The sequence below is a fragment of the Sphingomonas ginsenosidivorax genome (assembly GCF_007995065.1).
GTDB lineage: Bacteria > Pseudomonadota > Alphaproteobacteria > Sphingomonadales > Sphingomonadaceae > Sphingomonas > Sphingomonas ginsenosidivorax.
The window spans coordinates 2,963,717-3,021,065 of the sequence record NZ_VOQR01000001.1 but is presented as its reverse complement, the minus strand read 5'-3'; the positions used below and the strand labels follow the sequence as shown (position 1 = coordinate 3,021,065).

The window sequence follows — 57,349 nt, the reverse complement described above, 5'->3', positions numbered from 1 at the left end:
CAGGATTTCGACCGCGATTCGAACACCATCGAGGTGTTCGTGACGCGCATCCGCAAGAAGCTCGGCCAGGACGTGATCACCACGATCCGCGGGCTCGGCTACAGCCTCGAAGATCCCGACGCGTAAGCCCCGTCACCCTGAACTCGGTTCAGGGTCCACCTCTCCTCGGGCGATGGCGCTGGTGGGGCGGTGGATGCTGAACCAAGTTCAGCATGACGAAGGAGAGAGGACTACCCGTGGACGCGATATCTCCGGCAGACGGGCCGATCCGCACCCCGGCGGCGACCAAGGGTTCGCTCTCGCGGCGCATGATCCTGATCGCGGCGGTGTGGATCATCGTCCTGCTGTCGGGCGGCGGCTTCGCGCTCGATCGCGTGCTGTCGTCCGCGGTGACGCGCAACTTCGACGACCAGCTCGAATATGTACTGCGCTCGCTGCTCAACTCGTCCGAGATCGGCCCCGAGGGCGAGGTGATCTTCACCCGCGAAGCCGCCGACCAGCGCTTCGTCGAACCGGGGTCCGGGCTCTATTGGCAGGTATCGGGCAAGGGGCGCGAGGATTTCCCGTCGCGCTCGCTCTGGGACCGTCGGCTTGCCCATGGTGGCGGGCACGACGACCGCAACGTCCATGTCTACAACAGCACGCAGTTCCCGGACGAGAAGCTGCGCGTCGTCGAGCGCGACGTGATGCTGCCGGGCTCGCCGGTCCATTGGCGGTTCCAGGTCGCGCAGAGCCGCGACGGGCTCGACGCGCAGATCACCGTGCTGCGCCGGACGCTGGTCCGCAGCTTCGCACTGCTCGCGGTCGGGTTGATCGTGCTCGCCGCGCTGCAGACCTTCTACGGCCTGTGGCCGCTGCGCCGCGTCCGCGAGGAGATCGCGCGGATGCGCGCCGGCCAGTCGACGCGGGTGTCGAGCGCGATGCCCGTCGAGGTCGCGCCGATGGTCGAGGAGCTGAACGCGCTGATCGAACATAACGAGCGCCAGGCGGAGGAAGCGCGGCGCCACGCCGGCAACCTCGCGCACGCGCTCAAGACCCCGCTTACCGTCATCATGAACGCCGCCACCGCGCAGAGCGAGGATCTGGCCGACACCGTGATCCGCGAGGCCCGGACGATGCGGCGCCAGGTCGACCATCATCTCGCGCGCGCCCGCGCGGTCGGCCGGCGCGGCTCCGCGCACAGCCGCGCCGATGTCTGGCCCAGCCTCGAATCGGTCGAGCGCGCGGTGGGGCGTCTCTACCGCCACATCCGCCTCGACGTGACCGGGCCACGGGGCCTGCAGGTCCATGTCGAGCGCCAGGATCTCGACGAGATGCTCGGCAACCTGATCGAGAACGCGGCCAAGTACGGCGGCGGCAGCGTGTTCGTCACGGTCGGCGCGCAGGCGGGCTTCGTCGAGTTCCTGATCGAGGACGACGGCGTCGGCATCCCCGAGGAACAGCGCGTCCGCATCTTCGATCGCGGTGTGAGGCTCGATACCGGCAAGCCGGGGACCGGCCTCGGCCTCGCGATCGTGCGCGACGTCGCCGAGATCTACGAGGGCACGGTGAGTCTCGAGGAGAGCGAAGATTTGGGCGGGTTGCTGGTTCGCCTCAGACTCCCCGCAGCGAATTAGCTGCTCCCCTCCCTGGAAGGGAGGGGTCGGGGGTGGGTTGGTTTGGGGCGCTGCGTGTCCCCGACAACCACCCACCCCCAGCCCCTCCCTTCCAGGGAGGGGAGCAGCATCGGTCAGGCCGCCACCCTCAACTCGCCCATCACCTCGGCGGTGATCGCCAGGCTCCGCTTGCGTGCCTCATGATCATAGATCGCACTCGCGACCATGACCTCGTCCACCCCGGTCCGCGCGACGAACGCCGCGATCTCGCGCGCGACCTTGGCCGGGCCGCCGACCGCCGAACATTGCAGCACATGGTCGAGGATCGCGGCGCCCTGCGCGCCCAGCGATGCGCGGTACCCCGGAACCGGTGGCGGCATCTGCCGCGGGTTGCCGGTGCGCAGCGCGACGAACGACTGCTGCTGCGAACTCGCGAGCAGCTCCGCCTCGTCGTCGGTGTCCGCGGCGAACACGTTCAGCCCCGCCATCACGTGCGGCTTCGCCAGCCGCGCCGACGGCTTGAAATCGCGACGGTAGATCGCGAGCGCGGCATCGAGCGAATCGGGGGCGAAGTGCGAGGCGAACGCATAGGGAAGCCCGAAGGCCGCCGCGAGTTGTGCGCCGAACGTGCTCGATCCCAGGATCCACATGTCGACATTGGCGCCCGCACCCGGCGTCGCGGTGATCCCGGTCTGGCCGTCGTCGGCAAAATAGCTCTGCAGCTCCAGCACGTCCTGTGGGAAGGCGTTGGCATCGGTCTCGAGCGTGCGGCGCATCGCGCGCGCGACACGCTGGTCCGATCCCGGCGCACGGCCGAGGCCCAGGTCGATCCGCCCGGGGAACAGCGCGTCGAGCGTCCCGAACTGCTCGGCGATCACCAGCGGCGCATGGTTGGGCAGCATGATCCCGCCGGACCCGACGCGAATCGTCTTCGTGGCGGCGGCGATGTGGCCGATCACCACCGCGGTTGCCGCTGACGCGATCCCCGTCATGCCGTGATGCTCGGCGACCCAGTAGCGGGTGAAGCCGAGGCTCTCGGCATGCGCGGCAAGGTCGGCGGCGTTCGCCAGCGACTGGGACACGGTGCCGCCTTCGACGACGGGAACGAGATCGAGGAGTGAATAGTGGGTCATGGTCAGGAGATGGGGAGGAGTGCACGGGTTGCAAACCTCGATCAGCTTGGCGTGGGCAAAGCTGGTGTTGTCCGGGACGGGGTCCGGGGCGGGCGCCAACCACGCCGACCCGCCCTTGCCCGCGCTCGCGCCGTTGCCTAGAGCCTCACCTCATGCTCGAGCGCCTTGCCCCGATCCGCAACTGGATCTTCGACCTCGACAACACGCTGTACCCCGCGTCCGCCAATCTGTTCGATCAGGTCGACCAGCGGATGACCGGTTTCATCCAGGACCTGCTGGGTGTCGACTGGGATGAGGCGCACCGCGTGCAAAAGGCGTATTTCCATGGCCACGGCACCACGCTGTCGGGGCTGATGACCGAGCATCAGGTCGACCCGCACGCGTTCCTCGCGCATGTCCATGACATCGAGATGGACGTGCTCGAACACGACGCACCGCTCGTCGCCGCGATCGCCAAGCTGCCGGGCCGCAAGCTGGTCTTCACCAACGGCGACACCCCCTATGCGACGCGGATCCTCGAGCGGCTCGGGCTCGCCGCCAGTTTCGAGGCGATCCACGACATCCATGCGATGGGACTGGTGCCCAAGCCGCATGCCTCGGCCTATGCGGGGTTTTGCGAGACGTTCGGGATCGACCCGATCGAATCGCTGTTCGTCGACGACATGTCGCGCAACCTTGCGCCTGCCAAGGCGATCGGCATGACCACCGTCTGGGTCGACAACGGCTCCGAACAGGCGCCGGCCGATGTCGACCACGACCATATCGATTTCACCGTGCCCGCGCTGACGCCGTGGCTCGAAGCCATCCTGGAGAGATGATGACCCAGTTGCAGACGATTATCGACCAGGCGTGGGAAGAGCGCGCGACGCTCGGCCTGGATACCAAGGGCGAGGTCCGCGATGCGGTCGAGACCGCGCTCGGGATGCTCGACGCCGGCACCGCGCGCGTCGCCGAACCGACCGCGACCGGCTGGCAGGTCAACCAGTGGCTGAAGAAGGCCGTGCTGCTCTCGTTCCGCCTCAACGACAACGTGCTGGTCGACGGCGGCTCGGCCGGCGCGCCGGCGTTCGACAAGGTACCCTCGAAGTTCGCGGGCTGGGGCGAGGCCGAGTTCCGCTCGGCCGGCATCCGCGTCGTGCCCGGCGCGGTCGCGCGCCGTGGCAGCTTCATCGCCAAGGGCGCGATCCTGATGCCGAGCTTCGTCAATATCGGCGCCTATGTCGGTGAAGGCTCGATGATCGATGCCTGGGCGACGGTCGGCTCCTGCGCGCAGATCGGTGCGGGCGTGCACATCTCGGGCGGCGCCGGCATCGGCGGCGTGCTCGAACCGCTCCAGGCGGACCCGGTCATCATCGGCGACGGCGCGTTCATCGGCGCGCGCTCCGAGGTGGCGGAGGGCGTTCGCGTCGGCGAGGGCGCGGTGCTGTCGATGGGCGTCTATCTCGGCGCCTCGACCAAGATCATCGACCGCGCGACCGGCGAAGTCTTCAAGGGCGAGGTGCCTCCCTATGCGGTGGTCGTGCCCGGCAGCACCGGGGGCGATCTCGGCCTCTACTGCGCGGTCATCGTCAAGCGCGTCGACGCGCAGACGCGGTCCAAGACCAGCATCAACGACCTTCTCCGCGATTGATTTCGCACCCCTACCGACCATCAGCCAAAGGATCATCATGACTGCAGCTCCAAGCCAGGTCCTCGACCGAGTCCTCGTCCTCGAAATGGTCCGCGTGACCGAAGCGGCCGCGATCGCCGCCTCCGTGCTCACCGGCCGCGGCGACGAGAAGGCGGCCGATGCCGCTGCGGTCGACGCGATGCGCACCGCGCTCAACGAACTCTACATGGACGGCACGGTGGTGATCGGCGAGGGCGAGCGCGACGAGGCGCCGATGCTCTATATCGGAGAGAAGGTGGGTTCCGCGATCGGCACCGGTCCGAAGATCGACATCGCGCTCGACCCGCTCGAGGGTACGACGATCTGCGCGACCGCGGGGCCGAACAGCCTGGCCGTGCTGGCGATCGCCGACGAGGGCGGCCTGCTCAACGCGCCCGACGTCTACATGGACAAGATCGCCGTCGGCCCGGGCTATCCCGAGGGCATCATCGACCTCGACAAGACCCCGACCGAGAACATCACCGCGGTCGCCGCGGCCAAGGGCGTCGCGCCGCGCGACATCATCGTCTGCGTGCTCGATCGCCCGCGCCACGAGGCGCTGATCGCCGAGCTGCGCTCGATCGGCTGCGGCGTGATGCTGATCGGCGACGGCGACGTCGCGGGCGTGATCGCGACGACCAACCCCGACACCACGATCGACGTTTACATGGGCTCGGGCGGCGCACCCGAGGGCGTGCTCGCCTGCGCGGCGCTGCGCTGCGTCGGTGGCCAGTTCAAGGGCCGCCTGTTGTTCCGCAACGACGACGAGCGCGCGCGCGCCGCCAAGTGGGGCGTGACCGATCTCGACAAGCAGTACGACCTGTCCGAGCTCGCCAAGGGCGACTGCATCTTCGCGGCAACCGGCGTCACCGACGGCTCGCTGCTCGCCGGCGTCAAGCGCAAGGGCGGCAAGATCATGACCACCGAGAGCGTCGTGATGCGCGCCTCGTCGGGCACGGTCCGCTGGGTCAAGGGCGAGCACCGCATCGGGTGAGCCGCTTTCCCGGGCCTCCGTTCCCCCGCGAAAGCGGGGGTCCGGGAGTCCCGGGCGCCGCGCTGTCTGGCGCTGGATCCCGCCTACGCAGGCAAACGGACAGGATAAAACCCATCCCGTCACCCCGGACTTGGTCCGGGGTCCACCGTGCCGCAAACCAGATCGCCTTAGGGTGTGCGGCATGGTGGATGCCGGAACAGGTCCGGCATGACGGAGGAACTATGCCCCTCATCCTCCTCCTCTCCGCGCTCGCCGCCATCGCCTGGTTCCTCAAGGGCGATCTCGGCGAATATCGCCGCTTCAAGACGCTCTCCGACACCGCATCGCGCCAACGCCGCTACCGCCTCTGGATAGCCAAGGCCGCACTCGCCTTCGCGCTACCGGCACTGATCGGTCTGGCGATGCTCGGTCGCCTAAATGCGCTGGCCACCCTGCCACCCGAGTTCGCCGCGGCCCGCGCGCTGCTCCCAGATTTCACCGGCGGCCCGGGCGCTCTCCTGACCGGCATGCTCGGCGGCGCAGCGGTCGGCGGGCTCGTCGTCGGTATCTTAGCCGCCACGCGCCGCAAGCGCGCTCCGGTCACCCCGCTCGGCGACGTCGATAGTTTAATCCCGCGCAACCGCGCGGAAATGGTGCACGCCGCGATGCTGTCGGTCGCCGCGGGCATCACCGAGGAACTTGCCTTCCGGCTCTACCTGCCGCTGCTGATCGCGCTCGTCACCGGCAGCGCGCTGCTCGCCTTCGCCTTGGCCACGCTGATCTTCGCCGCGATGCACCTCTACCAGGGGTGGAAGGGCGTCGCGGCGACGATGGTCGTCGGGCTGGTGATGGCGGCCATCTACCTGATGACGGGCGCGCTGTGGCTGGCGATGCTGCAGCACGCGCTCATCGACCTGAACGGCCTCGTCGTGCGCCCGTGGCTCAGCTCTTCATCCGCCAGCCGGTCCGGAAGATCACCGCGATCACGACCAGGCACGCCGCCAGGAACGCCGCCGTCACCGCAAGGCTGATGCCCACCGCCACGTCGCCGACGCCGAAGAAGCTCCAGCGAAACCCGCTGATCAGATACACGACCGGGTTGAACAGGCTGACCGTCCGCCACGGCTGCGGCAGCATGTCGATCGAGTAGAAAGCGCCGCCGAGGAAGGTCAGCGGCGTGATCAACAGCGCCGGCACGAAGTTCAGCTGCTCGAACCCCTGCGCCCAGACGCCGATGATGAACCCGAACAGGCTGAACGCGACCGAGGTGAGGATCAGGAACGCCACCATCGCGAACGGATGCTCGATCCGGAGCGGCACGAAGAACGCCGCGGTGGCGAGGATGATCAGCCCCAGGATCACCGACTTGGTGGTCGCCGCGCCGACATAGCCGATCACCATCTCCATCGCCGATATGGGGGCGCTCAGCAGCTCGTAGATCGTGCCGGTGAACTTGGGGAAGTAGATCCCGATCGAGGCGTTGCTGATGCTCTGCGTCAGCAGCGACAGCATGATCAGCCCCGGCACGATGAAGCTGCCATAGCCGACCCCGCCGACCTCCTGCATCCGGCTGCCGATCGCGCCGCCGAAGACGATGAAATACAGGCTGGTGGTCAGCACCGGCGTGACGAGGCTCTGCCACAGGGTGCGCAGCGCGCGCGCCATCTCGAAGCGGTAGATCGCCCAGATACCATGGGTGTTCATGCGCGCTCTCCAACCAGGTCGACGAAGATGTCCTCGAGGCTCGACTTGCTGGTCTCGAGATCCTTGAAGCCGATCCCGAGCTCGTTCAGTTTCCGGAGCAGCGAGGGGATACCCGTATGGTCCGCCTGCGCGTCGAACACGTAGCGCAGCGTCTTGCCGTCATTCTGCAGCGACAGGTCCCAGTCCGCCAACTCGGGCGGAACCGTCGCGAGCGGCTCCTGCAACGCGATGTCCATCTCGCGCTTGCCGAGCTTCTTCATCAGCGACGCCTTGTCGTCGACGAGCAGCAGGCGGCCCTTGTCGATCACGCCGACACGGTCGGCCATCTCCTCGGCCTCCTCGATGTAATGCGTGGTCAGGATGATCGTCGTGCCGCCTTCGCGCAGCCGGTGGACCAGCTTCCACATGTCGCGGCGCAGCGCGACGTCGACGCCGGCCGTGGGTTCGTCGAGGAACAGGATCTCGGGTTCGTGCGCCAGCGCCTTGGCGATCAGCACGCGGCGCTTCATGCCCCCCGACAGCGCCATGATCTTGGCGTCGCGCTTGTCCCAGAGCGACAGGTCGCGCAGCACCTGTTCGATGTACGCGCTGTGTCCCGACCGTCCGAACAGCCGGCGGCTGAACGTGACGGTCGCCAGCACGGTCTCGAACATGTCGACGTTGAGTTCCTGCGGCACCAGTCCGATCCGCCGCCGCGCCTGCTTGAAGTCATGGATCGCGTCGTGTCCCGCGACGGTGATCGTGCCGGCGGACGGCGTGACGATGCCGCAGATGATGCTGATCAGCGTGGTCTTGCCCGCACCGTTGGGCCCGAGCAGCGCGAAGATCTCGCCGCGTCTGATATCCAGATCGACGGGATGCAGCGCGGTCGTGCCGCTCTTGTACGTCTTGGTCACGCCCGCGACGGACAGGATGGTTTCGGTCATTGAGGCCCCCTTGCGGGTGGGAGATGGGGGCGGGGTGGTGCCAATGATAGCCCGCGACAAGTCTTTTACGCTCAGCCGTCATGCCAGCGAAGGCTGGCATCTCGTGGTGGGGTTCGCGACCTGGCACCACGAGACCCCAGCCTTCGCTGGGGTGACGGGAAGGGGCGCGCTACCCGGCCCGCGCCGCCGCGATCGCCTTTTGCAGTTCCTCGATCGGCAGCGCGCCCGAGAGGACGCGGTCGCCGACGACCCAGGCCGGCGTGCCGGTGACGCCGAGTTTCGCCGCGGTCTCCATGTTCTTGCCGATCTCGGCGTCGGCGGTCGCCGCGAACCCCGCCGCGCCGCCCGTATCGACCCCCGCGGTCGCGCTGGCACGCGCGATCGTGGCCTCGCTCACCGGCCCCGCCGCATAGAGCGCGTCGTGGAACGCCCCGAACTTGCCCTGCTGCGCCGCAGCCAGGCTCGCCCGCGCCGCGGTGCGGCTCTGCGGGCTCAGGATGGGCAGGTCGCGGAACACGACGCGCAGATTGGGATCGGCGGCGACCAGCTTGGCGATCGTCGGCAGGCTGGCGCGGCAATAGCCGCAATTATAGTCGAAATATTCGACCAGGGTGACGTCCCCCTTGGGGTTGCCGGTCCAGGCGCTGCCGAACGGCGTGACGATCGCCGGTCGGTTGGCAGCGACGGCCGTACCCGATTCGCGCTCCTGCAGCTTCTGCATCGCCTGGGGCAGCAGCTCGCCATGCGCCAGCACATAGTCATGGACGATGCCCTCGACCTGCGCGCGCGCCAGCCCGCCGGGCGCAGCCTGACGATCATAGCCCCAGACGGCGAGGCCGCCGATCGCGGCGCCGGCGACCGCGATGGCCGGCAATGTCCATTTGCTCATTTGCGTCGCTTATATTGCTTGGGGTTGTCGTCCATCACGTTCTGCGCGGCCATGACGATGTCCTGCGCGCGGATCCAGTCGGGCGTGTTGGGCGGGATGTTGGCGAGCGCATATTGCCCGCTGGCGGATGCGGTGCGCATGTCGCCGGCCATGCTCGCGCGCTCGGCGGTGGCCAGACTCGCGCGTGCGGTATCGCCCGTCAGTTCGTAGACCGTGCCGAGCTGCATCCAGGTGAACGGATTCTCGTCGTCGCGCCCGACCGCGGTGCGCAGCACGCGCGTCGCTTCCGGGTAGTTCGCCTTGTCCTCGGTCGCGATCAGCGCGTGGCCGAAGGTCGTCGCGATCAGCGGGTTGTTGCGCGAGCCCTCGGTCGCGGCGCGCAAGGGTTCGAGCGCCGCCGCGGGCTTGCCGGCCTCGAGCAGGATCTGGCCCTTGATCTCGAGGAAATAGGGATCGGTCGGCGCGGCGCGGATCAGCGCGGCGGATTCGGCGTCGGCTTTCTCCGGATAGCCTGCCTTGTGATACGCATAGGCGCGCGCGTAATGCGCATAGACCGACTGGTCCGACGGCGGATATTGCTGCAGCGTACGCGGCGCAGGCTGGACATAGCCGGCGAGCTTCGCCTTCACCCGCCGGAAGCGTTCCTCCAGCGCTGCGTCCGGCTTGTTGGCCCAGGCAGGGGATGCCTGAAGGTCGGCGCTGAGCGTCGCGACGCGTTCGCCCGACAGCGGATGGCTCTGCATGAACGGGTCGATATTGGTGGTGCCGTAGCGATATTCCTGCTGCTGCAGCTTCTTGAAGAAACTGAGCATGCCGCGTCCGGACACGTTCGATTCGCGCAGGAATTTCGCGGCGGTCGCGTCCGCGGTCGACTCCTGGACGCGGCTGAAGGCGAGGTAGTTGCCCATCGCCGCCTGTTGCCCCGCCGCCATGATCCCGCTGCCCGCCTCGGGGCTGCCCGCGGCCATCGCCGCCAGGCCCAGCACCATCGACAGCAGGTACATGCCCATTGCCGGCTTGCTGCCGCGGTCGGCGAGCACGACGTGCCCGTCGGCAATATGACCGAGTTCGTGCGCGATCACGCCCTGAACCTCGTTGGCGTTGTCGGCGGCCTGGATCAGGCCCGAATGGACATAGACGGTCTGCCCGCCGACGACGAAGGCGTTGATCGACTCGTCGTTGATCAGCACAACCTTGACGTCGCGGGGCGACAGCCCGGCCGCCTTGATCAGCGGGGTCGACATGTCGGCGAACATCGCCTCGGTCTCGGCATCGCGCAGGATCGACTGCGCCTGTGCGGGCTGGACCCAGAGGAGAAGGGCGGCGGTTGCGGCGGCGACGATACGCTTCATGCGCGCGTTATCGGCGTTTCGGGCCGGAGGGGCAACCGGGGGCGGGCAACCTCTCTTCCGTTCGCCCTGAGCGCAGTCGAAGGGCTGTTTTCATCCTCCCCCGCCAGGGGGAGGTGGCACGCGCAGCGTGACGGAGGGGGCGGATAGGGGGCGCTCGGAGTGCGGGAAGGCGGCGCTCGGAGTGTCGAAGCGCATCGCTTGCCGCCCCCTCCGTCGCCTTCGGCGCCACCTCCCCCTGGCGGGGGAGGATTTTTGACCTGGAGACTGGAGGCGCGGGGATCACCCCGCGCCTCCTTGCATCACGCGCCGAAGGTGCGCTGCCACCAGCCGCGGCGGGGGGCGCCGTCGGGATCGTCGTTCGACGTGTCCGGTGCGGGCGCCTCGGGCTGGACCTCGGCCTTGACCGGAGTCGTTGCCACGGTCGCGCTCAGCGCCTCGTCGACCGGGGCGGCGTCGCCGGCATCGACCACGACGTCCGCTGCCTTCTTGCGCGGACGGCGCTTGGGCTTGGCGGGTGCCTCGTCCTCGACCACCGGTGCTTCCTCGACCACGGGCGCCGCTGCCTTGCGGCGGGGCTTGCGGGCCTTGGGGGCGGGCGCGTCGGCCACCGGCTCGGGCGCAATTGGCTCGGGCGCGATCGGCTCGGGCAGAGCCTCGACGATCGGAACCGGCGTTTCGACCGGCGCCAGCTCTTCCATCGTCGCGTCGGCGACCGCCTCGGCAACCTCTGCCGGGGCAGCGGCACGAGCGCGGGGACGACGGCGCGTCTTGGGCGCGGGCTCGGCGGGTGCCGGTGCAGGCGCGGCCTCCACGACGGGCTCGGCTTCGGGCTCGGGCGCGTCGGCGATCAGCGCGGCATCGTCCGCGGGGACGGTGTCGATCGACTGCTCCTGCGTGCCTTCGTTGCGGCGACCGCCGCGACGACCGCGACGACCGCGCCGACGACGGCCTTCGCCGCCGCCTTCGCCGTTGCCTTCGCCTTCGGTCTCGGACCGGTCGGACTGGACCGTCTCGACGGTGTCGTCGCCGGCGACCTCTTCGACCTCGGCATAGTCGCCGGTGTCTTCGGTCTCTTCGCCGGCAAGCGCTTCGCTGGCTTCCGTGCCGTCTGCGCCGTCCTCACCGGGACGCGCACGACCGCGACGACCGCGACGGCGGCGGCGCTTGCGGCCACCTTCGCCCTCGGCGGCCGCCTCGCGCTCACGCGGCTGTTCGCGACGGCGGGGCTGCTCCTCGACCTCGGTCTCGTCGACCTCTTCCTCGTCGATCTCGTCCTCGATCTCCTCGGGCAGGTCGTCCTCGTCGTCCTCGATGATCTGGACGAACTTGGGCGGGTGCGCGGGCGGCGGGCCACTGGCCTCGACCGTCATGTGCGCGCCTTCCTCGTCCTGGCCGGGGATGATCTCGACGATCACGCCGTAGCGGTCCTCGATCTCGGCGATGTCGGCACGCTTGCGGTTGAGCACGTAGACCGCGGCTTCCTGGCTCGCGCGCAGCGTGAGGACCGAACCGCGACCGCGGGCGGCCTCGTCCTCGATCATGCGCAGCGCGGAAATGCCCGACGACGATGCGGTGCGGACGAGGCCCGTGCCCTCGCAATGCGGGCAGGCGCGGGTGGACGCCTCGAGCACGCCGGTGCGCAGGCGCTGGCGGCTCATCTCCATCAGGCCGAAGCTCGAGATGCGGCCGACCTGGATGCGCGCGCGATCGTTCTTCAGCGCCTCCTTCATCGCCTTCTCGACCTTCCGGACATTGGAATTGTTGTCCATGTCGATGAAGTCGATGACGACGAGCCCGGCCATGTCGCGCAGGCGCAGCTGGCGGCCGATTTCCTGGGCTGCCTCCAGGTTGGTCGCGGTCGCGGTCTGCTCGATGCTGTGCTCGCGCGTCGAGCGGCCGGAGTTGATGTCGATCGAGACGAGCGCCTCGGTCGGGTTGATGACCAGATAGCCGCCCGACTTCAGCTGGACGACCGGATGGTACATCGCCGACAGCTGTTCCTCGACGCCCGCGCGCTGGAACAGCGGCACCGCGTCGGCATAATGTTTGATGCGGCGCGCATGCGTCGGCATCAGCAGGCGCATGAACTCCTTGGCCTGGCGATAGCCGTCCTCGCCCTCGACGATGACCTCGTCGATCTCCTTGTTGTAGATGTCGCGGATCGCGCGCTTGATCAGGTCGCTGTCGCCATAGACGAGCGCCGGCGCCGACGCCTTCAGCGTCGTCTCGCGGATGCCGTCCCACAGGCGGGCCAGATAGTCGAAGTCGCGCTTGATCTCGACCTTGGTACGCTGCAGCCCGGCGGTGCGGACGATGCAGCCCATCGACGGCGGCAGCTGCATGTCGGCCATGATCGACTTGAGGCGCTTGCGATCGCCCGCGTTCGAGATTTTACGCGAGATGCCGCCGCCGTGGCTCGTGTTGGGCATCAGCACGCAATAGCGGCCGGCCAGCGACAGATAGGTCGTCAGCGCCGCGCCCTTGTTGCCGCGCTCTTCCTTGACGACCTGGACGAGCAGCACCTGGCGGCGATGGATCACGTCCTGGATCTTGTAGCGGCGGCGCAGGTTCATGCGGCGCTCGCGCAAGTCCTCGACCGCGGCGTCGTCGCCGTTCGACTTGCGCTTGCGCCGCGGGGTCTCGCCGTCCTCGGCGGTATCGGGCTCGGCGCCGCCATCGTCCTCGAAGCGCTCGATATCGTCTTCGCTCGGCTCTTCGCCCGACTCCAGATCGTCGAACTCGTCGTCGTCCAGGTCGTGCTCGGCGCGCAGCGCGGCTTCCTCGGCGGCGTGCTCGGCCTCTTCGCGCAGCAGCGCGTCGCGGTCTTCCTTGGGGATCTGGTAGTAGTCGGGATGGATCTCGCTGAACGCGAGGAAGCCGTGGCGGTTGCCGCCGTAATCGATGAACGCCGCCTGGAGCGACGGCTCGACCCGCGTCACCTTGGCGAGGTAGATATTGCCCTTGAGCTGCTTGCGTTCGGCAGACTCGAAGTCGAATTCCTCGATCCGGTTACCCTTGACGACTGCCACGCGGGTTTCTTCCCGGTGGCGTGCGTCGATCAGCATGCGCGTTGTCATTATGAAGTCTCCGCGCGCGCGCCGGGCCTGTTTGCTGCCGTCGCGCGCTTGATGGTGGAGCGCCCGGGCCAATCGCCCTGAGCGCGTGGGTATGCGAATGTGCCTCTGCTCGCCACGCACGCCGCGGGTACAAGCCCGGCGGCTCCCAGGCGACCGCGCCCCCACCGGCGAAGGCCGGTCGGTCAGCGGGGCAGGGGAAATGCGTCATGAGAGCGTCAACCTGAAGTGCCGCGCCCGGGACCGGGCCGGCTATTGCCCGGCGATGGTCGGTATTCGGACCACGCACGGATGCACCGCAGGGCTAGCACCTCGGATACCATATCGCAACTGGCAGTCGTCGGCCGGGGGCGGCAACGGCTTGCCGGCAAAATCGTGCCGAACGGAAAATTAACCGCGTGCGGCAAGCCTGCGTTCTGGAAGCAGCGTCTACCCACTTGGCTTCGAAGCGATTTTTCGATCGATTCTAAGGGGTTTGTAATGGCTTTTCGCTGGACCGGCGAGGCGACGGCGCGGCAAGGTCGCAGCGTGTTCGCGCTTCTCGCCATGATGGCCGGTTGGGTCCCGGCGCCCGTCTGGGCGGCGACCGTACAGAGCGTCGCGGTGCGCGACGGGCGGATCGTCATCCGCTTCGACGACGCGGTCCGCGACGCGAGCAGCCGCGTGCAAAGCAACGACGGCCGCATCATCGTCGACGTAACCGGCGCCACCCCCGGCGCACCGTTCGCGGCCACGGGTCTGGTGACCCGGATGACGCAGCAGCGCCACGGCAGCGGCGTCACCAGGCTGGTGTTCGACCTCGCTGGACCCGCGATCGTCGAGGATGGCGGGTTCGATTCCGACGGGCGCGCGTTGACACTGTCGCTGCGCTCGGTCGACGATGCACAGTTCGCCGAGGCCGGGATCGCCGGTCCACTCAACTTTTTCCCCTTCAATCTCGGGCAGCGGTCGCGGCCGAAGTACAAGGTGTCGATCCCCGTCCCACCGGCCACGCGCAGTGGGAAGCTTCCCCGCGTGCAGGGTGACGATTCGCGCCCGCTGGTGGTGATCGATGCAGGGCATGGCGGCGTCGATCCCGGTGCGATCGGGCCGGAGGGGCTGCGGGAGAAGGATGTGACGTTGAGAGTCGCGAAGGCGATCCGTGACGAGTTGCTCGCGAGTGGGCGGGTGCGGGTCGCGCTGACGCGGGACGACGATCGTTTCCTTGTGTTGCGAGAGCGTTACGGGATCGCGCGGCGGCTGCGGGGCGACCTGTTCATCTCGATCCACTGCGACAGCACCGGGAGCCCGGAAGCGACGGGTGCGACCGCCTATACGCTGTCGGAGGTCGCATCGGACAAGGAAGCGGCACGATTGGCCGCGCGCGAGAACAAGGCGGATGTGATCTCGGGCGTCAATCTGGGCGAGGCGGGCGCCGACGTGTCGTCGATCCTGATCGACCTGACGCAGCGCGAGACGATGAACGCATCGGCGACCTTCGCGCGACTATTGGGGCGCGAGGCGAAGCCGCTGATGCCGCTGAAACCCAATTTCCACCGCATGGCGTCGCTGATGGTGCTGAAGGCGCCCGACATGCCGTCGATCCTGTTCGAGACGGGCTATATCTCGAACCCGCAGGACGCCGCCTTCCTCGACAGCGGCGACGGCCGGCACCGGATCGCGGAAAGCGTAACGCGCGCGGTCGAGGTGCATTTCGCGCGGCGGATGGCTGCGCGGTAATCTGCCGGTCCCCCGCTTTCGCGGGGGACCCAGAGGCCTAGAAACGATAACCGATCGTCGCCTGCACCGTCCGGCGGTTGCCGTACCAGCACCAGCCGTAATCGAGGTAGCAGGTGCTGATGTACTTCTTGTCGAACACATTGGTCGCATTGACCGCCAGCGTCAGGCCGTTGAGCTTCGGCGCGAACTTGGCGAGGTCGTAGCGGATCAGCGCGTCGGCCAGCGTCACCGACGGCGTGTTGCGCGTGACGCCGTCGAAATAGGTGCCGGCATAGACTTCGCTGACATGGCGCACCGCGCCGCCGATCGCGAGCCCCTGCAGCGCGCCGGTCTTCGGCGCCCATTCGAGATTGCCCGATACGCCGCCGCGTCCGACGCCGAGGATGCCCTTGCCGATATTGGCGGGGTTCTCGTCCTCGATCGTCCGCACCTTCTGTCGGCTGAACGCGAGCTTGGCGTTGAAGCCATAGGGCAGCGGCGCTGTCGCCTCGACCTCGATGCCCTTCGATCGCACCTTGCCCGTCTGCACCGAAAAGTTCGAATTGGGGATCGCGGTGACCAGGTTGCTCTGGTCGATCCGGAACCATGCCGCGGTCAGCAGGATGGGCGTGCCCGGGACCGAATATTTGACGCCTGCCTCGATCTGCTCGCCGGTCGAGGGTTTCGCCGTGCTGACCACGCCGGTCGGCGACAGCAGCTGCGCGGTCTGCGGCTCGAACGAGGTCGAGTAGCTCGCATAGGGCGCGACACCGAACGACGTGGTGTAGAGCGCGCCCGCGCGCCAAGTGAACTTGTTCGACGAGTCGACGATGCGCGTGCCCGCGTTCGTGCCGTCGACGCGCGCCCAGTCCTGACGACCGCTGAGCAGGACCCGCAGGCCGCCGAGCGAAATCTGGTCCTGCGCATAAACGCCCTGCTGGCGCAGGTTCACCTGTTGGACGACGGCGGGCGAGATCGTGCCAGGGGTGTAGCCGGGCACGGTCTCGGGCGTCAGCGGCACGCGCATCGTGCCGTAGACCGGATTGAACGCGTTGATCTTCGTCGCGCCACCGAACGCATAGACCTCGTTCGCATGCGACACCTGGCGGTCGGCACCGAACAGCAGGTCATGCGTCAGCGGACCGGTCACGACGGTGCCGTGCAGCTGGTTGTCGAACGTCCAAGCGTTCAGCTGCTCGCGCGTCGAATAGGAATAGCGGTCATATGTCTGCTGCGTCGGATCGCTCGCGGTCAGCGTGCCGCCCGGATAGACGATGCCGAGCTTCGAGCCGACATATTGGTAGCGTCCCGACGAGCGCAGGCTCCAGCCGCCGCCGAAGTCGTGCCGGAAGATGTAGGTGAGTGCCGCCTGTTCGCGCGAGAAGAAATTGTCCGGCTCGCCGCCGTCCCATTTGGTCGACAATTGGCCGTTGGGGTTCGCGATGAACGTCCCCGACGCCGGGAACACGCTATAGGTGCCGTTGGCGGGGTCGTGCGAATAGGCGCCGAGCAGCGTCAGGCTGGTCGAGCTGCCCGCGCCGAGCGTCACCGCGCCCGATACCGTCTGGCGCTCGCGCTTGCCGAAGCGCTGCTGCGTCGATGCGCCATTCGCGCTGCCGTTCAACCGCCACAGCACGTCGGATCCCGCACGACCGCCGATGTCGGCGTCGACGCGGTAGAGGTCGTAGGTGCCGTAGGTGCCGCTGACCGCGCCGTAGAGATCCTTGTCGAGCGGCATCTTGCTCGACAGCGCGACGAGGCCGCCGGGGCCGGACTGGCCGTAGAGCACCGACGCAGGGCCCTTCAGGACCTCGATGCGGTCGAGCCGCGACACGTCGACCTGCGGCGACAGATAGCCAGCACCGCCCTGAAGCTTGAGGCCATCGAGGAACTGTGGCGCATCGAAGCCGCGCAGCTTGAACTGGTCATATACCTCGGCGCTGGAGCCACGTTGTTCGGGGGTGACGCCCGCGACGAAACGCAGCGCCTGGTTCAGGTTCTGCAGTCCCAAGCCGGCGATGTCGGCGGCGCTGATCACGCTGATCGACTGCGGGGTCTCGGCGATCGGCGCGCTGCTCTTGGTGCCCGACATCGCCTGATTGTGCTGCAGCTGGCCCTCGACGACGATCGTGCCGTCCTCGGGCGTGGTGCTGGTCTGGGCGAACGCCGGTACCGCGGCGAGCGCGGATCCGAGGGAGAGCGCGATAAGCAAATTACGATGTGGCATGAGGGCCCCTTTCAGAGCGGCGCGCTAATACTAACGCGAGTGATTTGCAATAGCGGGTGCGACGGTTTGGGGCTCGTTGCGCAGACCCCGAGCAAAGATGCCATCGTGCGCGTCATCGATGCCCCCGTACGTCCGTCATCCCAGCGAAGGCTGGGATCTCCTGCGGTTGGCGCGGTACTTCACCGCGGGAGACCCCAGCCTTCGCTGGGGTGACGATGTGGTGACGGGGGTTGGGGGGGCGAGGGGAGAGGTGCCACGGCGGTAAGCGCTAAGCCGTAGCGATACGGAAAGCCGAGCGGGGTAGGCGAACGGCAGCGCAGGATCGGTGAGGAGAGACTTCGCCTCTGCCCCCTGCTAGCGTTGTGGCAAACCAGGGGACGAGAATGACCGACACTGCCCGTATCGCTGCCCCGCGCATGCGCGAATTGACGTTCCGGGGGATCGTGCTCGGCGGAATCATCACGCTGCTGTTCACCGCGGCGAACGTCTATCTGGGGCTCAAGATCGGGCTGACCTTCGCGACCTCGATCCCCGCCGCGGTGATCTCGATGGCGATCCTGCGCGGGTTCAAGGATTCGACGATCCTCGAGAACAACATCGTCCAGACGATCGCTTCGGCCGCGGGGACGCTGGCGGCGATCATCTTCGTGCTGCCGGGGCTGGTGATGATCGGCTGGTGGCAGGGCTTCCCGTTCTTCACGACCGCCGCAATCACGATGTTCGGCGGTATCCTCGGCGTGCTGTTCTCGGTGCCGCTGCGCCGTGCGCTCGTCGTCGACACGGTGCTGCCCTATCCCGAGGGGCGCGCGGCGGCCGAGGTGCTGAAGGTCGGCGCGGGCAGCCGGGAGGGTGGCGAAGAGAGCGCCGCCGGCCTGAAGATTATCGTCGTCAACGCGGTCGTCTCGGCCGGGTTCGCAATCCTGACGCAGACCAAGCTCGCCGCCGCCGAGGCCGCGACCTATTTCCGCGTCGGTGCGGGCGCCACCGGGATTTCGGGCGGACTGTCGTTCGCGCTGCTCGGCGCAGGCCATCTGGTCGGCATTTCCGTGGGCATGGCGATGTTCGCGGGCGTGGTGATCGGCTGGTGGATCCTGCTGCCGATCCTGACCGCGCAGATCGGCGTGGGAACGGGGACGGTCGAGGCGCTCGCCGGCACGGTGTTCCGGTCGGACGTCCGCTTCTTCGGCGCAGGCGTGATCGGCATCGCGGCGATCTGGACGCTGCTCAAGATCGCCGGACCCGTGATCGGCGGCGTGCGCTCGGCGCTGGCGGCTTCGGCGGCCAAGCGCGGCGGCGCGGTGCTGGCGCTCGAGGAGCGCGACATTCCGATCGGGATCGTCGGCGCGGCGTCGCTCGCGATGCTGGTGCCGATCGGCATCCTGCTCTGGACCGCGCTGGCGGGCGGGCCGCTGGAGGCGTCCGCGATTGGGCTGATCGTCGGCAGCCTGATCTTCATCCTCGTCATCGGCCTCGTGATCGCGGCGGTGTGCGGGTACATGGCGGGGCTGATCGGCGCGTCCAACTCGCCGGTGTCGGGGATCGGGATCCTCTCGATCCTCGCCGCATCGATCCTGCTGGTCGCCTGGTTCGGCCGCGCGGTCGAGCCCAGGACGACGCAGGCGCTGGTCGCCTATGCGCTGATCGTCACGGGGATCGTGTTCGGCGTGGCCACGATCTCGAACGACAATCTGCAGGACCTGAAGACCGGGCAACTGGTCGGCGCGACGCCGTGGAAGCAGCAGGTCGCGTTGCTGATCGGCGTGGTGTTCGGCTCGCTGGTGGTGCCGCCAGTGCTCAACCTGCTCGGCAGCACGCTCGGCTTCGCCGGCGCGCCGGGGGCGGGGCCGAACGCGCTGGCGGCCCCGCAGGCCGCGCTGATCTCGGCACTGGCGAAGGGCGTGCTGGGCGGCAATCTCAACTGGGCGATGATCGGCTATGGTGCGATCGCCGGGGTGGCCGTGATCATCGTCGACGAAGCGCTCGGCCGCGCGGGAAAGATGCGGCTGCCGCCGCTCGGCGTGGGTCTCGGCGTCTATCTGCCGATGGCGGTGACGCTGCCGGTATCGATCGGCGCGGTGATCGGCTGGGCCTATGACCGCTGGGCGCGGGGCTCGCGCGATCCGGAGCGCGCCGAACGGATGGGTGTGCTGACCGCGACCGGAATGATCGTCGGCGAGAGCCTGTGGGGTGTCGGCTTCGCGGGGATCGTCTACCTCACCAACAAGGAAACGCCGCTGGCGCTGGTCGGTGACGGGTTCGCGACCGTGGCGCTGGTCGGCGGGACGCTGCTTTTCGCGGTGCTGACGTGGCTGCTGTATCGGCGGACGATGGCGGCGGCACGATAAATTCCGTCCGGGACAGCACGATCCGGGGACGGACCCCTCCGTCATCCCGGGCTTGACCCGGGACCCAGGGGTACAAAGCGCAACGCTTGTAACCCTGGGTCCTGACGTTCGTCAGGATGACGGAGGGGGTTGTTACTTCCCCATCGCCTCGAGCATTTCGCGGATCTTCACGAACGCGAAGCCGACCGAGCTGTCGGCGATGCCATAGGGCATGAAGATCGTGTCGCCGTGGCGCAGCGCGCCGCAGCTGTAGACGACGTTGGGGACATAGCCCTCGCGGTCCTGGTCCTTGGCGGCGAGGATCGGCTGCGTCGTGCGGCCGAGCACCTTCGAGGGATCGTCCTTGTCGAGCAGCACCGCGCCGATCGAGTATTTGCGCATCGCGCCGACGCCGTGCGTCAGCAGCAGCCAGCCTTCGTCGAGCTCGATCGGCGGACCGCAATTGCCGATCTGGACGAGTTCCCACGGATAGGTCGGCTCGAGGATCTTCTCGCCATCGTCCCAGTCGGTCAGCGTGTCCGACTTGAGCAGGAACAGGTTCTCGCCGTCCTGCCGGCCGATCATCATATACTGGCCGTTCACCTTCCGCGGGAACAGCGCCATGCCCTTGTTGCGCGCGGCGCGACCGGTCATGGGGACGAGATCGAACGCGCGGAAATCGCGCGTGCGCATCAGCTCGGACTGGATCACCGACCCGTTATACGCGGTGTAGGTGCCGATCCATTCGAGCGACCCGTCGTCGTGGACGAACTGGACGATGCGCAGGTCCTCGAGCCCCTTGGACTGCGCCTGGGTGATCGGGAAAATGACGGTGCCGCTGAGCGTGCTGTCGCGGTGGCGATAGACGGTGACGGGGCCGATCGGCATCTCGTCCTCGCCGCTGCCGACCGCGTCGGTCGCGGTCGCGAACGGCGGCTCGGGCGCCAGCTTCATCTGGTTGCCGTCGGTGATGATGCCCTCGCGGAACGCGACCGACGAGATATGGCCCTCGCCGACTGCCCGCATCGACATCAGCACGCGCAGCGACCCCGGCGGCATGCCCGACTGGTCGAAGTGCGGCACCGCACTCGGGTTCATCAGCGCGGCGGCAGCGTAGGAATATTCGTGGCAGAAATAGGCGCCGATCAGCTGACGCTTCTCGTCACCGATCTCGCTGCCGTCGAGGCCGAGCATGTCCTCGATCTGGTCGTAGCGCGTCATGAACACACGCCGCGTCTGCCAGTGCCGCGCCTCGAAGTCCTTGAGCACGACCTCCAGCTGCGTCCGCGCCTCGGCGGGGGACATTTCGAGGACTTCGCCGACCAGCCGCTCGGTGCGGCTCGGGGCGCCTCCATGACCGCCCCACGCGATGTGAAACGGGCGGACGACCACACGCGACGGATCCGCGTGCAGCCTCAGCTGGTGGTTGAAAAGGTCCATCGCTTCGTCCCCGGGTCGGCCCAACAGGATGCCGCACGAAAATTATGCGACGACGCGCGAAGCTCCTGCCACGCTTTGCGATGCCTTTGAAACCCCAGAAATGGCGCAATTGGCGAGCTGCAAGGCGAGAATCGACTCGGCGCCCTGGTTGCGGTTGAGCCCGGTCGGCATCAATCCGTCGAAACAGCCGCCGTCGTTGATGCTGGCCAGCGGCAGGTCGAGGTCGTTCGCGCCGAGGAACCAGCCATAGGCGCGCTGCGCCTCGTCGTGCCAGCGGCGGTCGCCGGTGGCGTCGAACGCGGCCGCGCAGGCGTCGACGGTCGCCTGCGCCTCGAGCGGCTGCTGGTCGAACTGCAGCGGCTCGGCATAGGGGCGGCCGAAGCTCTCGCTGCCGACCGCGCGGAAGCGGCCCTCCGGCGAGGTCTGCTTGCCGACGATCCAGTCGAGCGTCGACAGCCCGCAGTCGATCAGGTCCTGTCGCCCGAGCGCTTGGCCCGCGCGGATCAGCGCCTGGGGCAGGCGGGCATTGTCATAGGCGAGCACGATCTCGAACCACTGCCATTCGGGACGGCGCGCCTCCGCCAGCAGCGCGAGGTGGATGTCGGGGAATTTCCGCAGGATCTCGAGCGACAGCCGGTGGCCGGGCTTGGCCTCTAGCATCGCCGCCGCGCCGAGCATCGCGAAACCCTGCGCGCGCAGGCTCCCCAATTCGAGGGCCAGGCTGGCGGTCGCGTCGAACAGCGCCGTGGCCCAGTCGCGGTGCTTCGCCATCTGGGCGTCCCGCGCGGTGACGCCCAGCGCCCAGAGCGTACGGCCGTTCGAATCCTCCGACCCGACATCCTCGCACCAGCTGCGATCGAACCGCATGAAGTTGCGGAAGCGGCGTTCGTCGGGGTTCCAGGCGTATTGGACGAATGATGCGTAGATCGTTGCCCATTTGTCGCGCGTGACCTCGTCCAGGTCGGGCATCGCGCTCATCAGGATCAGCGCGCGTGCGTTGTCGTCGATGCAATAGCCGTGGCGGCGATCCGGCACCGAATAGATCGAATGCTGCAGCATGCCCGTCGAATCGCTCATCCGCTCGACCGCCGCGAAATCGGGTGCGAGCGGTTTAAGCGGCGGCTGCGGTTTCGCCAGGCGGAAAGGGCGGGCGGCGACGACCGCGCGGATCTCGGCGAGGGCAGCCTCGGCCAGCTTCGGCCAGATCATCGTGCGGCCGCGTGCATAGGCGCGCTCCGACAGGCGGGTGCGGTCGCGGTCGCTCGACAGCAGCGCGTCGATCTCACGCGCGAACGCGGCGACGTCGCGGAACGGGACGAGCACGCCGTGGCCGTCGGCCAGGATCTCGGTCGCGTGGACGTACGGCGTCGAGATGACCGGCCGGCCGACGCCGATCGCGTAGGACAGCGTCCCCGAGGTGATCTGGGCGGGGTTCGTATAGGGCGTCAGATAGATGTCCGCGGCCTGCAGATAATCGATGAGCTCGCCATGTTCGAGGAATGCGTCGATGAAGGTGATGTTGTCGCTGACGCCGCGGTCGGCCGCGAGGGCCTTCAGCGTGTCGCGATACTTCTCGCCCTCATGCGCGACGAGGTTCGGGTGCGTCGCGCCGAGCACGACGTAGAGCAGGTCGGGATGGCGCGCGATCACCGTGGGCAGCGCCTCGATCACCGTCTCGATGCCCTTGTTGGGCGCGAGCAGGCCGAAGGTCAGGACGACCTTGCGGCCTTCCCAGCCGAACTTCGCCTTGTTCACCGACGTGTCGAGCAGGTCACGGTCGGGCACGCCGTGTGGGATCATGACGATCTGGCGCGGGTTGGCGCCATAGACGCGCTGCAGGATGTCGCGGCCGCGCTCGGCCATCACGATGACGCGCGATGCCCGGCGCAGCAAGCCCTCGAGCACACGGCGTTCGTCGACACTCGGCTTTTCGAGGACGGTGTGCAGCGTGACGATGACCGGCAGGGTCGTGCGGTCGAGCAGCGTCAGGATATGTTCGCCCGACGGCCCGCCGAAGATGCCGTATTCGTGCTGGACCCAAATCGCCTGCGCGCCGCTAGTCTCGATCGCGCGTGCGGTCTCGATATAGGCGGAGAGGTCGGCCTCTGGGATCGTCGCGGTGACCTCGGGTGGATAGTCGTAGCGGCCGGGATGATCGTCCATCGCGTAGACGTCGACGGCGATGTCGGGAAAGCTCGCGCGGAGCGCGGTGAACACGTCGGTCGTGAAGGTCGCGATACCGCACAGCCTGGGCAAGAAATTACCGATCAGCGCCAGTCGCGCGATATTGCCTCCGTCCGCCGGTTTCACCATCCGATTGTCCCTCGTTTGAGCACGCGGCTAGGGTTTAACCTGAACCGCGTATGTCTCGAACGAGCGCCGTAGCATAAAGTTTCATTATTGTTGCATCGCAACAGGATATGGCGGAACCCGCAGCGGGTGGAGGGTCAGCCCCGCCCGCGATAGGCGCTGACGCCCTGGTCGGGCAGCCACAGGCCGGCGGGCGGCGCCGAGGATTGCCAGAACACATCGATCGGGATGCCGCCGCGCGGATACCAATAGCCGCCGATGCGCAGCCAGGCGGGCTCCATTTCGTCGAACAGGCGCATCCCGATGCCGACCGTGCAGTCCTCGTGGAACGCCGCGTGGTTGCGGAACGACCCCAGGAACAGTTTCAGCGACTTCGATTCGACGATCGTCTCGCCGGGGACATAGTCGATGACGAGATGCGCGAAATCGGGCTGGCCGGTGACCGGGCAGAGCGAGGTGAACTCGGGCACCGCGAAGCGCACCAGATAGGTCTGGCCCCGCCTGGGGTTCGGAACATAATCGAGGATCGCCTCTTCTGGAGTGGCGGGGAGGGTGCTGGTTTGGCCGAGATGCGTAGGTGTCATGAAGCGGGATGTAGGGGCATGGGGGCGCGGGTGGAAGATGTGGGGGATCGCCATGCCGGGCTCGTCCCGGCATCCAGGGTTCCGGGAAGCAACACGTCCGGCGTGCGGAATCCTGGACCCCGGGACGAGCCCGGGGTGACGAAGGAGTGGGGGTGGTGACCCAAACTCTCGCCGTGGTCCTTGGCGACCAGCTCACGATCGACATCGCCGCGCTTCGCGACGCCGACCCGGCCACCACCGTCGTGCTGATGATGGAGGTCGCCGACGAGACGACCTATGTCCGCCACCACAAGCGCAAGATCGCCTATATCCTCTCGGCGATGCGTCACCACGCCGAAGCGCTGCGCGACGCAGGGTGGACCGTCGACTACGTCAAACTCGACGATGCCGATGCGACCGACAGCTTCACCGGCGAGGTCGCCCGCGCGATCGGGCGGCACGATCCCGAGCGGATCGTCGTGACCGAGGCGGGCGAGTGGCGCGTGATGGCGATGCTGGAGAGCTGGGAGACGCTGTTCGGCATTCCCGTCGATATCCGCACCGACGACCGCTTCCTCGCCAGCCATGCCGAGTTCGCCGCCTGGGCGGAGGCGCGGAAGTCGCTGACGATGGAATGGTTCTACCGCGAAATGCGCGTGAAGACCGACCTGCTGATGGCCGACGGCAAGCCCGAGGGCGGCCGCTGGAACTTCGACAAGGAGAACCGCAAGCCGGCCAAGGCCGACCTCCTGATGCCGCGGCCGCTGGCGTTCAAGCCCGACGCGATCACGCAGGAGGTTCTCTCGCTGGTCGCCGACCGGTTCGCCGACCATCCCGGCAGCCTCGACGAGTTCGACTACGCCGTCACCGCCGCCGATGCCGAGCGGCAGGCGACGTATTTCTTCAAGCATGCGCTGCCGCAGTTCGGCGATTACGAGGACGCGATGCTCAGCGGCGAGCGCTATCTGTGGCATTCGATCCTCAGCCCGTACATCAATTCGGGGCTGCTCGATCCGCTCGACCTGTGCCGTCGCGCGGAGGCGCAGTATCGCGCGGGCCGTGCGCCGCTGAATGCGGTCGAGGGCTATGTCCGTCAGATCATCGGCTGGCGCGAATATATGCGCGGGATCTACTGGCGCGAGGGGCCGGACTATGTCGAGCGCAACTTCCTCGGCCATACCCGCGAGCTGCCGAACTGGTACTGGACCGGCGAGACCGACATGCATTGCCTCTCGCAGGCGATCGGCCAGACGCTGGAGACCGCGCACGCGCATCATATCCAGCGGCTGATGGTGACGGGCAACTTCGCGCTGCTGATCGGCGCCGATCCTGCCAAGGTCCATCTCTGGTACCTCGAAGTCTATGTCGATGCGTATGAATGGGTCGAGCTGCCGAATACGCTCGGGATGAGCCAGTTCGGAGACGGCGGGCTGCTGGGGTCGAAGCCGTACGTCTCGTCGGGCGCCTACATCAACCGGATGTCGGATTATTGCGGGCGCTGCCGGTACGACGTGAAGCAGCGCATCGGGCCCGATGCGTGCCCGTTCAATGCGCTCTACTGGGATTTCCTGGCGCGGCACGAGGACAAGCTGGGGCGCAATCCGCGGCTCGCGATGCCGTATCGCAACTGGGCGAAGCAGACGCAGGCGGACCGCGACGCGACGCGGGCGCAGGCCGAGGCGTTTCTCGATTCGCTCGACGCAAGCGGGCCTGCCGGGTACTGATCGCGCCTGAGGAGACCGGACATGGACGCGTTGGTGACCACCGAATGGCTGGCGGGCGAACTGGGTGCGCGCGATCTCCGCGTCGTCGATGCGACCTATATCGATGCGGCGACCGGCCGCGATGCGGCGGCGGAGTATGACGCCGCGCATATTCCGGGTGCGGTGTTCCTGAACCTCGCCGAATTGCGCGACACCGACGACGAACTGCCCAATACCGTGCCTGGCCCCGCGAAGTTCGCCAGCCGGATGCAGGCACTGGGGCTGGGCGACGGGTGCCGGATCGTCCTTTACGACAGCTCGCCCTGGCATACGTCGGCGCGCGCCTGGTTTCTGTTGCGGCTGTTCGGCATGCGCGACGTCGCGATCCTCGACGGCGGGATCGCCAAGTGGCGCGCGGAGGGCCGCGAGACGGCTTCGGGGACAGAGGCCCCGCGGCATCGTCACTTCACCGTCCAGCCGGGCGACGTCGCGGTGCGCGACCTCACCGCGATGACGGCCAATCTCGAGAGCGGGGCGGAACAGGTCGTCGATGCACGCTCGGCCGCGCGGTTCACCGGCGAAGAGGCGGATCCGCGCGCGGGCGTGGCATCTGGGCATATCCCGGGGTCGAAGAGCCTGCCGTACACCAGGTTGTTCACGGCCGAGGGCATCTGGAAGCGCGGCGATGCTTTGAAGGCGGCGTTCGTCGAGGCTGGCGTCGATCTCGACCGGCCGATGGTCACGACCTGCGGCTCGGGGATCACTGCCGCCGTCGTGGCGTTCGGCGCGCATCTGCTGGGGGCGGACGTGGCGCTCTATGACGGCAGCTGGTCCGAATGGGGCGCCGATCCCGCGACTCCCAAGGCGCTGGGCGCGTGAGCGCGAGCGACCGGCCGATCGGCGACGCGACGCGGCTGGTGTCGGCGGGGCGCCGTGCCGAATGGACGCATAGCGCCGAAGGCGGCGGGATCGTCAATCCGCCGGTCTGGCGCGCGTCGACGATCCTCTACGATTCGGTCCAGCATCTGCGCGATGCGGCGGGCAGGGACACGCACCACCGGCTGTTTTACGGCCGCAAGGGCACGCCGACGCAGTGGAGCCTCGCCGATGCGCTGACCAGCCTGGAGCCGGGGGCGGAGGGCACGTTCCTCTACGGATCGGGCGTCGCGGCGATCGCCGCCGCGTTGCTGTCGGTGCTTTCGCCCGGCGACGAGCTGCTGCTGCCCGACAGCGCCTATGACCCGACGCGCGGGATGGCGATGGGGCTGCTCAAGCGGTTCGGGATCGCCACGCGCTTCTACGATCCGCTGGTGGGTGCCGGGATCGCCGACCTGATCGGCGATACCACGCGCGCGATCCTGATGGAGAGCCCCGGGTCGCTGAGCTTCGAGGTCCAGGACGTGCCCGCGATCGTCGCGGCGGCCAAGGCGCGCGGCGTGACGACCCTGCTCGACAACACCTGGGCGACGCCGTTGTTCTTCCCGGCGATCGCGCGCGGCGTCGACCTGACGATCCTCGCCTGCACCAAATATGTCGTCGGCCATTCGGACGCGATGCTGGGATCGGTGACGGCCGGACCCGGCCATTTCAAGGCGTTGCGCGACACCAGCTTCCAGCTCGGGCAGGTCGCGAGCCCCGACGATTGCTGGCTCGGCAGCCGCGGGCTGCGCACGATGGGCGTGCGGCTGAAGCAGCACCAGGCGAGCGCGCTGCAGATCGCGCAGTGGCTGAAGACGCGGCCCGAGGTCGCGCAGGTGCTGCACCCGGCGCTGCCCGATTGCCCGGGGCATGACATCTTCGTGCGCGACTTCAAGGGATCGAGCGGGCTGTTCTCGTTCGTCCTGAACGGCGGCGACAATGGCGCGCGCGCGGCGCTCATCGATACGCTGGAGCTGTTCGGCATCGGCTATAGCTGGGGCGGGTTCGAAAGCCTGGCGCTGCCGGTCGACCCGCAGCGGCACCGCAGCGTCACCGATCGTGCGTTCGCGGGGCCGATGGTCCGGTTGCAGATCGGCCTCGAAGACCCGGACGACCTGATCGCCGATCTGGAGCGGGGGCTGGCGGCCTATCGCGGCTGACACTGTTGCGCTTGCGCAACATAGTGCGCGTCAATCCCCGGCGCGACGCAAGAAACGCCTTGTGCACCGCAATACCCACTGTCATCTATTTACCACCGTTGAAAAGACCCCTCTCGGACTCCGGGCGAGAAGAGGCGGCGTTCGCGGGATGCAGGGCGGACATCGACTTCCGGTTTCGAAAGGGAAACGATGCGCTTCTCCACTCTACTGCTCGGCGGCATCGCGCTCGCCGCCGCCACCCCTGTGTTCGCGCAGGATTCCGCTCCGCCCAAGCCGATCACGGTGACGGGGTCGGTCGGGCTCGTCAGCGACTATCGCTTCCGCGGCGTGTCGCAGTCGGACGAGAACCTGGCGATCCAGGGCGGCCTGACCGCGACGCATGAAAGCGGCCTCTATGTCGGCACCTGGGGGTCGAACCTCGCCGGATGGGGCACGTTCGGCGGCGCCAACATGGAGCTCGACCTCATCGCCGGGTTCAAGCTGCCGGTCGGCGGCGGGTCGCTCGACGTCGGCGCGACCTGGTACATGTACCCGAACGGCTTCGACAACACCGACTTCATCGAACCCTATGCCAAGCTGTCGGGCACTGCAGGGCCGGTCAACCTGACCGCAGGCGTCGCCTTCGCGCCCAAGCAGGAGGCGCTGGGCCCGTGGTATTCGAACGGCACGTCGGCGGCGAACGGCGTCTATGACCGGCCGGGCGCCAAGGACAGCAACCTGTATCTGTGGGGCGACGTCAGCAGCGGCGTGCCGGGTACCGGGCTGACCGTGAAGGGCCATATCGGCTATTCGAACGGCAACAAGGGCCTCGGCCCGTTCGCGACCAGCGTCGCGCCGACCGGCGAATATTTCGACTGGCTGCTCGGCGCGGACTACACGATCCCGAGCACGCCGCTGACGCTCGGCGTGGCGTATGTCGACACCGACATCGGCCGCGGCGAATCGGCCTATCTGCAGCCGAGCTTCAGCGAGGGGCAGGACGGCACCGGGTCGATCGCGAACGGCAAGGTCGTGGTGTCGCTGACCGCGGCGTTCTGATCCGCGCCTATCCGTCATCCCGGGTTTGGCCCGGGATCCAGGGTTCGGGCGGTGCCGCCTGGGGCCCTGGATCCTGACTTTCGTCAGGATGACGAACACGAAAAAGGGCGGCCCCGCGAGGGATCGCCCTTTTTGTTTGGGTAAGACCCGATCAGTTCGCGGTGGTGCGGGCGTCCTGGCCGTCGCCTTCGGGCGCGGCGACGATGTCGCGCGTCGTCGATCCCTTGTCGACGACGGTCGTGCCGGGATCGCCGACGCTCGAGCGGATGCCGGGGTCGTCCGAATCGTCGCCCGCCGCGTTGATCGTCGAACGTTCGCTGGCGCTGCGCGGCGCGGCGCCGCCGAACAGCGCGTCGAGCGTCTGCGCGTTGGCGGCGGTGTCCTGCGGGCGCGCGGCGCCGGGCTGCGGCGGGACCAGGCTGAAGTCGGGCGGGATCACCAGCGGTGCCTGGCGTGCGACGGCGAACTCGTCGGGGCGTGCGCGGTCGAGGCTGCGACCCGCGCCGCAACCGGACAGCAGGGCGACGCTCGCGAGGCCGGCGGCCAGGGGCACAAACTTACGCATGGGACTTCTCCACAGGGGGCTTCTCGCGCACGAGAAGGGCTCGAACAAGCAGGACGAGCACGCCGACCGTAATCGCTGCGTCGGCGACATTGAAGACCAAAAACGGACGCCAGTCGCCGATATGCAGGTCGCAGAAGTCGACGACATAGCCGAGCCGCGCGCGGTCGAGGATATTGCCGAGCGCCCCGCCCAGCACGAAGCCCAGCGCAATCTGGTCCGCGCGGTTCTTCTCGCGCGTCATCCAGATCGCGACGCCGACCGAGATCGCGCCCGTCAGCGCGATCAGCGCCCAGCGCGTGAGGTGACCGTCGGCGGGCAGGAGCCCCAGCGAGATCCCGATATTGGGCACGAAGCGCAGGTCGAAGAACGACGTGATCGTCGTCGCGTCGCCGAGCGAGTCGATCCCGAGGCTCTGCGTGACGACGAACTTGCTGAGCTGGTCGGCGATGAACAGAGCGATCGCAGTGGCGATCCCGGCGCGGGGCAGGTTACGCATCGCCGACCACGCTTTCACAGCGGTTGCAGAGCTCGCCGTCGGTCTGCACTTCGGGCAGGTGCCGCCAGCAGCGGCCGCATTTGTGGAACGCGGTGCGAGTCACCGACAGGTCGCCCTCGGTCACCTTGGCGACGATGAACGCCTCGGTCAGACCGGCGGCGTCGAGCGGCATGCTCGGCACGCCGACCTCGGCCTCGAGGCTCGATCGCACCGTCTTCTCGCGGCGCAGCGGCTCGATCGCCTCGGTCACGCGCTCGCGCAGCGCGCGGATCTCGTGCCATTTCGCGCCGTCGACCTCGACCGTCGGGAGCAGTGGCCATTCGAGATAATGGACCGATCCCTCGTCGCTCGGGAAGCGGGCCTGCCACACCTCCTCGGCGGTGAAGCAGAGGACGGGCGCCGCGTAGCGGACCAGCGCGTGGAACAGCACGTCGAGCACCGTGCGGTACGACCGGCGCTTGATGTCGCCGGGCGCGTCGCAATAGAGGGAATCCTTGCGGATATCGAAGAAGAAGGCCGACAGGTCTTCGTTCGCGAAGTCGGTGAGCAGCCGGGTGTAGCGGTTGAACTCATAGCCTTCCGCCGCCTGGCGCAGCTCGGTGTCGATCATGTCGAGGCGGTGGAGCACGTAGCGCTCGAGCTCCGGCATGTCGGCGACCGCGACCCGTTCTGACTCCTCGAAGCCGTCCAGGGCGCCGAGCATGTAGCGGAAGGTGTTGCGCAGTTTGCGGTACGCGTCGCTGGCGGTGGCGAGGACTTCCTTGCCGATCTTCACGTCGTCGAAATAGTCGGTCGAGGCGACCCACATGCGCAGGATGTCCGCGCCGCTCTCGCCGATGATCTTGAGCGGGTCTACGACGTTGCCGAGCGACTTCGACATCTTCCGGCCCTGGCCGTCGAGCGCGAAGCCGTGCGTGAGGACCGCGTCGTACGGCGCACGACCGCGGGTCCCGCAGGATTCGAGGAGGCTCGACTGGAACCAGCCGCGATGCTGGTCGGAGCCTTCGAGATAGAGGTTGGCGCGCGTGCCTTCGCCGTAGCGCGCCTCGACGGTGAAGACGTGCGTGCAGCCGGAGTCGAACCAGACGTCGAGGATGTCCTTCACGACCTCGTAATCGGCAAGATCGTAGTCGGGGCCGAGCAACGCCTGGTGGCCGTCGGCGTACCAGGCGTCGGCGCCGTGTTCGCGGAAGGCCGCGACGATGCGCGCGTTGACCGCGGGATCGTTGAGGTACTGGCCGGTCGCGCGGTCGACGAACAGCGCGATCGGGACGCCCCAGGCGCGCTGGCGGCTGATGACCCAGTCGGGGCGGCCCTGCACCATCGAGGTGATGCGGTTTTCCGCGCGGGCGGGGATCCAGGTGGTGGCGGCGATCGCGTCGAGGGCGATTTCGCGGAGGGTGGCGCCGTTATCTGCTCCCCTCCCGCTCGCGGGAGGGGTTGGGGGAGGGCTTGTTCCGGAAAGGGACGCGTCGTTGGACAGGCCCTCCCCTAACCCCTCCCGCAGGCGGGAGGGGGACTCTGTTTCGCTCCGGTCCATCGGGATGAACCATTGCGGCGTCGCGCGGAAGATCACCTTGGCCTTGGAGCGCCATGAATGGGGGTAGCTGTGCTTGAAGTCGTCGCTCGCCGCGAGGAGGGCGCCGGCTTCGCGCAGATCCGTGCAGATCGGACCTTCCGCGCTGACGAACTTCTTGTTGATGACCGAGCCCTGGCCGCCGAGCCACGCCCAGTCGGCGCGGTACATGCCAGCGCCGTCGACCGCGAAGACGGGGTCGATGCCGTACTGCTTGCAAAGTTCGAAATCGTCCTCGCCATGGTCCGGAGACATGTGGACGAGACCGGTGCCCGCGTCGGTCGTGACGAAGCTGCCCGGGAGGAACGGGCGGGGTTTCGCGAAGAACCCGCCGAGCGCGTGCATCGGGTGGCGTGCGGTGGCGTCGGCGAGGTCCGAACCCTTCCCGCGCCAAAGGATGGCGGTGCCACCCTCTTCTCCGTCACCCCGGCGGACGCCGGGGCCCACCTTGCCAAGGTCTCCGTCGTGGATAAGTGGGTCCCGGCTTCCGCCGGGATGACGGGAGGGTAGGGTACGGGCAAAGAAGCTGTCGATCAGCGCGTCTGCGATCAGGAGCCGGTGATCGCCGTCCGCGACGAGGACATACTCGATGTCCGGCCCATAGCTCAAAGCCTGGTTCACCGGGATCGTCCACGGCGTCGTCGTCCAGATCACCGCATGCGCGCCGACCAGTTCGGGGGCGTTCGGCGCCTCGACGATCTCGAACGCGACGTCGATCTGGGTCGAGACGATGTCCTCATATTCGACCTCGGCCTCGGCGAGCGCGGTCTTCTCGACCGGGCTCCACATCACCGGCTTGGCGCCGCGATAGAGCTGACCGCTCTCGGCGAACTTCAGCAGCTCGCCGACGATCGCGGCCTCGGCCTCGTACTTCATCGTGAGGTACGGGTCGGCCCAGTCGCCCATCACGCCGAGGCGCTCGAACTCCGCCTTCTGCACGTCGACCCATTTCTCGGCATAGGCACGGCATTCGGCGCGGAACTGGTCGACGGGGACGTCGTCCTTGTTGAGCTTCTTCGCGCGATAGGCTTCCTCGACCTTCCACTCGATCGGCAGGCCGTGGCAGTCCCAGCCGGGGACGTAGGGCGCGTCCTTGCCCATCAGCGACTGCGAGCGGACGATGATGTCCTTCAGGACCTTGTTCATCGCGTGGCCCATGTGGATGTCGCCGTTCGCGTAGGGCGGGCCGTCGTGCAGGATGAACCGCTCGCGCCCGAGCCGCTGTTCGCGCAGCCGGTCGTAGAGGCCGAGCTTGGCCCAGCGCTCGAGGATCGCCGGCTCCTTGGCGGCGAGGCCGGCCTTCATCGGGAAGTCGGTCTTCGGCAGGAAGACGGTGTCGCGGTAATCGCGGGCGGGGGCGGGCGTGGGAGCGTCGGTCATGAGGGCCGGGCTTTACCCGCGCTGTCGGTCTTACACAAATGGGGAAGATGGGTTCACGCGGAGGTGCGGAGACGCGGAGGTTTGCGCGTCGCCATCCCCGCCCATTTCGTCATCCCAGCGCAGGCTGGGATCTCGTGCGGCGAGCGCGCGGCTGATGGAGGGAGACCCCAGCCTTCGCTGGGGTGGCGGTTTGGGGGCTGGGGTGACGGTTTGGGGGCTGGCGTGACGGTTTGGGCGCTGGCGTGATGGCTTGAGGCAGGCATGGCGGTTTCGGCCGCCTCACCGCCTATTTGAGGATTTCGCGCGCGCGTGCGCAGTCGGCGTCCATCTGCGTCGTCAGTGCGTCGAGGCTGTCGAACTTGGCTTCGGGGCGGAGATAGTCGATCAGCGCGACCTCGATCGTCTGTCCATACAGGTCGCCCGCGAAGTCGAAGAAGAAGGGTTCGAGCAGTTCCTTGGGTGGGTCGAAGCTCGGGCGGATGCCGAGGTTCGCAGCGCCATTCAGGATGCGTCCGTCGTCGAGGCGGCCGGTGACCGCGTAGATGCCGTAGGCGGGGCGCAGATACTTGCCCATGTCGATGTTCGCGGTCGGATAGCCGATCGTGCGGCCGACCTTGTCGCCGTGCTGGACCACGCCCTGAATTGCGAACGGCCGCGTTAGCAGGCGGGTAGCGGTCGCCATGTCGCCGGCGCGGAGCGCGTCGCGGATGCGGGTAGAGGAGACCGTCTCGCCGTCGAGCGCGACCGGACCGACGGTTTCGGCGCGAAAGCCGTGGACGGGGCCGCGCGCGGCGAGCGTCGCGACGGTGCCGCCCTTCGCCTTGCCGAAGGTGAAGTCCTCGCCGGTCACGACGCCGGCGATCTGCAGCGCGCGTTCGAGGCGTTCGGCGATGAAGTCCTCGGCGGTCAGGCCGGCGAGGTCGCCGTCGAAGTGGAACACGATCATCGCATCCGCGCCGGCCTCGGCGAACAGCCGCTCGCGCTGGTCGAGCGTGGTCAGGCGGAACGGGGGCGTGTCGGGGCGGAAATGGCGGACGGGATGCGGATCGAACGTCGCGACCAGCGCGGGGCGCCCCTCGGCCTTTGCCCAGGCGATCGCGCGCGCGACCGCCGCCTGGTGGCCGAGATGAAATCCGTCGAAATTGCCGAGCGCAACGATTCCCTTGGCGAGATGCGGGGGGATCGAAGCGCCCCCGTCGAGCCGCTGCATGGTCGCGGGCTATAGGGGGGTGGGAAGGGGGACGCTAGCGGCAGTGTGAGGCATCGCATCGCTGCTGTACCCCGGCGAAGGCCGGGGCCCAGTTGGGAAAGCTTTGGGAACGAAGCGTACCCCGCTGTTATTTCGGTTCCCCAACTGGGCCCCGGCCTTCGCCGGGGTACTGGAAAGGGGGCGGTTCAGCGCGTCAGCGTCACGAAGCTGTAGGCCGGGCGCTCGCCCTCGGCGGGGTGATCCTCGCGCGCGACTTCGGTCCAGCCGGTGAAGGCGGGGACGACCACGTCGCCTTCGGGTTCGCCGTGGACTTCGGTCAGCTCGATCCGGTCGGCGTAGGGGAGCATCAGCGCGAAGATTTCCGCGCCGCCGATCACCGCGACGTCGTCGCCGGCCATCGCGAGCGCCGCGTCTACCGAGTGCGCGACCTCTGCGCCGTCTGCGGTCCAGTCGCCGCGCGTCAGCACGATATGGCGGCGGCCGGGGAGGGGGCTCGGGAAGCTCTCGAAGGTCTTCCGGCCCATGATCATCGGCTTGCCCATCGTCAGCGCTTTGAAGCGCTTGAGGTCGGCGGGGAGGCGCCAGGGGAGCTGGCCGTCGCGACCGATCACGCCGTTGGTGGCGCGGGCGAGGTAGAAGGTGATCATCAGGGCGGTATGGCGGATGGGGCGAGGGGCGCCAAGTGTCGTGCTCGTCGCACCCCCCGATCCGTCACCCCAGCGCAGGCTGGGGTCTCGCGCGGCGAGGGCGCGCTTGAGCCTCGGGAGATCCCAGCCTTCGCTGGGATGACGGAAGGGGCGCGCATCCGGCCAACGGGGACGCGGGATCAGCCCGGCGCGTGTTCCTTCACATACGCCTCGGGGTCCTTGTCGACGACCTTGACGCCGTTGAGGTGGTTCGCCTCGAACGCCGCGAAGCGGACGCCGAGTTCGTGGCGTTCCTCTAGCGTCGCATGCTTGCGGAAGTCGGTGAGGCCCTGGCGCTCCTCCTCGGCGAGATGGTCGCTGTTCGCCTTGTTGCATGCGCCGACTGCTTCGAACCAGGCGTCCGAGCCGACCGGGTGCTTGTCGACCGCTTCGCCGGTATCGCGGATGTCGTTGTGATCCTCGATCGCGTCCTCGGTCTCCTCGGCGGCCGAGTCGGCGTCGTTGCCGCCGGTGCCGATCTTCATCAGGCGCGGGTAGAAGAAGCGTTCTTCGGCCTCGGCATGCGCATCGAGCAGGTTTTTCAAGCGGGTCCAGAGCGCGGAAAGCGCCTCGGTATCTTTGGCGTCGATCGAGTCGATCTGGGCGAAGAGCGAGCGCTGCTGCGCGTGTTCGTCGAGAATGAGCTGTGTGATGTCCATGCGCGTCCGAACCGCGCAGGCCGTCACGGGTTCCTGTTGCGATTCACTCTCGGGTCATTGGCGGGCCAGGCGCGGTCAGACTGCGACGGGCGCCTTGATGTGCGCTTGCGCGACGTAATCGTGCAGCACGAAATCCTCCAGCTCGTAGGTGTCGATCGACGGCGCCTGGCGGACGATCTCGAGCCGCGGGAGCGCGCTCGGCGTGCGGGCGAGCTGCGTGCGCGCCTGCTCCAGATGATTCGAGTAAAGATGGCAGTCGCCGCCGGTCCAGATGAACTCGCCGACCTCGAGCCCGCATTGCTGCGCGAGCATATGCGTGAGAAGCGCGTAGCTGGCGATGTTGAAGGGCACGCCGAGGAAGATGTCGGCGCTGCGCTGGTAGAGCTGGAGCGACAGCCTGCCGTTCGCGACATGCGTCTGGAACAGGCAGTGGCACGGCGCGAGCGCCATCGCGTGCAGGTCGCCGGGGTTCCAGGCGGTGACGATCTGGCGGCGGCTGGCGGGGTTGGTGCGAATCTGGTCAATCAGCTCGGCGATCTGGTCGATGTGCCGGCCGTCGGCGGTGACCCAGTCGCGCCATTGCTCGCCATAGACCGGGCCGAGGTCGCCGTTCGCGTCGGCCCATTCGTCCCAGATCGCGACTTTCCGGTCCTGCAGCCAGCGGACGTTGGTGTCGCCGCGCAGGAACCAGAGCAGCTCGACGATGATCGAGCGGAGGTGGAGCTTCTTGGTAGTGAGGGCGGGAAAGCCCTGCGCCAGGTCGAAGCGCATCTGCGCGCCGAAGACGGAGAGCGTGCCGGTGCCGGTGCGGTCCATCGTCTCGACGCCGGTCGAGAGGATGCGGTCCATGAGGTCGAGATACTGGCGCATGACGGCTGCCTAGTCCGGCCGGCGGCTGCCGCCAAGACGGAGATAGCTGGCCGTGCGCCGACGCGCGCGCGGGGCCATGCCGGTTCGTGCCGGATATATCGCCCCTCACGGACCTTGCGGCCGCCGTCGCGCTGTTCCGCACACTCGGATTCGCGCGGCGCGAGGTGGTGGGGCTCGCCTATCTTGGTCCGGAACGGAGGATTCTCGGGCTGCGCCATGTCGCCGGGCGCGGCGGGCGAGTCGACCTGGCGATCCGCGGGGTGGTGGGGGATGCGCTGGCGTTCGGCGCGACCGCGGTGGTGATGGCGCACAACCATCCGAGCGGCGACCCGCGACCGAGCGAGCGCGACCTGGCGTTCACGCGGGCGCTGGCACGGGGGCTGGCGATGGTGGAGGTCGAGCTGCTCGACCATCTGGTGATCGCAGGCGAGTCGGTGACGAACCTGCGGACATGGGGCTGACGGCGTTTACCGGGCGGATTTTGGCGCGTTCAGCCGGCAGGGGACGATCCCCTCCGGCTCGGGACGCCGCCCGGTCGCGCGGAACGTCGCCATGTAGCCGCCGGCGGACGGCATGTCCTCCATCGCGACCTGGGTATAGCCGACCGCGGCAAGCTCACATTTGAGCAGCGGCGGCGGGGTGCCGTGGTCGCGCGTCGGGCGGTCGGCATCGACGATCACGACCAGCCCGTCGGGTTTCAGCGACGGGCGCAGCCGCCACAGGAACTCGTAGGGCTGCGCGATCTCGTGGTACATATGGACCATCAGCACGCGGTCGAAGCTGTTCGGCGGCAATTTCGGGTCGTTTGCTTCGCCCAGCCGTACGCTGACGGTGTCGAGCCGCTCGCGCGCGACTCGCTCGGCGAGCTGGTCGCGGACGCGCGCGACGATGTCCTCGGCGAGCACGCGGCCGTCCGGCCCGACGCGCTGCGCGAGGCGGATCGTGTAATAGCCTTCGCCCGCGCCGATGTCGGCGACGGTCATGCCCTTGCGGATATCGGCCTTGTCCATCACCTCGCCGGCCTCGTTGAGCCGGTCGCGGGCTTCCTCGTTCGACCAGCGCGACGAGACGATCGACGCGACCGGGCGATCGGCGGCGGGGAAGGGGCCGGGACCCTTGGGCTCGCGCTTGATCAGCGGCTTGCTGCCGTCACAGGCAGCAAGCGGCAGCGACAATGCCAGGATCGCCGCGAGTCCGACGGCCAGCCTCAATCGACGTCCTCCACCTCGACCGCCTCGCCCGTGACGCGCTGCGACAGCGCCGCGGCCATGAACGCCTCGAGGTCGCCGTCTAGCACGTCGGACGGGCTGGTCGAGACCACGCCGGTGCGCAGGTCCTTCACCATTTGGTACGGCTGCAGGACGTAGGAGCGGATCTGGTGGCCCCAGCCGATATCGGTCTTGCCGGCATTCTCGGCATTGGCGGCGGCTTCGCGGATCGCGAGTTCGCGTTCGTACAGCCGTGCGCGCAGCTGGTTGTACGCCTCGGCCTTGTTCTTGTGCTGCGACCGCTGGTTCTGGCACTGGACGACGATGCCGGTCGGGATGTGCGTGATACGCACCGCCGAATCGGTCGTGTTGATGTGCTGCCCGCCCGCGCCGGATGCGCGGTAGGTGTCGATGCGCAGGTCGCTCTCGTTATAGTCGACCTCGATATTGTCGTCGACGACCGGATAGACCCAGACGCTGGCGAACGAGGTGTGGCGGCGCGCGGCCGAGTCGTACGGGCTGATGCGGACGAGGCGGTGGACGCCGCTCTCGGTCTTGGCATAGCCGTAGGCGTTCTCGCCCTTGAGCAAGAGCGTCGCGGACTTGATCCCGGCCTGCTCGCCCGAATGCTGGTCGATCAGCTCGACCTTCAGCCCATGGCGTTCGCCCCAGCGCGAATACATCCGGCTGAGCATCCCCGCCCAGTCCTGGCTCTCGGTCCCGCCGGCGCCGGCATTGACCTCGATATAGGTGTCGTTGCCGTCGGCCTCGCCCGCGAGCAGCGCCTTGATCTTGTCCTTGTCGGCACGCGCGGCGAGTTCGGCGAGCGCCTGGACGCCGTCGGCCTCCATCTCGGTATCGCCCTCGGCTTCGGCCATCTCGATCAGCTCGGAGGTGTCGGCGAGCTCGCTCTCGATCGCGCGCGTGGCCGAGATCGCCTCGTCGAGACGACGACGCTCGCGCATCACCTCCTGTGCGGCCTTGGGGTCCGACCAGAGCGCCTGGTCCTCGACGCGCGCGTTCAGCTCGTCGAGGCGGCGCAGCGCGCGGTCCCAGTCGAGGAAGCGGCGCAGCAGCGCCAGCGCGTCGTTGATGGTGTCGACATGTGCCTGCGCTTCGGCGCGCATGGGTATTCTCCAAAAACGGTCACCCGGGGCCGGGGTCTGGCGCGGCACGTGCGCGCCTTCCGGCTCCAAGATCCCGGCCTGCGCCGGGATGACGTACGTATATAGGTGCCGGGCCTAGTAGATGCCGCCCTGCTTCTGCAAGAAATCACTGTCGCGCGGCGCTTCCGCGCGCGGCGCCACCGGCTTGGCGACGACCGGCGCGATCGGACCCGAGCGGCGCGCGGCGCGGCGCGGCTCGCTCTCGGGCTTGAACGCTTCCCAGATCACCGCGGGCTTCGGATCGGACATGTTGGGCCAGGTGCCATAGACCGGACGGCCGCTGCCGCGATCGATGCGGACCATGCGGATGCCGGCGGGCGCGCGGAACGGGAGCTTCTCCATCCCCTCATACGCCTTGACCGCGAACTGCTTGAAGATCGGCGCGGCGAGCGTGCCCCCCTGCGCGGCGCCGCCCAGGTTCCGCGGCGTGTCGAAGCCGATGTAGAGGCCGCCGACGAACTGCGGGGTGCCGCCGACGAACCACACGTCTGTCGGACCGTTGTTGGTCCCGGTCTTGCCGAACATCGGCCGGTCGAGATCACGCAGCGTCACCGCGGTACCGCGCTGGACCACGCCTTCGGTGATGTGCACCATCTGGTAGGCGGTCAGCGCGTCGAGCACCTGGCGCTGGCGGGCGACCGGGCGCGGCATCGGCTTGCCGTCCCAATCGGGCGCGTTGCAGCGCTCGCACGGGCGCCAGTTCTCGGGCCAGATCACCTTGCCGCGACGGTTCTGGACGAAGTCGATCAGCGACGGCGGCCCGCCCTTGCCGTTGTTGGCGAGGATCGAATAGGCGTTGACCATCCGGCCGACCGTGGTCTCGCCCGCGCCGAGCGCGAAGGAGAGATAGGGGGCATAGTCGCCAACGCCCATCTTCTTGATGGTGGCGACGACCTTGGGCATGCCGGTCTGCGCCGCGGCGCGCACCGTCATCAGGTTGCGCGACTGTTCGATGCCCCAGCGCATCGTGTGCGGGCCGGCGCCGCGCGAATTGCCGAAGTTGCGGAAGCATTTGTTGCCGAGGCGGGCGCCCTGATAGACGCAGAACGGGCCGTCGACGATGATCGACGCGGGCGTCATGCCGTTGTCGAGCGCGGCCGAATAGACGATCGGCTTGATCGTCGAGCCGGGCTGCCGCATCGCCTGCGTCGCGCGGTTGAACGCCTGGATACGGTCGTCGAACCCGCCCTGCATCGCCAGCACGCGGCCGCTCGCAGGTTCCTCGACGACGAAGCCGCCGGAGATCTTCGGGATCGCGCGCAGGCCGAAGCTGCCGCCTTCGGGGGCGACCGCGACGATGTCGCCCGCCTCGAGCGCCGCAAACGCGGTGCCGCCCTTGCCGCGCACGGGCATCTGCGCGCCGGAGCGCGGCAGCGTGCCGGTCTCGCCATCGGCGAAGCCGATCTCGGCGGACCCGCCCGAGGTCGCGATCACGATCGCGGCGACCCAGTCGTTATAGTCGAGCGCGATGTTGGTGTTGAGCAGCGACTGCAGCCAGTTGGGCTGGCCGGCATCGTCGGTGACCATGTCGACGTGGCGGATCGGACCGTTCCAGCCGCGACCGCGGTCGAAGCGGATCAGGCCATCCCGAAGCGCTTTCTGCGCGAGGTCCTGCAGCCGCGTGTCGAGCGAGGTGCGTACCCACAGGCCGCCCGAATAGACGCTGTACGGGCCATCCTTTGCGTTCTCGCCGAACTTGGCGAGCAGCTGGCGACGCACTTCCTCGACGAAATAACCGCCGACGCTCTCGAACTTGGGGGTGCGCCGCAGCACCGCGACGATCGGTTCGGCGCGCGCCTGATCGTGCTGGCTACGCGTGATGAAGCCGTTGTCGAGCATCCGGTCGAGCACATAGTTCCGGCGGATCGTCGCGCGCTCGCGCGAGCGGACCGGATCATAGTTGGACGGACCCTTGGGCAGGATCGCCAGATAGGCCATCTGCGCCAGGTCGAGCTCGTCGAGCTCCTTGTCGAAATAGGCGTGGCTCGCTGCCTCGACGCCGAACGCGTTGCGGCCCAGCGCGATCTGGTTGAGGTAGAGTTCGAGGATCTGCTGCTTGGTCAGCGTATCCTCGATCTTGTACGCGAGCACCGCCTCGCGCAGCTTGCGCGTCGGCGAATATTCGTTGCCGATCAACAGGTTCTTGGCGACCTGCTGCGTGATCGTCGAGCCGCCCTTGGCGCGTCTGCCAGTGCCGATCTTCGACGCATAGTCGATCACCGCGCCGGCAAGGCCGGGGAAATCGACGCCGTGATGTTCGAAGAACGACTTGTCCTCGGCAGCGAGGAACGCGCGGATCAGCATCGGCGGATATTCGGCGTAGCTGAGCTCGACGCGGCGTTCGCGCGCATAGCTGTGGATCGGCGCGCCATCGATGCCGCGGACGTTGGTCGGCAGCGGCGGCTCATAGGTGCGCAGCGCATCGACCGAGGGCAGGTCGCGGATCACCAGCAGCCAGAAGGCGAAGATCGCGACGAGGCCGAGCGCGAGCAGCGCCAGCGCGGCCTTGACGAGTTTCCGGGACCAGACGCGCGCGAACCATCCGCGGGCATCCGCGATCGGGCGGCGGATCGGGACGGTCGAGCTGGGGGAAGGTTCGGATGCCATAGACTGGGCCGAGCGTTTAGCAGGTTCGGGGGCGCTTGCCAGCGGGGTTCGCGAAACGGCCTAACCACCCCGGCGGAGGCCGGGGCCCAGTCGGGGTACGGCGATAACGGAGGGCTGCGTGTCGTCACATCGGCCTTCCCAACTGGGCCCCGGCCTTCGCCGGGGTGGTGGAAGGGGGTGGGGTGGTGGAAGGGGGCGCCTTGCGATCTTCCGTTCTCCCGCGCAGGCGGGAGGCCAGGAGCCGCGAACGCGGCGCTCGGAACCCTGGGCTCCCGCGTTCGCGGGAGAACGTTGGTGTCCAAAGGCCCGACTTGTGGCAGCAGGCCCCGCATGACCCCCGTGCTGCCGATCCTTGCCGTTCTTCCCGACCTGCTCGCGGCGTTGCGCGATACAGCGTCGGCCGTGCTCGTCGCGCCGCCGGGTGCGGGCAAGACCACCGCGGTCGCGCCGGCGCTGCTCGGCGAGCCGTGGTGCACGGGCGAAATCCTGCTGCTGTCGCCGCGCCGCCTGGCCGCGCGTGCCGCGGCCGAGCGGATGGCGGCGACCGCGGGCGAGGCGGTCGGCGGGACCTTCGGCTATGCGACGCGGATGGACAGCAGGCGGTCCGCCGCGACGCGCGTGACGGTGATCACCGAGGGCATCTTCGTCGCGCGGATCCAGGCCGATCCCGAACTCGCGGGCGTCTCGGCGGTGCTGTTCGACGAGGTTCATGAGCGCAGCCTCGACGGCGATTTCGGGCTGGCGCTGGCGCTCGACGTGCAGGCGGGGTTCCGGCCGGACCTGCGGATCGTCGCGATGTCGGCGACGCTGGATGGCGCGCGGTTCTCCGCGCTGATGGACGACGCCGCGGTGATCGAGAGCGAAGGCCGCAGCTACCCGCTCGAACTGCGGCATGTCGGCCGCAACGCAGAACTGCGGATCGAGGAGGCGGTCGCGAGCGCGGTTCGGCTGGCCTTGTCCGAGAACGAGGGCGGGGTGCTCGCCTTCCTGCCGGGCGTCGCCGAGATCGAGCGCACCGCCGAGCGGCTGGCGGGGCTGCCCGAGACGATCGCGCTCCACGAACTCCATGGCAACCTCGACCCCGCCGCGCAACGCGCCGCGATCGCGCCGCAGCGCGACGGGCGCCGGAAGGTGGTGCTCGCGACCAGTATCGCCGAGACCAGCCTGACGCTCGACGGGATCCGCATCGTCGTCGATTCGGGGCTGGCCCGGCGTCCGCGCTACGACCGCGCGGCGGGAATGACGCGGCTCGTCACCGAACGCGCGAGCCAGGCGGCAGTGACGCAGCGCGCGGGTCGCGCAGCGCGGCAGGGGCCGGGGGTCGCGTACCGGCTGTGGGAGGCGGCGGCGACCGCGGGGCTGCCGCGCTACGATCCGCCCGAGATATTGGAGGCGGACCTGTCGGCGCTGGTGCTGGCGTGCGCGCTGTGGGGCGTCGCGCCGCGCGAGTTGCGCTGGATCGACCCGCCGCCCGTGGCTGCGACCGATGAGGCGCTGGCGCGGTTGGCGACGCTGGAAGCCGTCGATGCGGATGGGCGCCCGACCGCGCATGGGCGACAGATTGCGGGGCTGCCGATGCCGCCGCGGCTGGCGCACATGCTGATCCGCGCGGGCGAGCGGGGGCTGGGGCAGGTGGCCGCGGAGGTCGCGGTGTTGCTGGGTGAACGGGGGATCGGCGGCCCTGACGTCGATCTCGAGGCGCGGCTGCGGCGGTGGAAGACCGAGCGTGGGCCGAAGGCCCAGGCGGCGCGGGGGATGGCGGAGCGGTGGGCGCGCCTTGCTCCCCTCCCGCTCGCGGGAGGGGCTGGGGGAGGGCCTGTCGCAAATATAGCAGAGCGTTCCGACAGGACAGGCCCTCCCCCAACCCCTCCCGCAGGCGGGAGGGGAGTCGAAGTGGCCCTCGCCCTCGGCTTCCCCGATCGAATCGCGCGGCGGCGGGATGCGTCGGGGGAGACCTGGGCGTCGGTGGGCGGACGCGGGTTCCGGCTCGATCCGGCGTTGCCGCTCGCGCGGTCGGAATGGCTGGCGGTCGCGGAGACGCAGGGGTCGGCGGCGGGTGCACGGATCCTGTCCGCCGCGGCGATCGACGCCGCCACGGTCGAGGCGCTGTTCGCCGACCGAATCGAGACGCGGCGTACCGCGGTGTTCGACCCCGCGACCGGCGGCGTGCAGCCGATCCGCGAACGCCGGCTGGGCGCGATCCGGCTGTCGAGCGGGCCGGACAGCGGTGCCGACCCCGCGACGATCGCCGCGGCGCTGCTCGACGGTGTCCGCACCCACGGCCTCGCGCTGCTGCCGTGGAGCGAGGGCGCGCGGGCGCTGCGCGACCGTGCGGCGTTCGCGGGCGTGCCGCTCGACGACGCGACGCTGCTCGACCGCGCGGAGGAGTGGCTCGTGCCGTTGCTGGCGGGCAAGCGCCGGCTCGACCAGATCGGGTCGCTGACCGAGTCGCTGCGCGCCCTGCTGGGCTGGGATGCGATGCGGACGATCGACCGGCTGGCGCCTGCCGAGTTCACCAGTCCCGCGGGGAGCACGCATGCGATCGACTATGCGGCGGAGGGCGGGCCGCGCGTCGACCTGCGCGTGCAGACGCTGTTCGGGCTCGCGGTGCATCCGGTGGTGGGCGAGCGCCGCGTACCGCTCGTCCTCAGCCTGACCTCGCCCGCCGGCCGGCCGATCCAGACGACTCGCGACCTGCCGGGGTTCTGGGCGGGCAGTTGGAGCGCGGTCGCGAAGGAAATGCGCGGGCGGTATCCGAAGCATCCCTGGCCTGACGACCCCGCTTCGGCGTCGGCCACGCTGCGCACGAAAAAGGCGGATGCAAGGGCCGCCGGTTCGCGGTAGGGAGGCGTCATGCCTACCGCCCGTATCTTCCAGCGCCCCAAGAACGCCATGCAGTCCGGCAAGTACCGGACCGAATCCTGGCAATTGGAATTCGAGCCGTCCGAGCCCAAGCGGCCCGACCCGCTGACTGGCTGGGCCGGCAGCGGCGACACGCGCGACCAGGTGCGGCTGTTCTTCCCGACGCTCGTGGCGGCGATCGCCTATTGCGAGCGCGAGGGGTTCGACCACACCGTCGTGCCGGCGCCGGAAAAGACGCTCAAGCTGCAGAGCTACGCCGACAATTTCCGCTAACGCGGCGCGCGGGGGAGCGCGGACCGCCGCTCCTCTGGTCTGACAGGTCGGCCTCAGGGTCGTCGTGCATGCAGCGGCGGCGCGATCGTGCGCGGGAGCCATACGGCGCGACGAGAGTTACACCAGCGCAACGACCCCGCATGGGGCGTCTATTCCCTTGCGAAGGTTCGACTCATGACTATTGCGCGATCGCGCGTCGAAAACGGCGGCCTGATCCTGTTCCTCGCGCTCATCACGGTCGCGCTGGGCATGGTGGTTTCGAGCTTCGCCGGCGCGTTGCTATGGGCTGCGCTGGCGGCCCTACTGTTCCAGCCGCTGTTCCAGCGCCTGCTCGCGCGGTGGCCGAACCGGCGCAACACCGCCGCGGCGGTCACCATCCTGATCATCACGGTCGCGGTCGTGATCCCGGCGATGATCGTCACCAGCCTGGTGATCGAACAGGCCGCCGGCGTCTACAACCAGATGCGCAGCGGCCAGATCAACTTCGCGTCCTATTTCGAACAGGTGCACGATGCGCTGCCGATGCGGCTGCAGCGGCTGCTCGACAAGGCGGGGTTCGGCAGCTTCGAGCGCGCACAGGCGGAAATATCGCAGGCGATCGGCAGCAGCGCGAGCATGCTGGCACAGCGCGCGCTCTCGATCGGCGCGAACGCCGCGGCGTTCATCCTCGCGTTCGGCGTTGGGCTTTACGTGACCTTCTTCCTGTTGCGCGACGGGGGGCGGATCGGCCCCGCGATCGTGCGCGCACTGCCGCTCGAGCATTCGGTGGCGCAGCGCCTGGCGGACAAGTTCGTGTCGGTCGTCCGCGCGACGATCAAGGGATCGGGCGTCGTGGCGCTGGTCCAGGGTGCGCTCGGCGCGGTGACCTTCTGGATCGTCGGGCTGCCGGCGGCGCTGCTCTGGGGCATGCTGATGGTGATCGCGGCGCTGTTGCCCGCGGTGGGGCCGGCGATCATCTGGGGACCGGTCGCGATCTATCTGCTGGCGACGGGGGCGATCTGGCAGGCGGCAGTGGTGATCCTGTCGGGCGTGATCGTGATCGGCCTGGCCGACAACATCCTGCGCCCGATCCTGGTCGGCCGCGACACCGGTATCCCCGACTGGCTGGTGCTGGTCACGACGCTGGGCGGGATCAACCTGGTCGGGCTGAGCGGTATCGTCGTCGGTCCGCTAGCGGGCGCGCTGTTCATCACCGGCTGGCAGATCCTGACCGAACAGAGGGCAGCCGGTGGGGCGGTACAGGATCCAGCACCACGCGACGCATCCTGATAAAAGGGCTGCGCGTCCCGTCGCAAAACGGGGCGGGGCGTGCTATATACGCTGCGTGTCCATCGCCATCCCCCACTGCTACGCCATCGGCATCGAGCCGGCCGACATCGACTTCATGGGTCACGTCAACAACGCGAACTACCTGAAGTGGGTGCAGGCCGCGGTCGTCGACCATTGGCAGCGGCTCGCGCCGCCCGACGCGGTCGCCGCGCATCTGTGGGTCGCGCTCAAGCACGAGATCACCTATCGCAAGCCCGCGTTCCTGAACGACGACGTGATCGCGACGGTGCTGCTCGAGAAGGTCCAGGGCGCGCGCGCCTTTTACGAGACGATCATCAAGCGCGGCGAGGATGTGCTCGCCGAGGTCAAGTCGAGCTGGTGCTGCCTTGACGCCGAGACGCTTCGGCCGTCGCGGCTGGCGAACAGCGTGATCGAGCATTTCTTCCCCAAGGACGCCGAGTAGCCGTTTTTCCGCGTGCGCAGGAAAACGGCTAGAGCACCGTGTACGGCACCGGTCCGCGCCGGTCGGGATCGACACGGATCTCGCTCGCGGCGGGTGGAAACGCGCGCTGGTCGCAGTCGGGGCGGAGGCAGATGCGGCAGGATGTGCCGATCGGTGTCGCGATGCCGCCAAGGCCGTCGGCGTAGATGAACTCTGACGCATTCGCCTCCTCGCAGCCCAGCGCGACCGCGTAGCGGCGGGCGGGGCGGGTGTAGGTTTCGGACGGCTTCACCAGCCCCTTCGCCATCGAGACGTAGCGGGTGCCGTCGGGCGTCTCGACCAGTTGCGCGAGGATGCGGTCGGGGATCGCGACCGCTTCGTGCACGATCCACAGCGGACAGGCACCGCCGAACCGCGCGAACTGCAGCCGGGTGGCGCTGTGCCGCTTGGTGATGTTGCCCGCCATGTCGACGCGGCAGAAGAAGAACGGGATGCCGAGTGCGCCCGGCCGCTGCAGCGTCGAGAGCCGGTGGCAGGTCTGTTCGAAACTCGTCCCGAAGCTGCGCCGAAGCCGGTCGATGTCGTGCCGCATCGCGCGCGCGGTATCGCGAAAGCGAGTGTACGGCATGACCAGCGCGCCCGCAGCGTAATTGGTCAGCCCGGCGGCCAGCAAGGCGCGGCCGGTGTCGGACGCCATGTCGGACCCGGCGACGATCTCGGCGACGAGCGGGGCGAATTCGATCCGCGCGAGCTGGTGCGCGAGCGAGAAGAGCGTCGTCTCGCGCGGCTGGCTGCCGTCGAGATCGAGCCGGCCGTCCGCGTAGGCGCGCAGCGGTGCCGCGGCGGCGGTCGACCGGTTCACCGCGACGCCGTGGTCTGCGAGGCGCGCTTCGAACTGCGCAATACCCTGGACCTCTTCGCCGATCGCCTCGGCACGGCGGTCGATCGCGTCGACGTAATTGCCCGCGGCGTGAAACCAGTCGCGGACGTCCTCCCAAGGCAGCACGCCGATGCTCGACCCCGCGTCGAGCCGGTCGTCGAGCGCGCGCAGCTGGTCCTGCGAGCGGCGATAGGCGGCGTGCATCGCAACGAGGCGACGCGCGAGGCGCGGTTGATGCGTCACCGCGCGGCGCAGCTCGGCCTCATCGAGCCGGTGGTCGGCGACGCTGGTATCGGCCATCGCCTCCAGCGTCGCGACCAGCAGCGTGGTGTCGGCTGCGGCATCGATGCTGCCCCAATCGGCGGGAAATTCGCGTGCGAGCGTCATCAGCACGGGTGCGGTGACCGGGCGATCACCATTCTCGATCTGCGACAGATAGCTGACCGAAATCCCGATCCGCGCAGCCATCGCCGCCTGCGACACCGCCAGCCGTGCGCGCAGTTCGCGCAGGCGGTGGCCGGCGAAGATTCGGCGGGGCGGGCTGGACATGGGCGAGGGATAGTTTGCAAAGAGGGGCCCGACAAGTTTGCAAGATCACATTTGCCGTTCGCGTGCCGCTCTGGAAGGAGAGGGCGCAAGACCAAGGAGAGTCCATGTCCTCGACGATCGAAGAGCTCGCCAAGCGCCGTGAAGCCGCCCGGGTCGGCGGTGGCGAGAAGCGCATCGCCGCGCAGCATGCCAAGGGCAAGCTGACCGCGCGCGAACGGCTCGACGTCCTGCTCGACGAGAATTCGTTCGAGGAGCTCGACATGTTCGTCGAGCATAACTGCATCGATTTCGGCATGGCCGAGCAGGTCTATCCGGGCGACGGCGTGGTCACCGGCTCCGGCACTATCAACGGCCGCCTGGTGTTCGTGTTCAGCCAGGACTTCACGGTGTTCGGCGGGTCGCTCAGCGAACGCCATGCGCAGAAGATCTGCAAGGTCATGGACATGGCGATGAAGGTCGGTGCGCCGGTCATCGGCCTCAACGATTCCGGCGGCGCGCGCATCCAGGAGGGCGTCGCGAGTCTCGGCGGCTATGCCGACGTGTTCCAGCGCAACGTGCTGGCGAGCGGCGTCGTCCCGCAGCTCTCGCTCATCATGGGCCCCTGCGCGGGCGGCGCGGTGTACAGCCCGGCTATGACCGACTTCATCTTCATGGTGAAGGATTCGAGCTACATGTTCGTCACCGGTCCCGATGTCGTGAAGACGGTGACCAACGAAGTGGTGACGCAGGAGGCGCTGGGCGGCGCGGTGACGCACACCACCAAGACCAGCGTCGCGGACAACGCGTTCGAGAACGACATCGAGGCGCTGCTCGCCGCGCGCGACTTCATCGATTTCCTTCCCGCATCGAACCGCGAGGGCGTGCCCGAGCGGCCGACCGCGGACGAATGGGACCGCATCGAGGACAGCCTCGACACGCTGATCCCGGACTCGGCCAACCAGCCCTACGACATGCACGAGCTGATCCGGAAGGTCGTCGACGAGGGCGATTTCTTCGAGACGCAGCCGGCGCACGCAGCGAACATCATCACCGGGTTCGGGCGGATCGAGGGGCGCACGGTCGGGTTCGTGGCGAACCAGCCGATGGTGCTGGCGGGCGTGCTCGACATCAATTCGTCGAAGAAGGCGGCGCGGTTCGTGCGCTTCTGCGACGCGTTCGACATTCCGATCGTGACCTTCGTCGACGTGCCGGGGTTCCTGCCGGGCACCGCGCAGGAGCATAACGGCATCATCAAGCACGGCGCCAAGCTGCTGTTCGCGTACGGCGAGGCGACCGTGCCGAAGATTACCGTGATCACGCGCAAGGCGTATGGCGGCGCATACGACGTGATGGCGTCGAAGCATCTGCGCGGCGACCTCAACTATGCCTGGCCGACCGCGGAGATCGCGGTGATGGGCGCGAAGGGCGCGGTCGAGATCATCTTCCGCGGCAAGACGCCGGAAGAGATCGCGGCGCGGACCGCCGAATACGAGGCGCGCTTCGCAAACCCGTTCGTGGCCGCGAGCAAGGGGTTCATCGACGAGGTGATCCAGCCGCATTCGACGCGCCGGCGGATCGCGCTGGGCCTGCGGAAACTCCGCGGCAAGGCGCTGGAGAATCCGTGGAAGAAGCATGACAACATCCCGCTGTGAGCGTGCGTTGCATGTCGGCCGCCTGCACATTATCATGTCATGCGAAGGAGTCGTGACATGCAGACCGAACGCGTGACGTTTCTGACCACCCCCGATCACAAAGCCGCGCTCGATGCGTTCGCGGTGGGCAGCGGCCGCTCGGTCGGACATGTCGTCCGCGAGGCGACCAGCCAGTATATCGCCGGAGGGGAAGGCGACGAGCAGGAGGCCCTTGCCCTGTTGTCGCACGAGATTTCGCTCGCGGTGCCGCGGATGCAGGCCGACATGCGCGAAGCGATCGCGTCGATCGAACGCGCCAACAAGGTGGTCGACGATATCCTTGCAGGCGGGACAAGGCATCCGTGAGCACGATCGGAGAAGCGCTGAAGGCGTTGCGGACGGTCCTGTTGATGCAGGACGACGTCCGCTTTCTCAAAGAGGCCGCCACGGCGCAGAGCGAGCGGCTGTCGCGGCTGGCCGAGGCGCATGGCGATCTGCGTGATCGCGTGTCCCGGCTCGAGGGCATGATAGAGGGCGCGGCGATGGCGGCCGCGCGGCAGCGGAGGATCGAGGAATGATCTTGGCCCTTCTTCTCCAGGCGGCAGCGGTTGCTGCGCCGGCTCCCGCCGCACCGGCATGGAAGTTCGCCGACCGGACCAACGCCGCCGGCGTCCGCAGCGCGTCGGCATCGGTCACGGGCCGCGACGGGCTGTCGCGGTTCGTCGTCAAGTGCGACGTGGCGTCCGAGCCGATCGTCTCGATCCAGTTCATCCAGCCGACCGCGATCGGGCAGTCGGCCGACAAGGCGGTCTCGGTCCGGTTCGACGGCGGGCCGGCCTTCACCTATCTGTGGCAGTTCCCGGGGACCGCGACCTACATCACCGATCCCGAGGCGATCACCCGGCTGACGACCTTCCTCGTCAAGTCCAGGTCGGTCGGCGTCGAGACCACCAACGGATCGAACTTCGCGGTCCAGGCGGTGTTCGACGCAACGGGCAGCGATGCGCTGGTCCGCAAGGTGCTCGGCGTCTGCGGCTACACGCTGGGCGTCGTGCCTCCGCCGCCGCCAGCGCTCAAGGAGCCGAAATGACGATTGCGACGACCCTGGGGCGCCTCAACCATGTCGGCGTCGCGACGCCGTCGATCGCGAAGTCGGTCGAGACCTATCGCACGCTGCTCGGCGCGACCGCGATCGGCGAACCGTTCGACCTGGCCGCGCAGGGCGTGAAGGTGTGTTTCATCGACGCGCCGAACACGCAGATCGAACTGATCGAACCTTATGACGAGAGCTCGCCGATCGCGGGATTCCTGCGGAAGAATCCGGCGGGGGGGCAGCATCACGTGTGTTTCGAGGTGCCCGACATCGATGCCGCGGTCGCGGACCTGACCGCGAAGGGCGCGACCGTGCTGGGTGTGCCGCGGATCGGTGCGCACGGCACGCCGATCATATTCGTCCACCCGAAGGATTTCGGCGGGATGCTGGTGGAATTGATGGAAACCCCGAAGGACTCGCATTGACCGCAGAGCATATCCTGATCGAGCGGCGCGGCGACGTGCTGGTGCTGACGCTAAACCGGCCCGACCGGCTCAACGCCGCGCCGCCGGCGATGTTCGACGCGTTGAAGGCTGCACTCGACTCGCTGGACGGTGCGCGCGCGGTGCTGATCGCGGGGGCGGGGCGGGCGTTCTGCTCGGGCGCGGACGTCGGCGGTGGCGCGCTCGGCGCCGACGATCCCGGCGCGGCCACGTTCGCGGCGCTGACCGACAGCTATAACCCGCTGATGGCGGCGATCGCCGATCTCGGCGTGCCGGTGGTCAGCGCGGTGCGCGGGCCTGCGGCGGGGATCGGCTGCAGCCTCGCGCTCGCCGCGGATTTCTGCGTCGCGAGCGAGACCGCCTATTTCCTGCAGGCGTTCGTCAATATCGGGCTGGTGCCCGATGGCGGCGCGTCGTGGATGCTGCCGCGACTGATCGGCAAGGCACGGGCGACCGAGATGATGATGCTCGGCGAGCGCGTGCCGGCGGCGAAGGCGCTCGACTGGGGCATGGTGCACAAGGTCGTCGCGGACGACGCGCTGGATGCCGAGGCGTTCGCGCTGGCGGAGCGGCTGGCGGCGATGCCGACGGTGGCGCTCGGGCTGATGCGGCGGGCGATCGTGCAGGGCTATGAAAGCGACTATGCGACCGCGATGCGGGTCGAGGCCGAGAACCAGCGCGCGGCGCGGGGGACGGCGGATTCGATGGAAGGCGGGATCGCGTTCCTGACGAAGCGCAAGCCGGTGTTCGCCGGGCGATGAGCCTTGCTCCCGCCACCACCCCGGCGGAGGCCGGGGCCCAGTTGGGTAACGGACAATTGACTGGTGCTGCGCTCCATTACCTCGACCTTTCCAACTGGGCCCCGGCCTCCGCCGGGGTGGTGTTTCAAGTATGACTGACAAACCGACCCCCACCCTTGCCGACTGGCAGGCTGCCGCCGCCAAGGAAGTAAAGGGCGCCGACCTGACTTGGCCCACCCCCGAGGGCATCGACGTCAAGCCGCTCTACACCGCCGAGGACGTCACCGTGGATCCCGGCCTGCCGGGTTTCGCGCCGTTCACGCGCGGCGTGCGCGCGTCGATGTATGCGGGGCGGCCGTGGACGATCCGGCAGTACGCCGGCTTCTCGACCGCGGAGGCTTCCAACGCCTTCTACCGCCGCAACCTCGCCGCCGGGCAGAAAGGGCTGAGCGTCGCGTTCGATCTGGCCACGCACCGCGGCTATGACAGTGACCATCCGCGCGTGACCGGCGACGTCGGCAAGGCGGGCGTCGCGATCGACAGCGTCGAGGACATGAAGATCCTGTTCGACGGCATCCCGCTCGACGAGATGTCGGTCAGCATGACGATGAACGGCGCGGTGATCCCGATCCTCGCCTTCTTCATCGTCGCGGGCGAGGAACAGGGCGTGCCGCGCGCGCAGCTCGACGGGACCATCCAGAACGACATCCTCAAGGAGTTCATGGTCCGCAACACGTACATCTACCCGCCCGAGCCCAGCATGCGGATCATCTCGGACATCTTCGGCTATACCAGCCGGGAGATGCCGAAGTTCAACAGCATCTCGATCAGCGGCTATCACATGCAGGAGGCGGGGGCGACGCAGCTCCACGAGCTCGCCTTCACGATCGCTGACGGCCGCGAGTACGTGAAATACGGTGTCGCGAGCGGGCTCGACATCGACAAGTTCGCCGGGCGGCTGTCGTTCTTCTTCGCGATCGGCATGAACTTCTTCATGGAGATCGCCAAGCTGCGCGCGGCGCGCGTGCTGTGGCACCGGGTGATGACCGATCTGGGCGCGAAGGACGAGCGCTCGAAGATGCTGCGCACGCATTGCCAGACGAGCGGCGTGTCGCTGACCGAGCAGGATCCGTACAACAACGTCATGCGCACCACGATCGAGGCGATGGCGGCGATGCTGGGGGGCACGCAGTCGCTCCACACCAACGCGCTCGACGAGGCGATCGCGCTGCCGACCGACTTCTCGGCGCGGATCGCGCGCAACACGCAGATCGTGATCCAGGAAGAGACGGGGATGACCAAGGTCGTCGATCCGCTGGGTGGCAGCTATTATATCGAGAGCCTGACGCAGAGCCTGGTCGACGGCGCGTGGGAGATCATCGAGCGGGTCGAGCGCGAGGGCGGGATGGCCAAGGCGGTCGCCGCGGGCTGGCCCAAGGCGATGATCGAGGAAGCCGCCGCCGGACGGCAGGCACGCGTCGATCGCGGCGAGGACGTCATCGTCGGGGTGAACAAGTACAAGCTCGCCGAGCAGGACCCTATCGACATTCTCGACGTCGACAACGTCGCGGTCCGCGAAGGCCAGATCGCGCGGATCAAGCGGGTGAAGGCGGCGCGCGACGAGGCGGCGTGCCGGGCGGCGCTGGATGCGCTGCGCGAGGGTGCGCGGGGGACCGACAACCTGCTCGCGCTCGCGGTCGATGCGGCCCGCGCGCGCGCGACGCTCGGCGAGATTTCGTCGGCGATGGAGGATGTGTTCGGCCGCTATGGGACGCAGCCGACGCCGGTGTCGGGCATCTATGGCGGCGCGTACCAGGACGATGCGCGCTGGACCCGGCTGACCGACGGGGTCGCGGCGACCGAGCGACGGATCGGCCGCAAGCCGCGGATGCTGGTCGCCAAGATGGGGCAGGACGGGCACGACCGCGGCGCGAATCTCGTCAGCTCGATGTTCGGCGACCTGGGGTTCGAGATCGTGCCGGGGCCGCTGTTCCAGACACCGTCCGAGGCCGCGGCGCTGGCGGTCGCGAGCGACGTCGACGTCGTCGGCGCGTCGAGCCTCGCTGCGGGCCACAAGACTCTGATCCCCGAGCTGATCGGCCACCTGCGCGAGGCAGGGCGTGCCGACATTAAGGTGATCGCGGGTGGCGTGATCCCCGCGCAGGACTATCAGACGTTGCGCGATGCCGGGGTGCAGGCGATCTTCGGCCCCGGTACCAATCTCGTCGAGGCGGCGGAGGAAGTCCTCCGCCTGCTCGGCCACAACATGCCGCCCCAAGAGGAAGCCGCAGAATGACCGATACACTATTGTCCCGCTCGCGGGAGGGGCTAGGGGAGGGCCTGTCGATGGGCAGCGCCGTTCCCGACCAGGCCCACTCCCAGCCCCTCCCGCGTGCGGGAGGGGAGTCCAGAACCGACTGGACCCGCGCGGAAATCAGCGCGCTGTTCGACCTTCCGTTCGACGAGCTCATGTTCCGCGCGCAGACCGTCCACCGCGCGCATCACGCCGCGGGCGAAGTGCAGCTGTGCACGTTGCTGTCGATCAAGACCGGCGGCTGCCCCGAGGATTGCGGCTATTGCTCGCAATCCGCCTCGGCCGACACGCAGTTGAAGGCCGAGAAGCTGATGGAGGTGCAGGCCGTGCTCGCGTCCGCCGCCGAAGCCAAGGCCGCAGGCTCGCAGCGTTTCTGCATGGGCGCCGCGTGGCGCAACCCCAAGGACCGCGACATGGGCAAGGTGATCGCGATGGTCGAGGGCGTGAAGGCGATGGGCCTCGAGACATGCATGACGCTCGGCATGCTCGAGCCGCATCAGGCGCGGCAGCTCGCCGATGCGGGGCTCGATTACTACAACCACAATATCGACACGAGCCCCGAGAATTACGGCAATGTGATCACCACGCGCACGTTTGCGGACCGGCTCGATACGCTCGCCAATGTCCGTGACGCGGGCATCAGCGTCTGCTGCGGCGGGATCGTCGGGATGGGCGAGACGCGCGGCGACCGCGTCGGCTTCGTGCACGCGCTGGCGACGTTGCCGCGGCATCCCGAGAGCGTCCCCGTCAACGCGCTGGTGCCGGTGCGCGGCACGCCGCTCGGCGACATGCTGGCGGACACGCCGATGGCAAAGATCGACGACATCGAGTTCGTCCGCACCGTCGCGGTGGCGCGGATCACGATGCCGCTGAGCATGGTCCGCCTGTCCGCGGGCCGCGAGAGCATGGGCGAGGCGACGCAGGCGCTGTGCTTCATGGCCGGCGCGAACTCGATCTTCACGGGCGACAAGCTGCTGACCACGGGCAATGCTGGCGACAGCGCGGATGCGGCGCTGCTGGCGAAGCTGGGGCTGAAGCCAATGCTCGGCGAGGAGCCGATGCGGGTCGCGGCGGAGTGAGGCGTCGCATCGCCGTGCTGCTGGCGTTGCTGACAGCATGGCTTTGCTACGGTCTCGTCATGCTGAGCTTCGCTGATCGAGAAGCTAGCCGGTGTCATCAATTTGGTAGCCTAGCTGCCGAGTGCTTCGGCCCCTTCGGACTCTTTTTCGGTGGGGTCTCAGTCGTCTTCGTGCTCGCCAGCCTCGTGCTGGCATTCCTTGCGCTGCGTTCCTCGTCACAATCGGGTGAGAATTGATGTTCAAGAAAATTCTGGTCGCCAATCGTGGCGAGATCGCGTGTCGGGTCATGCGGACCGCCAAGGCGATGGGCATCAAGACCGTTGCGGTCTATTCGGACGCGGACGCGCGCGCGCCGCATGTGCTGATGGCCGACGAATCCGTCCGGCTCGGGCCGGCGCCGGCGGCGGAGAGCTATCTCAAGGCCGACCTGATCCTGCTCGCCGCGCGCGAGACAGGCGCCGACTGTATCCACCCCGGCTACGGCTTCCTCAGCGAGCGCGAGAGTTTCGCGCGCGCCTGCGCCGAGGCCGGGATCGCGTTCGTCGGCCCGCCGCCCGAGGCGATCGCGGCGATGGGCGACAAGATCGAATCGAAGAAGCTTGCCAAGGCCGCGGGCGTCAACGTCGTCCCCGGCTATCTCGGCGAGATCGACAGCACCGACCATGCGGTCGAGATCGCATCGGGCATTGGCTATCCGGTGATGATGAAGGCGTCCGCCGGCGGCGGCGGCAAGGGCATGCGGCTGGCCTATAGCGAGCAGGACGTTCGCGAGGGCTTCGAGGCGACCAAGCGCGAGGGGCTGGCGAGCTTCGGCGACGACCGCGTGTTCATCGAGAAGTTCATCGAAAGCCCGCGGCATATCGAGATCCAGCTGATCGGCGACCAGCACGGCAACATCGTCTATCTCAACGAACGCGAATGCTCGATCCAGCGCCGCCACCAGAAGGTGGTCGAGGAAGCGCCGTCGCCGTTCGTGACGCCGAAGATGCGGAAAGCCATGGGCGAGCAGGCGGTCGCGCTCGCGCAGGCGGTGGGGTATTTTTCCGCCGGCACGGTCGAGCTGATCGTCTCGGGTGCGGATACGACCGGCGAGGGCTTCTACTTCCTCGAAATGAACACCCGGCTGCAGGTCGAGCATCCGGTGACCGAGGCGATCACCGGGCTCGACCTGGTCGAGTTGATGATCCGCGTGGCGGCGGGCGAGCCGCTGCCGTTTGCGCAAGCCGATGTGCAACTGAACGGCTGGTCGATCGAGAACCGGGTGTACGCGGAGGATCCGTATCGCGGGTTCCTGCCGAGTATTGGGCGGCTGGTCCGGTATAACCCGCCCCTGCCGTTCGCCCTGAGCGAAGTCGAAGGGCACGTCCCAAGCGCAGGTGCTTCGACTACGCTCGGCACGAACGGATATGTGCGCGTCGACGACGGCGTGCGCGAGGGCGGCGAGGTGTCGATGTTCTACGACCCGATGATCGCCAAGCTCATCACCTGGGCGCCGACCCGCGACGAGGCGGTCGATCTGCAGATCGCCGCGCTCGACGCGTTCGAGATCGAGGGGCCGGGCAACAACATCGATTTCCTCTCCGCGATCATGCAGCATCCGCGGTTCCGATCGGGCGCGCTGACCACCGGGTTCATCGCGGAGGAATATCCCGACGGCTTCCACGGCGCGCTGGCGAACCCAGACTTGCTGACGACGCTCGCCGCGGTGGCCGCGTTCGCTGCGACTGCGGAAGCCGATCGCGCGCGGCGGATCGACGGCCAGCTCGGGCGGCGGCTGCGGCCGCCTGCGGACTGGACCGTGACGATCGGCGGCGTCGACCACAATGTGACGGTCTCGACCGACGGGATCGTCGTCGATGGCGAGGACCTTGACGTCGCGCTCGAATATACGCCCGGCGACCGGATGGTCATGGTCGACGGCGCGGAGGACCTGAGCGTCCGCATCGCGCGCACGCGCGGCGGCTTCAAGCTGACGACGCGCGGCGCGAGCCACGCCGTTCGCGTGCTGCCGGCGCGCGCGGCCCCCTATGCGCGGCACATGATCGAGAAGATCGCGCCCGACCTGTCGAAATTCCTGATCTGCCCGATGCCGGGGCTGCTCGTGCGGCTCGACGTCGCGGCAGGGGACAAGGTCGAGGCTGGGCAGCCGCTGGCGGTGGTAGAGGCGATGAAGATGGAGAACATCCTGCGCGCCGAGAAGACCGGGACGGTGAAGTCGGTCGAGGCGAAGGCGGGCGATAGCCTGGCGGTCGACCAGGTGATCCTGGAGCTGGAGTAAGCCGCACCGCCTGCTGTTCTCCCGCGACGGCGGGAGCCCAGGGTTACGGAGGACCGCGCTCGCGACTCCTGGGCTCCCGCCTTCGCGGGAGAACGTCAGGCGGTGACAATGACTCCGTCGGCCACCGTCACCGGCCAGGGGGTAAGTGCGGCCCCCACGCACGGACCGCCGACACACAGCCCGTCGGCGATCTCGAACAGCGCGCCATGCCATGCACAGGCGATCCGCGTCCCGTCGGGGGTCAGATAGGCGTCGAGCGACTGCGCCAACGGCACGCCCATGTGCGGACAGCGATCGACATAGCCGACCACGCTCTCGCCGCGGCGCACGACGAAGCCGTGGAACCGCCCGGCGCGTAGCTGCAGCACGAAATTGCGCGCGGTGCCGTCGGGGATGAGCGCGAGCGGGCCGAGCGTCAC

48 protein-coding genes (2 of these 48 cut by a window edge) are annotated in these 57,349 nt (G+C 68.3%); 26 read left to right on the top strand and 22 right to left on the bottom strand.

The features are described from left to right. Positions 1-126 carry the final stretch of a response regulator transcription factor gene (locus FSB78_RS13730; protein ID WP_031393490.1) on the top strand. The gene continues 540 nt to the left of window position 1, outside the view, so 126 of the gene's 666 nt are visible here — the last part of the coding sequence; its start codon lies off the left edge, out of view; the stop codon is at positions 124-126. A gap of 182 nt (positions 127-308) precedes the next feature. Then, positions 309-1,616, top strand: coding sequence for a sensor histidine kinase (locus FSB78_RS13725; RefSeq protein ID WP_199743286.1), 1,308 nt, complete (start codon positions 309-311; stop codon positions 1,614-1,616). Between the two features lie 113 nt (positions 1,617-1,729). Here the strand turns inward: FSB78_RS13725 and FSB78_RS13720 are convergent, their stop codons facing one another. After that, complete coding sequence (locus FSB78_RS13720) at positions 1,730-2,728, bottom strand: LLM class flavin-dependent oxidoreductase (RefSeq protein ID WP_147083171.1); 999 nt, start codon at positions 2,726-2,728, stop codon at positions 1,730-1,732. Between the two features lie 152 nt (positions 2,729-2,880). On the opposite strand from FSB78_RS13720, the gene FSB78_RS13715 reads away from it, so the two are divergent. The 4 genes from FSB78_RS13715 (at position 2,881) to FSB78_RS13700 (ending at position 6,380) form a co-directional block, all read left to right on the top strand. Beyond that, positions 2,881-3,546 (top strand): pyrimidine 5'-nucleotidase, encoded by a 666-nt coding sequence (locus tag FSB78_RS13715; protein WP_147083170.1) that lies wholly within the window; start codon positions 2,881-2,883, stop codon positions 3,544-3,546. After that, positions 3,546-4,358, top strand: a complete 813-nt coding sequence (gene dapD, locus FSB78_RS13710) for a 2,3,4,5-tetrahydropyridine-2,6-dicarboxylate N-succinyltransferase (RefSeq protein WP_147083169.1) — start codon at positions 3,546-3,548, stop codon at positions 4,356-4,358. The genes FSB78_RS13715 and dapD overlap by 1 nt, the downstream gene beginning before the upstream one ends. A 37-nt stretch (positions 4,359-4,395) precedes the next feature. Then, positions 4,396-5,370: a class II fructose-bisphosphatase gene (glpX, locus tag FSB78_RS13705; RefSeq protein WP_147083168.1), complete on the top strand. Its 975-nt coding sequence runs from the start codon at positions 4,396-4,398 to the stop codon at positions 5,368-5,370. 221 nt (positions 5,371-5,591) lie between these two features. Further along, positions 5,592-6,380: a CPBP family intramembrane glutamic endopeptidase gene (locus FSB78_RS13700; protein WP_147083167.1), complete on the top strand. Its 789-nt coding sequence runs from the start codon at positions 5,592-5,594 to the stop codon at positions 6,378-6,380. Here the strand turns inward: FSB78_RS13700 and FSB78_RS13695 are convergent. The 5 genes from FSB78_RS13695 to FSB78_RS13675 all read right to left on the bottom strand — a co-directional run bounded on the left by FSB78_RS13695 (position 6,292) and on the right by FSB78_RS13675 (position 13,285). Continuing rightward, positions 6,292-7,053 (bottom strand): ABC transporter permease, encoded by a 762-nt coding sequence (locus FSB78_RS13695; RefSeq protein ID WP_147083166.1) that lies wholly within the window; start codon positions 7,051-7,053, stop codon positions 6,292-6,294. The genes FSB78_RS13700 and FSB78_RS13695 overlap by 89 nt on opposite strands. Continuing rightward, entirely contained in the window at positions 7,050-7,979 is a 930-nt protein-coding gene (locus tag FSB78_RS13690; RefSeq protein ID WP_147083165.1) for an ABC transporter ATP-binding protein, read from the bottom strand. The genes FSB78_RS13695 and FSB78_RS13690 overlap by 4 nt, the downstream gene beginning before the upstream one ends. A 169-nt stretch (positions 7,980-8,148) precedes the next feature. Beyond that, positions 8,149-8,868, bottom strand: a complete 720-nt coding sequence (locus FSB78_RS13685; RefSeq protein ID WP_147083164.1) for a DsbA family protein — start codon at positions 8,866-8,868, stop codon at positions 8,149-8,151. Further along, complete coding sequence (locus FSB78_RS13680) at positions 8,865-10,220, bottom strand: M48 family metalloprotease (protein ID WP_147083163.1); 1,356 nt, start codon at positions 10,218-10,220, stop codon at positions 8,865-8,867. Before FSB78_RS13680 ends, FSB78_RS13685 begins: the two co-directional genes overlap by 4 nt. Before the next feature lie 299 nt (positions 10,221-10,519). Then, entirely contained in the window at positions 10,520-13,285 is a 2,766-nt protein-coding gene (locus FSB78_RS13675; RefSeq protein ID WP_147084208.1) for an Rne/Rng family ribonuclease, read from the bottom strand. A 489-nt stretch (positions 13,286-13,774) separates the two neighbouring features. Here FSB78_RS13675 and FSB78_RS13670 point away from each other — a divergent pair, with 489 nt between their 5' ends. Then, complete coding sequence (locus FSB78_RS13670; protein ID WP_147083162.1) at positions 13,775-15,013, top strand: N-acetylmuramoyl-L-alanine amidase; 1,239 nt, start codon at positions 13,775-13,777, stop codon at positions 15,011-15,013. 37 nt (positions 15,014-15,050) lie between these two features. On the opposite strand, the gene FSB78_RS13665 is transcribed toward FSB78_RS13670, so the two are convergent. Beyond that, complete coding sequence (locus tag FSB78_RS13665; RefSeq protein WP_147083161.1) at positions 15,051-17,219, bottom strand: TonB-dependent siderophore receptor; 2,169 nt, start codon at positions 17,217-17,219, stop codon at positions 15,051-15,053. A 383-nt stretch (positions 17,220-17,602) separates the two neighbouring features. Here FSB78_RS13665 and FSB78_RS13660 point away from each other — a divergent pair, with 383 nt between their 5' ends. Continuing rightward, entirely contained in the window at positions 17,603-19,564 is a 1,962-nt protein-coding gene (locus FSB78_RS13660) for an OPT family oligopeptide transporter (protein WP_147083160.1), read from the top strand. Positions 19,565-19,696: 132 nt separating this feature from the next. Here FSB78_RS13660 and FSB78_RS13655 read toward each other — a convergent pair whose 3' ends face one another. From FSB78_RS13655 to queF, 3 genes are all read right to left on the bottom strand, one after another. Then, positions 19,697-20,983, bottom strand: a complete 1,287-nt coding sequence (locus FSB78_RS13655) for a glycoside hydrolase family 130 protein (RefSeq protein WP_147083159.1) — start codon at positions 20,981-20,983, stop codon at positions 19,697-19,699. Between the two features lie 42 nt (positions 20,984-21,025). Then, positions 21,026-23,296, bottom strand: a complete 2,271-nt coding sequence (locus FSB78_RS13650; protein WP_147083158.1) for a glycosyltransferase family 4 protein — start codon at positions 23,294-23,296, stop codon at positions 21,026-21,028. A gap of 134 nt (positions 23,297-23,430) precedes the next feature. Beyond that, positions 23,431-23,877, bottom strand: coding sequence for a preQ(1) synthase (gene queF, locus FSB78_RS13645; RefSeq protein WP_147083157.1), 447 nt, complete (start codon positions 23,875-23,877; stop codon positions 23,431-23,433). Between the two features lie 155 nt (positions 23,878-24,032). On the opposite strand from queF, the gene FSB78_RS13640 reads away from it, so the two are divergent. From FSB78_RS13640 to FSB78_RS13625, 4 genes are all read left to right on the top strand, one after another. Then, positions 24,033-25,580 carry a cryptochrome/photolyase family protein gene (locus FSB78_RS13640; protein ID WP_242008280.1) on the top strand — a complete coding sequence of 516 codons (1,548 nt, stop codon included), beginning with the start codon at positions 24,033-24,035 and terminating at the stop codon, positions 25,578-25,580. 21 nt (positions 25,581-25,601) lie between these two features. After that, positions 25,602-26,438: a sulfurtransferase gene (locus FSB78_RS13635; protein WP_147083155.1), complete on the top strand. Its 837-nt coding sequence runs from the start codon at positions 25,602-25,604 to the stop codon at positions 26,436-26,438. After that, positions 26,396-27,637, top strand: coding sequence for a cystathionine beta-lyase (gene metC, locus FSB78_RS13630; RefSeq protein WP_147083154.1), 1,242 nt, complete (start codon positions 26,396-26,398; stop codon positions 27,635-27,637). The genes FSB78_RS13635 and metC overlap by 43 nt, the downstream gene beginning before the upstream one ends. A 189-nt stretch (positions 27,638-27,826) precedes the next feature. Next, entirely contained in the window at positions 27,827-28,675 is an 849-nt protein-coding gene (locus tag FSB78_RS13625; RefSeq protein ID WP_147083153.1) for a TorF family putative porin, read from the top strand. Between the two features lie 151 nt (positions 28,676-28,826). On the opposite strand, the gene FSB78_RS13620 is transcribed toward FSB78_RS13625, so the two are convergent. The 7 genes from FSB78_RS13620 to FSB78_RS13590 all read right to left on the bottom strand — a co-directional run bounded on the left by FSB78_RS13620 (position 28,827) and on the right by FSB78_RS13590 (position 36,117). After that, entirely contained in the window at positions 28,827-29,240 is a 414-nt protein-coding gene (locus FSB78_RS13620) for a DUF3035 domain-containing protein (RefSeq protein ID WP_147083152.1), read from the bottom strand. Continuing rightward, complete coding sequence (lspA, locus tag FSB78_RS13615; RefSeq protein ID WP_147083151.1) at positions 29,233-29,736, bottom strand: signal peptidase II; 504 nt, start codon at positions 29,734-29,736, stop codon at positions 29,233-29,235. Before lspA ends, FSB78_RS13620 begins: the two co-directional genes overlap by 8 nt. Further along, positions 29,729-32,692, bottom strand: a complete 2,964-nt coding sequence (locus tag FSB78_RS13610) for an isoleucine--tRNA ligase (RefSeq protein WP_147083150.1) — start codon at positions 32,690-32,692, stop codon at positions 29,729-29,731. Before FSB78_RS13610 ends, lspA begins: the two co-directional genes overlap by 8 nt. A gap of 286 nt (positions 32,693-32,978) precedes the next feature. Continuing rightward, positions 32,979-33,902 (bottom strand): bifunctional riboflavin kinase/FAD synthetase, encoded by a 924-nt coding sequence (locus FSB78_RS13605; protein WP_147083149.1) that lies wholly within the window; start codon positions 33,900-33,902, stop codon positions 32,979-32,981. Positions 33,903-34,087: 185 nt separating this feature from the next. Beyond that, positions 34,088-34,549 (bottom strand): dihydrofolate reductase, encoded by a 462-nt coding sequence (locus FSB78_RS13600; protein WP_147083148.1) that lies wholly within the window; start codon positions 34,547-34,549, stop codon positions 34,088-34,090. 179 nt (positions 34,550-34,728) lie between these two features. Continuing rightward, positions 34,729-35,247, bottom strand: coding sequence for a hemerythrin domain-containing protein (locus FSB78_RS13595; RefSeq protein WP_147083147.1), 519 nt, complete (start codon positions 35,245-35,247; stop codon positions 34,729-34,731). Positions 35,248-35,322: 75 nt separating this feature from the next. After that, positions 35,323-36,117 (bottom strand): thymidylate synthase, encoded by a 795-nt coding sequence (locus FSB78_RS13590; protein ID WP_147083146.1) that lies wholly within the window; start codon positions 36,115-36,117, stop codon positions 35,323-35,325. 86 nt (positions 36,118-36,203) lie between these two features. On the opposite strand from FSB78_RS13590, the gene FSB78_RS13585 reads away from it, so the two are divergent. After that, positions 36,204-36,578: a JAB domain-containing protein gene (locus FSB78_RS13585; protein ID WP_147083145.1), complete on the top strand. Its 375-nt coding sequence runs from the start codon at positions 36,204-36,206 to the stop codon at positions 36,576-36,578. 6 nt (positions 36,579-36,584) lie between these two features. On the opposite strand, the gene FSB78_RS13580 is transcribed toward FSB78_RS13585, so the two are convergent. The 3 genes from FSB78_RS13580 to FSB78_RS13570 all read right to left on the bottom strand — a co-directional run bounded on the left by FSB78_RS13580 (position 36,585) and on the right by FSB78_RS13570 (position 41,098). Further along, positions 36,585-37,322 (bottom strand): class I SAM-dependent methyltransferase, encoded by a 738-nt coding sequence (locus FSB78_RS13580; RefSeq protein WP_422396731.1) that lies wholly within the window; start codon positions 37,320-37,322, stop codon positions 36,585-36,587. 2 nt (positions 37,323-37,324) lie between these two features. Further along, positions 37,325-38,452, bottom strand: coding sequence for a peptide chain release factor 2 (gene prfB / locus FSB78_RS13575; protein WP_147083143.1), 1,128 nt, complete (start codon positions 38,450-38,452; stop codon positions 37,325-37,327). 114 nt (positions 38,453-38,566) lie between these two features. After that, complete coding sequence (locus tag FSB78_RS13570; RefSeq protein ID WP_147083142.1) at positions 38,567-41,098, bottom strand: penicillin-binding protein 1A; 2,532 nt, start codon at positions 41,096-41,098, stop codon at positions 38,567-38,569. A 330-nt stretch (positions 41,099-41,428) separates the two neighbouring features. On the opposite strand from FSB78_RS13570, the gene hrpB reads away from it, so the two are divergent. From hrpB to FSB78_RS13550, 4 genes are all read left to right on the top strand, one after another. Beyond that, positions 41,429-43,942, top strand: coding sequence for an ATP-dependent helicase HrpB (gene hrpB / locus FSB78_RS13565; RefSeq protein WP_147083141.1), 2,514 nt, complete (start codon positions 41,429-41,431; stop codon positions 43,940-43,942). Positions 43,943-43,951: 9 nt separating this feature from the next. After that, a complete protein-coding gene (locus FSB78_RS13560) occupies positions 43,952-44,233 on the top strand; it encodes an ETC complex I subunit (RefSeq protein WP_147083140.1) in 282 nt (93 codons plus the stop codon). Positions 44,234-44,407: 174 nt separating this feature from the next. Beyond that, positions 44,408-45,502, top strand: coding sequence for an AI-2E family transporter (locus FSB78_RS13555; protein WP_147083139.1), 1,095 nt, complete (start codon positions 44,408-44,410; stop codon positions 45,500-45,502). A gap of 55 nt (positions 45,503-45,557) precedes the next feature. Beyond that, complete coding sequence (locus FSB78_RS13550) at positions 45,558-45,965, top strand: acyl-CoA thioesterase (RefSeq protein WP_147083138.1); 408 nt, start codon at positions 45,558-45,560, stop codon at positions 45,963-45,965. A gap of 28 nt (positions 45,966-45,993) precedes the next feature. Here the strand turns inward: FSB78_RS13550 and FSB78_RS13545 are convergent, their stop codons facing one another. Beyond that, the gene (locus FSB78_RS13545) at positions 45,994-47,373 is read right to left on the bottom strand and encodes a helix-turn-helix domain-containing protein (protein WP_147083137.1); all 1,380 of its coding nucleotides are present in this window, start codon (positions 47,371-47,373) and stop codon (positions 45,994-45,996) included. Positions 47,374-47,477: 104 nt separating this feature from the next. Here FSB78_RS13545 and FSB78_RS13540 point away from each other — a divergent pair, with 104 nt between their 5' ends. The 9 genes from FSB78_RS13540 (at position 47,478) to FSB78_RS13500 (ending at position 56,930) form a co-directional block, all read left to right on the top strand. Continuing rightward, positions 47,478-49,004, top strand: coding sequence for an acyl-CoA carboxylase subunit beta (locus FSB78_RS13540; protein ID WP_147083136.1), 1,527 nt, complete (start codon positions 47,478-47,480; stop codon positions 49,002-49,004). A 57-nt stretch (positions 49,005-49,061) separates the two neighbouring features. Beyond that, positions 49,062-49,349 carry a hypothetical protein gene (locus tag FSB78_RS13535; protein WP_147083135.1) on the top strand — a complete coding sequence of 96 codons (288 nt, stop codon included), beginning with the start codon at positions 49,062-49,064 and terminating at the stop codon, positions 49,347-49,349. Further along, complete coding sequence (locus tag FSB78_RS13530) at positions 49,346-49,561, top strand: hypothetical protein (protein WP_147083134.1); 216 nt, start codon at positions 49,346-49,348, stop codon at positions 49,559-49,561. Before FSB78_RS13535 ends, FSB78_RS13530 begins: the two co-directional genes overlap by 4 nt. Before the next feature lie 2 nt (positions 49,562-49,563). Beyond that, complete coding sequence (locus tag FSB78_RS13525; RefSeq protein ID WP_147083133.1) at positions 49,564-50,073, top strand: hypothetical protein; 510 nt, start codon at positions 49,564-49,566, stop codon at positions 50,071-50,073. Continuing rightward, a complete protein-coding gene (gene mce, locus FSB78_RS13520) occupies positions 50,070-50,501 on the top strand; it encodes a methylmalonyl-CoA epimerase (protein ID WP_147083132.1) in 432 nt (143 codons plus the stop codon). Before FSB78_RS13525 ends, mce begins: the two co-directional genes overlap by 4 nt. Beyond that, positions 50,498-51,280, top strand: coding sequence for an enoyl-CoA hydratase-related protein (locus FSB78_RS13515; RefSeq protein ID WP_147083131.1), 783 nt, complete (start codon positions 50,498-50,500; stop codon positions 51,278-51,280). The genes mce and FSB78_RS13515 overlap by 4 nt, the downstream gene beginning before the upstream one ends. A gap of 130 nt (positions 51,281-51,410) precedes the next feature. Then, entirely contained in the window at positions 51,411-53,555 is a 2,145-nt protein-coding gene (gene scpA, locus FSB78_RS13510) for a methylmalonyl-CoA mutase (protein ID WP_147083130.1), read from the top strand. 50 nt (positions 53,556-53,605) lie between these two features. Next, complete coding sequence (gene bioB / locus FSB78_RS13505; RefSeq protein ID WP_147084207.1) at positions 53,606-54,652, top strand: biotin synthase BioB; 1,047 nt, start codon at positions 53,606-53,608, stop codon at positions 54,650-54,652. Positions 54,653-54,884: 232 nt separating this feature from the next. Then, positions 54,885-56,930, top strand: a complete 2,046-nt coding sequence (locus FSB78_RS13500; RefSeq protein ID WP_199743182.1) for an acetyl-CoA carboxylase biotin carboxylase subunit — start codon at positions 54,885-54,887, stop codon at positions 56,928-56,930. Between the two features lie 95 nt (positions 56,931-57,025). On the opposite strand, the gene FSB78_RS13495 is transcribed toward FSB78_RS13500, so the two are convergent. Beyond that, positions 57,026-57,349, bottom strand: partial view of a Rieske (2Fe-2S) protein gene (locus FSB78_RS13495; RefSeq protein ID WP_147083128.1) — the 3' portion only. It continues 33 nt past the right edge of the window; the window shows 324 of its 357 coding nt (coding positions 34-357); its start codon lies beyond the right edge, outside the window; it ends in the stop codon at positions 57,026-57,028.

Excerpts from the sequence above, each read along its gene's own strand:
- FSB78_RS13725 (WP_199743286.1), top strand. The coding sequence starts at position 309 with ATGATCCTGATCGCGGCGGTGTGGATCATCGTCCTGCTGTCGGGCGGC.
- FSB78_RS13720 (WP_147083171.1), bottom strand. The coding sequence starts at position 2,728 with ATGACCCACTATTCACTCCTCGATCTCGTTCCCGTCGTCGAAGGCGGC.
- FSB78_RS13715 (WP_147083170.1), top strand. The coding sequence starts at position 2,881 with ATGCTCGAGCGCCTTGCCCCGATCCGCAACTGGATCTTCGACCTCGAC.
- dapD (WP_147083169.1), top strand. The coding sequence starts at position 3,546 with ATGACCCAGTTGCAGACGATTATCGACCAGGCGTGGGAAGAGCGCGCG.
- glpX (WP_147083168.1), top strand. The coding sequence starts at position 4,396 with ATGACTGCAGCTCCAAGCCAGGTCCTCGACCGAGTCCTCGTCCTCGAA.
- FSB78_RS13700 (WP_147083167.1), top strand. The coding sequence starts at position 5,592 with ATGCCCCTCATCCTCCTCCTCTCCGCGCTCGCCGCCATCGCCTGGTTC.
- FSB78_RS13695 (WP_147083166.1), bottom strand. The coding sequence starts at position 7,053 with ATGAACACCCATGGTATCTGGGCGATCTACCGCTTCGAGATGGCGCGC.
- FSB78_RS13690 (WP_147083165.1), bottom strand. The coding sequence starts at position 7,979 with ATGACCGAAACCATCCTGTCCGTCGCGGGCGTGACCAAGACGTACAAG.
- FSB78_RS13685 (WP_147083164.1), bottom strand. The coding sequence starts at position 8,868 with ATGAGCAAATGGACATTGCCGGCCATCGCGGTCGCCGGCGCCGCGATC.
- FSB78_RS13680 (WP_147083163.1), bottom strand. The coding sequence starts at position 10,220 with ATGAAGCGTATCGTCGCCGCCGCAACCGCCGCCCTTCTCCTCTGGGTC.
- FSB78_RS13675 (WP_147084208.1), bottom strand. The coding sequence starts at position 13,285 with ATGCTGATCGACGCACGCCACCGGGAAGAAACCCGCGTGGCAGTCGTC.
- FSB78_RS13670 (WP_147083162.1), top strand. The coding sequence starts at position 13,775 with ATGGCTTTTCGCTGGACCGGCGAGGCGACGGCGCGGCAAGGTCGCAGC.
- FSB78_RS13665 (WP_147083161.1), bottom strand. The coding sequence starts at position 17,219 with ATGCCACATCGTAATTTGCTTATCGCGCTCTCCCTCGGATCCGCGCTC.
- FSB78_RS13660 (WP_147083160.1), top strand. The coding sequence starts at position 17,603 with ATGACCGACACTGCCCGTATCGCTGCCCCGCGCATGCGCGAATTGACG.
- FSB78_RS13655 (WP_147083159.1), bottom strand. The coding sequence starts at position 20,983 with ATGGACCTTTTCAACCACCAGCTGAGGCTGCACGCGGATCCGTCGCGT.
- FSB78_RS13650 (WP_147083158.1), bottom strand. The coding sequence starts at position 23,296 with ATGGTGAAACCGGCGGACGGAGGCAATATCGCGCGACTGGCGCTGATC.
- queF (WP_147083157.1), bottom strand. The coding sequence starts at position 23,877 with ATGACACCTACGCATCTCGGCCAAACCAGCACCCTCCCCGCCACTCCA.
- FSB78_RS13635 (WP_147083155.1), top strand. The coding sequence starts at position 25,602 with ATGGACGCGTTGGTGACCACCGAATGGCTGGCGGGCGAACTGGGTGCG.
- metC (WP_147083154.1), top strand. The coding sequence starts at position 26,396 with ATGGGGCGCCGATCCCGCGACTCCCAAGGCGCTGGGCGCGTGAGCGCG.
- FSB78_RS13625 (WP_147083153.1), top strand. The coding sequence starts at position 27,827 with ATGCGCTTCTCCACTCTACTGCTCGGCGGCATCGCGCTCGCCGCCGCC.
- FSB78_RS13620 (WP_147083152.1), bottom strand. The coding sequence starts at position 29,240 with ATGCGTAAGTTTGTGCCCCTGGCCGCCGGCCTCGCGAGCGTCGCCCTG.
- lspA (WP_147083151.1), bottom strand. The coding sequence starts at position 29,736 with ATGCGTAACCTGCCCCGCGCCGGGATCGCCACTGCGATCGCTCTGTTC.
- FSB78_RS13610 (WP_147083150.1), bottom strand. The coding sequence starts at position 32,692 with ATGACCGACGCTCCCACGCCCGCCCCCGCCCGCGATTACCGCGACACC.
- FSB78_RS13605 (WP_147083149.1), bottom strand. The coding sequence starts at position 33,902 with ATGCAGCGGCTCGACGGGGGCGCTTCGATCCCCCCGCATCTCGCCAAG.
- FSB78_RS13600 (WP_147083148.1), bottom strand. The coding sequence starts at position 34,549 with ATGATCACCTTCTACCTCGCCCGCGCCACCAACGGCGTGATCGGTCGC.
- FSB78_RS13595 (WP_147083147.1), bottom strand. The coding sequence starts at position 35,247 with ATGGACATCACACAGCTCATTCTCGACGAACACGCGCAGCAGCGCTCG.
- FSB78_RS13590 (WP_147083146.1), bottom strand. The coding sequence starts at position 36,117 with ATGCGCCAGTATCTCGACCTCATGGACCGCATCCTCTCGACCGGCGTC.
- prfB (WP_147083143.1), bottom strand. The coding sequence starts at position 38,452 with ATGCGCGCCGAAGCGCAGGCACATGTCGACACCATCAACGACGCGCTG.
- FSB78_RS13570 (WP_147083142.1), bottom strand. The coding sequence starts at position 41,098 with ATGGCATCCGAACCTTCCCCCAGCTCGACCGTCCCGATCCGCCGCCCG.
- hrpB (WP_147083141.1), top strand. The coding sequence starts at position 41,429 with ATGACCCCCGTGCTGCCGATCCTTGCCGTTCTTCCCGACCTGCTCGCG.
- FSB78_RS13560 (WP_147083140.1), top strand. The coding sequence starts at position 43,952 with ATGCCTACCGCCCGTATCTTCCAGCGCCCCAAGAACGCCATGCAGTCC.
- FSB78_RS13555 (WP_147083139.1), top strand. The coding sequence starts at position 44,408 with ATGACTATTGCGCGATCGCGCGTCGAAAACGGCGGCCTGATCCTGTTC.
- FSB78_RS13545 (WP_147083137.1), bottom strand. The coding sequence starts at position 47,373 with ATGTCCAGCCCGCCCCGCCGAATCTTCGCCGGCCACCGCCTGCGCGAA.
- FSB78_RS13540 (WP_147083136.1), top strand. The coding sequence starts at position 47,478 with ATGTCCTCGACGATCGAAGAGCTCGCCAAGCGCCGTGAAGCCGCCCGG.
- FSB78_RS13535 (WP_147083135.1), top strand. The coding sequence starts at position 49,062 with ATGCAGACCGAACGCGTGACGTTTCTGACCACCCCCGATCACAAAGCC.
- mce (WP_147083132.1), top strand. The coding sequence starts at position 50,070 with ATGACGATTGCGACGACCCTGGGGCGCCTCAACCATGTCGGCGTCGCG.
- scpA (WP_147083130.1), top strand. The coding sequence starts at position 51,411 with ATGACTGACAAACCGACCCCCACCCTTGCCGACTGGCAGGCTGCCGCC.
- bioB (WP_147084207.1), top strand. The coding sequence starts at position 53,606 with ATGGGCAGCGCCGTTCCCGACCAGGCCCACTCCCAGCCCCTCCCGCGT.